The following is a 40,644-nucleotide window of genomic DNA, read 5'->3' on the forward strand; positions in this document are numbered from 1 at the left end:
TGGAATAACATAATCTAAAACAGAAATAATTATGGTTAACACGAGTGTTATTCCAAGAACCCAATAATTATTTTCTACAAAGCTTGTTAAGTATAGTAACAAAAGGCCAAACCAGCTTATAGGAGGTCCTGGTAAAGCAGGAAGAAAGCTTCCTAATAAGCCAAGAATACAACATAGAAACCCAAGAACAACTAATATAATATCCATTGAAATAAATTTTTAGTATTTTTGAAAACGAATATGAGAAAAATAATTCAAATAGCGGTATTTTTTAGTCTAATTTTTTGTGTCACAAGTCAATCTTTTGGGCAACAGACAGTATCTGTAGACCCAGATATTGCTATAAAAGAAACACTTTATACAAAGTATAAAAAAGAAGTACTTTCTTTTGATAAAAAAGATTTTGACACTTTGTTTTTTGAGTTTTTTCAGAAGCAATCTGACAGTAAAATTACTTTGACTAAAGAAGAATATTATACTTATACCATTAAAATTGCTATTTATTCAGAAAAATTAGGACTTTTGTATAAAGACCAAAAAGAAGAATCTGATAAAGCAAAGCAAGAATGGTTCAATAAAAGCTATGCTGAGTATTTAAAATCCAAACCATAATCTTTTGAAAAAAATTGTTTCTTATATCTTGTTAATTTCTTTAGTTTCTTGTCAATATTTTGAGAAGCAAGTGCCTTCTGAACAAGAATTGTTGGAAAAAGAAATGAAGGAAATCAATTGGAAAGAAGTTGATGAGTATCCATCTGTTGCAGACTGTGAAGCCATTTCAGACGAAAGACTACGTAAACAATGTTTTTTTGAGTTTTTAGCGAGTACAATTCAACAAAAGCTAAGTGTAGATACTTTATCTATTTTGTATCCAGAATTAGACACAATAGAGGTTAGGGTTACGGTCAATCCTGATGCTTCAATGCAATTTGAGCCACAATTTCCAAAAGATACTGTCGCTTATGATACCATTAAAATTGATAGTATTCTAAGAGTAAAATTAGTGGATTTTCCGAAAGTAAATCCAGCCATAAAACGCGGAATTCCTGTAAAAACTCAATTTGTTTTACCAGTTATAATCAAGACTGAAAAATAATTATTTAGTAAAATTTCTTCCTTTCCAAGTAAAACCTCCAACAAGCGAGTAGAGTCCAACAAAACTCGAAAAGAAAGGATAAACCAAACTACTAGCCAACGGAAAAATAAATTTACCTTTTCTCAAATATTGATTCGATTTCAAAAGCAATAAATAATCCACAAAATATTTAACTGAAAAGACAATTAGTAAAGTTTTCCAGTTAAGAGAATTTGTAATCAATAAATACAAACCAACAATCAAACTCAAGTTCATTGCCAGTACAACAACAGCTAAACTTTTAGAATAATATCCAGAATATCCAGTTGTTTTACTTGCCCATCGCACACGTTGCATAAACAATTTGTACAAATCATTTTCGGGTTTTGTTTTTACAATTGTGTCTGTGTTTTTTATGTAGTGTACTTTATCAGTATGATTTTTTAATGCTTTTTGTAAAAGAAAAACATCGTCACCACTTGCCATTTTGTTGTTTCCACCAAAACCTCCAATTTCATTAAAAAGTTTTTTTGTGTAAGCAAAGTTCGCTCCGTTGCACATAAATGGTTTTCCAATGCCAAAACTTCCAATCGTAGTTCCTTGCAAACTCAATAAATCCAATTGCTGAAACTGATGAAACCAGTTGTTTTTAGTTTTATAAACCACAGCGCCAACAACCATTTCGGCGTTATTTTTTTGAATAAAATCATCTAAAGTCAACAGCCAGTTTTTATTTACTGTACAATCGGCATCAGTTGTTACAACCCATTCATGTTTCAAAATCGGAATAGCTCTGGAAATAGCATCTTTTTTCGGAGAATTGGATAAACGTAAATTTTCTAAAAGAGTCGTTTCAATCAATCCATTTTCCATTCTCCATTTGATGTAAACACGTTCAGAAGCATCGGTTGAAAAATCATCAACGAGAATAATTTCAAATAAATCCTTTGGATAATTTAGCTTAGAAATTGATTTTAAAAGTTTCGGTAAATTCTTTTCTTCATTCCTAAACGGAACAATTATCGAGAATTTAGTAACAGGTTTTTCATCCGTTCTTACAAAAGTTTTGACCTTATCAAAGCCAAATATCAGTTGCAAAATAAACACAACATAAATTACCAAAACAACGAATAATACTATTTCAATCATAAGTGACTATTTTACACGAATTTAAAAAAATAAAAAGATAAATAATTCAATCTTATTAAAATCTTTGTGACTTAGCGTCTTTGTGGCAAAACCTTAAAAATCATAACATAATAACTACCAAATACCACAGGCAAAACCACATTTAAAAACCACATCAGCATCGTAACAAAAACCACAATCCATTCGTTAACGCCAAGCAATCCAAAGAAATAAATCGCCAAACTTCCTTTTAATGCAAAGTCCAAAAACTGAAAACTCGGAACAACTGAAGCTAAAAAATAGACAGTTGTAATAGTTGCCATTAAAGTTGAATAAGGCAAATCGACATCAAATGCCAAAAACAAGAAATAATATTGATGCGAAAAAACCAAGTAACGACAAAATCCTAAAATCAAGTTCTTACGATGAATTTTCTTCGGAATTTCATTAATTTTTTCAATTAAATCTTCAATAGAATAGCCTTTAATTTTGATTTTTTTCGTGAAATAAGAAAACAGAAAGAAGGCAATTGTAAAAGCTATTATTCCAAAACTCCAAAGCCAATAGCCTAAAATCATCATGCCCAGAATACCAAAAATTCCAGTAGCGACTATTTGAACGCCGTTGCAAATTAAGTTCAGAAAAATAATTTTCTTAGTATCTTTTTTCTCAAAATACAATGCTTTTCCAGCATATTCACCAACGCCAACCGGAGTAAAAACTCCTAAAGTTAGAGCGGCAAGAACTTGTTTCGTAGCTTCATTTACAGAAATAGGTTTTACAACTTGAGCCAGATTTTGCCATTTCAGAATTTCAAAAAAACGATTCAAAAAACTAAAAAATAAGATAAACGAAATTCCAGCAAATGATTGATTTTTATGAAATAAAACCAAAAATTTATCCCATTCCAATTTGTCATTGGAAGCCAATTGGTTGTAAATAAAATAAAATGCACCAACAACAATCAAAAGTTTGACTGAAAAAACCAAGAATTGTTTAGCTTTGTGAGGAATTGTAATCATTGATGCAAAGTAAAGGAAAACCCTTTTCGTTTCCTAACTGGTTTTGGAAACTCATTACAAAAAACTTTGTGACTTAGCGTCTTAGTGGCAAAATATGGCAAACGAAAGAATAATTTTAGGAATCGACCCAGGAACAACCATCATGGGTTTCGGATTGATAAAAGTAGTCAACAAGAAAATGGAATTTCTGCAGTTGAATGAGTTGATATTGAGTAAATACGACAACCATTATCAGAAATTAAAAGTCATTTTTGAAAGAACCATCGAGTTAATAGAAACGCATCATCCAGATGAAATTGCCATTGAAGCACCATTTTTTGGAAAAAACGTTCAATCCATGTTAAAACTTGGAAGAGCTCAAGGCGTTGCTATGGCTGCAGGGTTATCACGTCAAATACCAATTACCGAATACGAACCCAAAAAGATAAAAATGGCAATAACCGGAAACGGAAACGCCAGCAAAGAGCAAGTTGCTAAAATGCTACAACAACTTTTAGGATTAAAAGAATTACCAAAAAATTTAGATTCTACTGATGGATTGGCAGCAGCCGTTTGCCATTTCTTCAACTCAGGAAAAGTAGTTGGCGAAAAAAGTTATTCAGGTTGGGATGCTTTTGTAAAAAATAATGAATCTCGGGTAAAAAAATAGTATTCAGTAATCAGTGTTCAGTTGGCAGTTTTGAGCACTGAACACTGAGCACTGAACACTAAAAATATGTCAGGAATATACATACACATCCCTTTTTGCAAGCAAGCGTGTCACTATTGCGACTTTCATTTTTCAACTTCATTGAAGAAAAAGGACGAGATGGTTTTGGCATTGGCTAAAGAAATTGAAATGCGTAAAAGTGAGTTTCAAGATGAAGTTGTTGAAACCATTTATTTTGGTGGTGGAACGCCGAGTATTTTAGAAATTTCTGATTTGAAATTGTTAATTGATGCAGTTTATTCTAATTATAATGTAACTGAAAATCCTGAAATTACGGTTGAAGCCAATCCAGATGATTTATCGAAAGAACGAATTATCGAATTGTCAAACAACAAAATCAATCGCCTTTCTATCGGAATTCAATCGTTTTTTGAAGACGATTTGAAAATGATGAATCGCGCTCATAATTCTGCGGAAGCTAAAGAATGTCTCGAATTTGCAACACGATATTTTGATAATATTTCGGTTGATTTAATTTACGGAATTCCTAATATGAGTAACGAAAAATGGCTTAAGAATATCGAAACAGCTTTGTCTTTTAATATTTCACATATTTCAAGTTATGCTTTGACGGTTGAACCCAAAACCGCTTTGCATTCGTTTATTCAAAAAGGAATAATTCCACAGCCAGACGATGAAGTGGCTCAGGAACATTTTCAGATTTTGGTCGATAAACTATCCGAAAATGATTTTATTCACTATGAATTATCAAATTTCGGAAAAGAAAATTATTTTTCTAAAAACAATTCAAGTTATTGGTTGGGCAAAAAATACATCGGAATTGGTCCTTCGGCACACAGTTACGACGGTGAAAAACGAGGTTGGAATGTGTCAAATAATTCATTATATTTAAAATCAATATCCGAAAATAAACTACCATCAGAAACCGAAATTTTATCTAAAACCGATAGATATAACGAATATGTTATGACAGGTTTGCGAACCATTTGGGGAATTTCTTTAGACCGAATTGAAACTGAATTTGGCAAAACCTATTTAGACTATATTAACCAACAAGCAGCGAAATATATTGAAGATCATTTACTTTTTGTAGATGAAAACATTTTACGAACTACCAAAAAAGGTAAATTTTTAAGTGACGGAATTGCTTCCGACTTATTTTTATTAAATTTGGAGTAAAAGTAAAGCAGAAAAATCCGTTAAATCCGCGTTTGAAAATCCGTTAAATCCGCGTTCCATTATGATTGCATTCATTGACAATAAATATCAAGTCGACCTATCAAAACCAATTGATATTTCCATTCCATTATCCAATACTGATGAAAATCCGATTGCGTGGTACATTGAAAAACCCGAAATTGAACCAGTAAAATTTGGCGATTGGATAGGAAAAGTTTCCGAAGGAAGTTCGACCAATTTCAATAATATTTTCTTCAATCCACACGGTCACGGAACGCACACCGAATGTCTCGGACACATTACGCGAGATTTTTATTCGATAAATCAATGTTTGAAACAGTTTTTCTTCAAAGCTGAATTAATTTCGATTACACCAGAAGATATAAATAGTGATTTGGTAATTACAAAAAATCAAATAGAAAGAGCATTAAACGGAAAAATTCCTGAAGCAATTATAATCAGAACATTATCAAATTCAGAATCGAAAAAGCATAAAAATTATTCCAAAACCAATCCGCCATATTTAGCAGAAGAAGCAGCAATTTACATCCGAGAAATCGGAATTCAACATTTATTAATCGATTTGCCAAGTGTGGATAGAGAAGAAGACGAAGGAAAATTATTGGCGCATAAAGCATTTTGGAATGTAAAAAATGTAAATAATTTAAACGACGATGCACGATTGAATTGCACAATTACAGAAATGATTTTTGTAGAAGATACTATTCAAGACGGAAATTATATACTAAATCTACAAATTGCTTCGTTTGAAAATGATGCTTCGCCATCAAAACCTATTTTGTATAAAATATGATTTCAGTTTCAACAGACAAATCAAAACTTGATATTCCGTTTATTCAAAACTTTTTGAAAGACGTTTATTGGGCTGCAGGTAGATCAATGGAAGAAGTTCAAACTACAATTGATAGTTCGTTTTGTTTCGGAATTTACTTAGACGATAAGCAGATAGGTTTTTGCCGTGTAATCACCGATTATGTAGTTTTTGCTTATGTAATGGATGTTTTTATAATTGATGAATATCGCGGAAAAGGCTATTCATCAATTTTAATAAACGCCATGATGAGCGAACCCAAATTGCAAGAAGTCAAAATTTGGCGATTAGCAACATCTGACGCACATTTTTTATATGAGAAATTCGGATTTAATAGTTTAGCTCATCCTGAAAAAATGATGGAAAAGGTAATTAAAACTTCTTGATTTATGATTACAGTTTCAACAGATAAAACAAAACTCAATGTTCCGTTCATTCAAAACTTTTTGAAAGATACCTATTGGGCAAAAAACAGAACAATAGAAACTGTTCAAGTTTCAATTGATAATTCGTTATGTTTTGGTATTTATTATGATAATGAGCAAGTTGGATTTGCAAGAGTGATTACCGATTTAGTTTCTATTGCTTATCTGATGGATGTTTTTATTATTGATGAACATCGAGGAAAAGGATATTCGTCAATTTTGATGAGGACAATTATTGATGAACCTTTATTGAGTGACATCAAAATTTGGGGATTAGCAACTCTTGATGCCCATTTTTTATATAAAAAATTTGGATTTACTTCTGTTGATAATCCAGAGAAATTAATGGAACGAATTATTAAATAATAAATATGAATATTCAACAACTCTACGAATTCTGTTTGTCCAAAAAAGGTGTAACCGAGCACTTTCCTTTTGATGAAGACACTTTAGTATTTAAAGTTGGTGGAAAAATGTTTTGTCTCACTTCGTTAAAAGAATGGGAAAATGGAACGCCATCATTAAATTTAAAATGTGATCCAGAAAAGGCATTAGAACTTCGTTCCGAATATGAAGCCATAAATCCGGGTTATCACATGAGTAAAATTCATTGGAATACTATCGATTTTAATGGTGATGTTTCTAATAAAATGATGTTGGAACTTATAAATCATTCTTACGATTTGGTGTTTGCAAGTTTGACAAAAAAAGTACAAAGTGAAATAAAACAATAAATTTTAAATAAGATAATTCTTATATTTTAAAATCACATAGGTTTATAAACGTATTTTTTTACACTTCATCCGATTTCTTTAAAAGTGCTGTTTTTGCTAATGTAGACATAATTCGACAAAAGTTATTACTTCAATTTTGTTATTAATTTATGATTTTATAGTTAACTACTTTTTGAAAACCATTCGTCTATACTTTTTTACCATTCGTCTACACTTATAGTTAGACGAACGAAAATAATAAGTAAATCGATATGGTTTGAACTACTTTTGATGTTGGATAAATACGCAAAATTTAAAAATGATAAAATCACTGAATATTCTTTTAATTGAGGATGACACTATTGAAGTGATGAAATTCAATAGAGTTGTTAAAACTCTTAACTTGAATCACAAAATTATTGAAGCAAATAATGGTGAAGAAGCTCTTGAAATTCTTAGAATTAAAGAGATTATACCAGATATTATTTTGCTTGACTTAAATATGCCTAAACTTAATGGATTGGAGTTTTTGAGAATTCTTAAAAACGATGAATCGTTAAAGTTTATTCCTTCTATAGTTTTAACAACTTCAAGTAACCATAAAGATTTGTTAGAGTGCTATAAAATAGGAATTGCTGGCTATTTACTTAAACCTTTAAAATACGACGATTACATGGAGCGAATTAAGAAGCTGCTTGATTATTGGAGTATTAACGAACTAATTTCACAATAAAACATATATTATGTACGGAATTGTAAACAAAGCTATTCAAGATTTAGTAATTACAAATTTTGGAGAACAAAAATGGGAAGACATCAGAGAGCGAAGTGGTATAGAAGAAGATTTCTTTATCAGTAGTGAAGCCTATGATGATGATATTACTTATAAGTTAGCTGGTGCAGTTTCTGAAGAAATGAACATGTCTGTAAAAGATGTGTTAATTGCTTTTGGTGAATGGTGGGTAATGAAAACTACAAAAGAAAAATATGCTGGATTAATGGAATCTGGCGGTTCAACTTTAAAAGAATTTTTAGTAAATTTACCTTTATTTCACAATCGAGTAATGCTTATTTATCCAAAACTTACACCACCAGAATTTAAAGTTAGTGAAGTTTCAGAAAAAAGTCTTAACTTACATTACTTTTCTAAAAGAGAAGGATTGCAAGATTTTGTGCGTGGTTTAATTCAAGGATTGGGAAAAATGTTTAACACTCCTGTTGAAATTGAACTAGTGCAAACTCGTGACGATGGAGATTCACACGAAATTTTTAAAGTAAGCTGGTAAAAAATGAGCAATTTTCAATTCAATTTTAATGTAGACGAATTCAATTCAATTTTTCCTTTTTACATTTTAATTGATGAAGAATTAAAAATAAAATGTATAGGAAAATCATTAGCAAAACTGCTGCCTAAAGAATTTATAGGTAGCAGTTTTGTTGATTTATTTGAATTTCAAAGACCTCATTTCGATGAGTTAAATATTCAAAATATTAATCAAACGTTCAATCAATTGGTGATTTTCAATCCTAAAATTGATGCTTCCATTTCTTTAAGAGGTCAAATAAATTCGTTTCATAATAATTATCTTTTTGTAGGTACACCATGGTTTAGTTCTATACAAGATGTTGTAGATAAGAAACTTACGCTTCATGATTTTGCATTTCATGACCCGTTATTAGATTTATTACATGTATTAAAAAATCAAGAAATAAATAACGAAGAACTTAAAGAATTACTTCAAACTTTAAACAATCAACGTAAACTTCTTAAGAAAGATAAAGAAGAACTCAATAAACTTTCTGTAGTTGCTAGTGCTAATAATAATGGCGTAGTTTTTACAAAACCAGACGGAACAATATATTGGTGCAACGATGCTTATGTAAATTTAACTGGTTATTCAAAAGAAGAAATTTATGGCAAAACACCAGTAGAAATTGGGAGATTGCCAGAATCAAGTGTTGAACAGATTAGAAAAATGGTAGCGGCTTTTGGAAATAACGAACCATTTGATGTAGAAATTTTACATAAAACTAAGTCAGGAAAAACGTTTTGGTCGCGTACAAAAGGTCAACCTATTAAAGATGCAAATGGAACTACTATTCAATATTTTGCTATGGTTGATGATGTAACAAAAGAAAAAATAAAAGAAGAACGATTACAAATTCTATCTTCAATTGCTGACGTTAATATAAATGCAGTAATTATATGTGATAAGGATGGTAAAATAGAATGGGTAAATAATAGTTTCGAAAATATAACCGGTTATAAATTAGCGGAGGTTATTGGCAAAACTCCTGGTTCCATTTTACAAGGTGAAGAATCAAACCCAGATACAGTAAAGTACTTAAGAGATCAAATAAAAGCCGGTGAATCATTTAATTGTGAAATATTAAATTACTCAAAATCTAAAAATAAATATTGGATTCGTATTCAAGGTCAACCATTAAAAGATAAGAATGGTGAATTGATAAAGTATTTTGCTATCGAAGAAGATATTAGCTTAGAGAAAAAATATTACGAAAGTATAAAAACTGAAAAAGAAAAATACAGCAACATTATTGCCAACATGAATATGGGATTGTTGGAAGTTGATAATCAAGATACAATTCTATTGGCAAATCAATCTTTTTGCGAAATGAGTGGTTATACTTTACTTGATTTAATAGGCACAAAAGCTTCTGATTTGCTCTCTAATATTAGTGATAAAAAAGTCATCCAAACAAAAAATGAAATGCGAAGTTCAGGCATATCTGATTCGTATGAAGTTACTGCTAAAACTAAAGATGGGCAGACAAAATTTTGGATGATAAGTGGTGCTCCAAATTATAATGTAAACGGAGAGATTGTTGGTTCTATAGGTGTTCACCTCGATATTACACAACAAAAATCGCTTGAATTACAAAAAGAACAATTACTTGTTCGGTTAGAAAAACAAAATGAACAGCTAAACGAATATGCGCAAATTGTTTCCCACGATTTAAAATCGCCTTTGCGAAGTATTCACTCCTTAATTTCTTGGATTAAAGAAGATAATATAGGTGAATTTAGTCCGCAATCTGTTGAGTATCTTAAAATGATTGAAAGCAAAGTAGAAAAAATGGATCACTTAATTCAAGGAATCTTGACGTATTCTAAAATGGATACACTAGACCTTTCTAGTGAGAAAATAGATGTAAATGATGTAGTAAAGAATATCATCAATATTATTCATATACCAGATAATATTCAAGTGAGCATTAAAAATCTATTACCAACAATTATTGCAGATAAATACAGAATTCAACAATTATTTCAAAATTTAATTGGCAATGCGGTGACTTACATCGATAAAATAAACGGATTGGTGGAAGTCGATTTTACAGAAGAAGAAGAGCATTTTATTTTTTCAATCAAAGATAATGGTCCTGGAATTGCCTTAGAAAATCAAGAAAAAATATTCAAAGTTTTTCAATCGTTTACCAAAAATGAAAAATCTACAGGAATTGGTTTATCTATTGTAAAAAGAATTGTAGATAACTATAAAGGTGAAATTTGGATTGAGAGTCAGCTAACTATTGGAACAACTTTTTTCGTCAAATTACCCAAAAAATATAATTAAAATATGAGTTCTTACTACTTAAATAGCCCATTAGAAATAAAAAATGCATTACAATCAATACAAAATGATGTATCGATTCAATCGCTAATGGTTTGTGTTACCGACAAAAGTCGTTCAGCTGTGGCAAGTTTAATTGATGACCTAAATTCACTTCAATTACCCTTTTTTGGCGGAATTTTTCCTGAAATTATTTTCGAAAATAAAAGACAGCAAGAAGGAGTTTTAATTATTACTTTAGATTATGAAGTCGATAATTATATTGTAAAACTTGATGATGAAGCCGAAATTGGCAATCAAATTGAGCATATTTGCGATACTATTCAACCAAATGCCAATACCACTTGGGTTTATGTAGATTGTTTTAGCAGTAATAAAACAGTATTTATAGAATCCTTATACCAAAATTTGGGCTATACTTTTACTTATGTTGGTGGCGGCGCAGGCTCGCTTTCGTTTGAACAAATCCCTTCTGTTTTTAATAATTCAGGAATATATAAAAACGCAGCCATTTTAGCATTTGCTACTACCAATTTGTCGCTAGGAGTTGCTCATGGTTGGAGTCCGATTTCAGAAAAATTAAAAGTTACAAAAGCCAAAGGAAACAATATCATTTCTATAGATTGGAAGCCAGCAGTTGACGTTTATACGGCTATCGTCGAGCAACATTCTAATAGTAAATTTGAAGAACAAGGTTTTTTCGAATTAGCCAAATCGTATCCTCTAGGAATGGTAAAAGTAGGTGGTGATATTATTGTTAGAGATCCAATAATGATTCAAGACGACGAACTTGTTATTGTTGACAAAGTTAATGAAGGCGAGTTTGTACAAATTCTAAATGGAGACATGAATTCACTACTTTCTGGCGCGAAAAACGCCAAACTATTGGCTCATGGAACTTCTAATAATAAAAACGTTTTTTGCATCGATTGCATATCAAGAGTGCTCTATATGAACGATGATTTTCAGGACGAAATTGATATTATAAAAGGAAATCAAACTTTAAACGGAGTTTTAACGATTGGCGAGATAGCTAACAATAGCCAAACTTTCCTCGAAATTTTTAATAAAACAACAGTGGTTATCACATGGTAAATACAATCGATTTTAATAGTATTCTTTTAAGTTTAATTTACAAAATTTCTTCGCTAAAAACAGAAGAAGAGTTAATTAAAAAAGCAACGCCCGATATTTTAAAGAAATTTAATTGCTTTGCTGGAGTAGTTGTGTCTTTTTCTAATAATGAAGAAAAAATAATTATTCCCAAAAATTTTAGTAATAATCCAAAATGGGTCAGTTTAAAAGAGCAAATTTTAAGTAAGTTTCAACAAAAGCAATTTGATAAGTACGAAACTGTTGAGGATGAAGATTATTATTACGCTTTTAGACTATCAAAATACGGATTACTAATTCTTGGTAGTTCACAACGATTTGAAGAAGGTCTGTTCCATGAAATGTATAATTTGGCCGAGTACTTTGGTAAGAATTTGACCAATGCAGCCTTCGGATTGGAACGTTTAGAAAAAGATAAAATTATTGCGCAGCAAATTCAATTACAAGATTTGTTGATACAAATTTCTACCAAATATATTAATGCTGATTTATCTGATATAAACGGAATGATTAACCAATCACTAAAGCAGATGGGTGAGTTTGTTGAAGCAGATAGAAGCTATATTTTTGATTATGATTTTGTGAAAAGCACAACAAGTAACACCCACGAATGGTGCGCAGATGGTATTGAACCAGAGATTCACAATCTACAAGAAACCCCAATTGAGTATATCCCTCAATGGCTAGAATTTCATAAAAAAGGAATGGCTTTTTATGTTGAAGATGTAAGTAAGCTTCCAGACGAAGGTGAATTTGGACTAAGAGCAATTCTAGAACCACAAGGAATAAAAAGTTTAATTGCTATTCCGATGATAAAAGCAGAGCAATTGATTGGCTTTGTTGGTTTTGATGCTGTAAAAAAGAAACACGAATATTCTGATAGTGAAAAAAATATTCTTTTTGTTTTTGCAAACATGCTAGTAAATGTTATACAACGAAAAGAAAACGAAGAACGAATAAAAGAGCAAGAAGAGAAAAAAGAGATTCTATTGCAAAATCTAGAAAAGCAAAACAAAGAATTGAGCGACTATGCTCACGCGGTTTCTCACGATTTAAAAGCTCCTTTAAGAAATATCAACGCATTGATCAATTGGATAAAAGAAGATAATGTCGACAAATTTGATGATCAAACCTTAGAGTCATTTGATATGATGTTCCAAAATCTAGAAAAAATGGATCATCTTATTATTACCATTTTAGATTATTCATCAATTGATAAAATAGATACTGTTTCAACAAATTTCAATTTAAATGAAGTTGTCAACGATTGTTTGAATAGGTTAGAAATACCTTCTAGTTTTAAAATCATTGTTTCAGATGCTTTACCAAATGTTCATGGTAACAAACAACGAATGACGCAAGTTTTTCAAAATCTAATTCAAAATGCAATCGATTATAATGAAAGTGAAACTCCATTAATCGAAATTGATTGTACTGAAAACGAAGCGTTTTACACAATTAAAGTTAAAGATAACGGAGTAGGAATAAAAGAAGAATACACCGACAAAATTTTTAATTCGTTTATGAAATTACATAATAATTTTAATTCGACTGGTTTAGGATTGTCTATAGCAAAACGAATTGTAGAATCTAAAGGAGGAAAAATTTGGGTCGAAAGCGAGGAAAATAAAGGGTCAACATTTTATTTTACAATACCAAAAAACTAATGGAACAGCCTAATTCAGAATACATTAATCAACTTGCTGGCGATAATCAAGAGTTTAAGTTAAAAGTAATTTCAATTTTAAAAAGAGAGTTACCAGAAGAAATTGAATTGTACCAAAATTATATTGGTAGTAACAATTATTTACTAGCGGCAGAGAGCGTTCATAAACTTAAACATAAAGTTTCTATTCTTGGTCTAGAAAAAAGTTACTATATTGCCGAAGAATATGAAGATAATTTAAAAGAAAATTCTACTAATTTGCAGTCTGATTTTGAAGCTATTTTAAAACGAATGCAAGATTTTGTAGCTACATTATAAACCCTAACTAGACCTATGAATTGCATCATTATTGACGATGAGGAAATGGCAAGAGCTATTATTGCTCAAATGATTTCCAATCACAAAGAATTGAAAATGGTACAAGAATTTTCTAATGCCATGCAAGCTATAAAATATCTAAATCAAAATGAAGTTGATTTAATATTTTTAGATATTCATATGCCTGATTTTACCGGCTTTGATTTTATTCAAACCATAAAAAATCCACCAAAAGTTGTTTTGGTAACTTCAGATAAAAACTTTGCAATCGAAGCTTTCGAATACGAATGTATTGTTGATTATTTAGTAAAACCAATTACCGAAGAGCGTTTTCAAAAAGCAATCGTAAAAGCAAATGCTGCTCAATTTTCTCCTTCGTCTTCAAAAGAAATCAAAGCGGTTACAGAAGATAATGCTAACGAATTTTATATCAATATCGATAGAAGACTGATTAAAATTGAATTCAATTCGGTAACTGTTGTTGAAGCCAAAGGCGATTATATTCACATAAAAACCGATGTCAAAAACTACGTTGTACATTCTACTTTAAAGAAAATAGAAGATAAATTACCTAAAGATTTGTTTCTAAAAGTACATCGCTCGTTCATTATCAATACCAAAAAAATCATCGATATTGAAGACAATTCGGTACTTATTGCCAAAGACGTAATTCCGGTAAGTCGCGCCAATCGTCCTGAATTGATGAAACGATTGAACTTATTGTAAATTGGTTTTAAAAATTGGTTTACTTAAAAACAACCATTTTAAACGAAATCCAAATTCGGTATAAGTAAATCCAGAAACAGCAGCCGAAGCAATATTACTTTTCAATCCGTAAACGTTAGCTAATAATCTATCAGAGAATTTATAACCCAATTTTGCTTGAATTCTATAAGTTGATTGCTTGTCTAATTTTTCTATGTATTGAAATCCAGTTGCAACGTTCAAATTATAAAAGAAGGAACCTTTTTCTGCAATCTTTTCATCTTTCAATAATTCTACAAAAACTTCATACGCATTAAATTGACTCGGACTAAAATAAACCGTTGGGACTTGGTCTTTAAACGAAATGAATTGGTAATTGAATCCGCCTTTTAAAACAGGTTTTGACAAAAAGCTATAATACAAAGAGGTAAACAATAAATTTCTAGTATTATTATCAGATTGAGTGGTGTAAAAATATTGTGTAAACCAACCCAATTTAAAGTTTGATCCAATATTATAATTAAAATAATAGTTGTCAGCCGAAATCTGTTTGTCAATCAAATCGGTATTAAAATTTTGTAAGTCGCGTTTGTATCCAATTTCTAAATCTTGCAATTTCATTGGTTTAATTTTGAAGTAAGAATTCAACAATAATGAAGTATAGCTTGCTGTTGGAGAACTTGCTGAGGTAATTCCGCCATCAACATTAAAACTAATTTTAGGATGAAATTTATAAGATGCTCCAACTAGAAAATCATTAGCATCAGCACTAATATTGGTAACAGAATTGTCTGTTTTTCTATATTGATATGTAGTATTTAAAGACCATTTTGTAGAAAGAGGAAATGTTATTAATGTTCTCGAAGTAATGGCAGTATTGTTACCATTATCAAACGAATAACTTATTTTTTCTTCAACAGAAGGCGTATGTTCTTCGTTTAATTTCTTCAAAAAATTCGTAGCATCGTTCTGATTTTTGAAGATTTCTAACGTTTGATAAACGGCTTTGTAGGCGTTGTCTATTTCTCCTGAAGCATTATAAGCGTTGGCAATACCTAAATTTCCATCGAACGATTTCGAATCATTTACCAAAATACTTTCGTAATATTTAATACTATCTTTAAAATCACTTTTGTAAATCGCTAATGTTGCTGATAATGCTAATAGCCAATTTTCGTTTGAATAAAGTTGGTTTAATGCTGTAATTTTAGATTCTGCTAATTTGTATTTTTTGTTCCAAATAAGTGCTTGAACATAGCGTTCTTGTGTTTGTTTGATTAGTTTTTCATCTTTGGTTTCGCTAATTTTAGCCATTGCTTGTTCAGAAATTTCAAGAGCTTTGCTTTCTTTTCCTGCGATATGTTCTACTAAGGATAAACCATTTAAAGCCAAAATCGGATCTGATGTAGATAATAAATTATAGGTTTCTCTTCCTTTCACACTATTTTTAGTAATCAAATACAAATTGGCTTTATTCAACAACGTTTCTTTATCATTTGGAAAATCAGCTAATATTTCATTGTAAAAAGTTTCGGCTTCAGTATATTTTTTTGCAGAAACCATTTCGTTAGCATAACCCAGTTTTATGTATTTTCTAGAAACCAAAGCTCCGCCATTTCCTGGAGATAGTTCTAAAGCTTTGTTTACATATGATAAAGCATCTTTAAATTCTTTCAAATTAGATAACGTATTGGCAAAACCAAGATGCGCAACAAAGTTGGTTGGATTGTCAGCAACTAATTTAGTGTAGTAGATTTTAGCATCATCAAACTTTTTATTCCATAGTAATGATTCAGCATAATTCAATTTTATTTCTAAATCATCTGGATATTCAGTTTTTAATGTTGTGAACAACGTTAACGCTTTTTCAGGTTGCTTGTTCAAACCAACTGCACGAGCATAACAAAGTCGTGCCGTTTTGTTTTGAGGATAGTCCTTTAATATAGTAGTAAAGAAAACTTCAGCTTTATCAAATTCTCCTTTTTCAAGATTAGAGAAACCTTCACTCATGTTTTGAGCTTGACCTATAAAGCTATAAGTAAAAAGGAAAATTAGGGTTATTTTTTTAAATAATGTCATTCGTCGATAGTGTGATTATTAATGAGTGCAAGTTAGACATAAACCTTTGATATTTCATCTACAGCAACTTACCATTCGTCGAATAATAATGATGTCTCGTAGTTAATCATCAGATATTTGCATCAGAAAAATAAAATAAAACAATAAAAATAAATCAAAATCATGGCTTTACAAATTAACAACAATGCAGGAGTTTACGAAATTTTAGGAGAGTTAAATGCTCAAAATACCAACTCATTAAAAAATTATTTCGAAACATTAATAAACGAATCAAACTTTATAATCATTTCATTAAATCATTTAAATTATTTAGATAAAAATGGTTTTCAAGAAATTGTATCCTTGTACAAAAAAGCGCTTTCCAAAAATAAAGCATTTTATATTGTTGGTCATAAAAATCAAAAAGTAGTTGAATTATTTAAAGAAGAAAAGTTAAGTTTTTTATTAAACAATAATGTGGCTTAATTTTAAGTAATTTCTAAAATGACAAACGACTTTAAGATGTTAAAATCAGCCAGGTTTACAATGCCATTTGTTTCAAAACAGTTCAGCGCTGAACAAATGTTTATGATTACTATGTTATTGGTAAATGGCGGAAATTATCTTTATAATTTAATTTTAGGACGAGTTTTAGGTCCAGAAGCTTTTGCCGATGCTGCTATTTTAATTACATTTTTATTGATTCTTTCCTTCATTGGAATGACGTTTCAAATTGTAACTACCAAATATGTAGTGATCTACAATTTTAGAAAACGTATTGCTTTTATTCGATTAATGACTATATCCGCTCTTTTGTCTGGAATTGGTTTAGGATTAATCATCGTGGCTTCTTGTAACCTACTACAAAAAGTCTTTCATACACAATCTGCGTTAATGTTTGTTTTGTTTGGTGCCGGAATTCCGCTTTACTTTTTAATGAGTGTGAATCGAGGTGTTTACCAAGGAAAAAACAACCTTTTCAATCTGTCGAAAACCTACACTTCAGAAATGATTAGTCGCTTATTGTTAACTATCGTCGCCATCCTTTTTGTCCCAAATCTACCTACTACTGTTATTGTTGCTTCTGGAATTACATTGTCTTTTGTTTTTGGATTACAACCATTTCAAAAAATCTTTTTCAAGAAACCTACGCTTGAAAAAAGAGAAATGTTAAGTGTTCAAAACATCGCCACCTTTTTTGCCCTTACAGCTTTTTACGAGCTTACCCAAATCATTATCAACAATAGCGATGTAATTCTTGTGAAGCACTATTTTAACAACCAAGAAGCCGGATTGTATGCTTCTCTTGCCTTGATTGGAAGAGTAGTTTATTTTGTTGCTTGGATGTTTGTAATGCTACTTTTGCCCAAAGTACTTACACTTCAAAAAGAAGGAAAAAACACGCAACCTATTTTGATTAAATATGTTGGTTATATTGTTGCATTGTCTGCAATAATTGTTGCAACTACTTATTTTTTTCCAAATTTAGTTGTCAATTTAATGTTTGGTGAAGACTATCTTTCAATAGCTCCTTTATTGTGGAAATATGCTTTAGCAACATCAATTTTTGCTATTGCCAATATCTTTGCTTACTATTTTCTTTCTATCAATAAGTATACTCCAGTTGTAATTTCAGCACTTTTAGGATTAACCCAAATAATCTTAATTGTGATGTTTCATAAATCACTAGAACAAGTGGTTGAAATGCAAATTATTTCAATGGTAATCTTATTGTTTTTTCAATTGGCGTATTTCTTTTATCAGAATAAAAAGAATGTTCGTCTAAACTAAATTCCCATTCGTCGAATTTTAAAATTTGACCATTGATTTTATTGGACTTTTGTAATGAAAAATAAAATGAATCTAAAAAACAAAAAAATGAAAATAGCAGTTGTAACAGCATTTCCACCTAGTAAAGTTACTTTAAACGAATATGGTTACCATTTAGTAAAAAACTTTGTTCAAAAAGATGAAGTTTCAGAATTGGTTTTAATTACGGATAGAACATCAGAACCAAAACAATTGGATTTTGAAAACAGCAACAAAGTTTCCGTTAACGAATGTTGGGAATTTAATAGCTATGCTAATATTTTTAACATAGTAAAAGCGGTTTTAAAAGAAAAACCAGATGCTGTTTTGTTCAATTTACAATTTGTAAAATTTGGTGATAAAAAAATTCCTGCTGCTTTAGGATTGTTGTTGCCAATGATTTTAAAAATATTAGGATGCAACACAGTAGTTTTATTACATAATATTATGGAACAAGTAGATTTAGCAAACGCTGGATTTACATCAAATAAAATTGCTCAAAAAATATATAATTTCATCGGAACTACTCTTACAAGTTGCATATTAAAAGCTGATTCAGTTGCAGTAACTATCAATAAATATGTTGATGTTTTAAATGCAAAATATAAAACAGATAATGTTGCGTTAATTCCACATGGTTCTTTTGAAACTCCGAAGAATGTTAGTTTTGATTTACCAGCTGGACCAAAAAAAGTAATGGCTTTTGGAAAGTTTGGAACCTACAAAAAAGTTGATATTCTAATTGACGCAGTTGAATTAATCAGACAAACTAATAAGGAACCAATTGAAATTGTAATTGCTGGAACTGACAGTCCGAATACACCAGGATATTTACAATCGGTTAAAGAAAAATACGCACATGTTGAAGGAATTACTTTTACTGGATATGTAGAAGAAAATGATGTAGAACGTATTTTTACTGAAAGCACAATAGTTGCATTTCCATATACATCAACAACAGGAAGTTCTGGAGTTTTACATCAAGCAGGAAGTTACGGAAAAGCAGTCGTTATGCCAGATTTAGGTGATCTAGCTTTATTAGTTGAAGACGAAGGTTACAAAGGTGAATTCTTTAATCCAGAAAGTGCTTCTTCATTAGCAAAAGCTATCAGTACTATTCTTGAAGATGATAATTACAGAAGACGCATTGCAAAAACTAATTACAAAGCTGCTTGCGCACTTTCAATGGATAAAATTGTTGAAATGTACCTTCAAAAATTCAAAGAAATTGAAATTAATAAAATGGTAAATACTTTAGTTAGAAATGTATAAAAAGGCAGGCTTTTCTTTTCCTTTTTCATCAATAAAACCAAATTTTTTCTGTCTGTTTTTCTGCCAAGGCCATTTTCCGGCAACTTGATTTGGCACAGCAGGAAAATCATATAAAGTCCAAGACATAAATGCAAGATTGTTCTTTTTGAATAATTCTTGCATTTTTTTGTGGTATTCAGCTTGACCATCAGCATTCTTTCCTGTCCAATTCCAAATTCCTCTGTACGATGGAACTCCAAATTCCTGAATTACTATTGGCTTTTTAGTTGCTTTATCTAATATTCCATATTCAGTTTCAAAATCGTCAATGGCATTGTAAAAATGATAGGAAACAAAATCAACTTTATCTTCTAAATTGGTAGCTTCATACGAATTCGACCATCCAATTGTAACCAAATGATTGGCATCGTTTTCTTTTACAACCGTAATCATTTGTTGCAACCAATTCAATACATTGTTTTTGTCGCGATTTTCAAAATCTAAATTCGGTTCGTTTTTGATATCCCAAGCCAAAACAGCTTTATGATTTTTGAATGTTGAAACAATTTTTTCGGCATGTCTGCTGGTTAATGTCCAACTTTCTAAAGTATAATCGCTGTAAAAATCAAATAAAGTCACAACAACTTTCAGATTTTTTGCTTCTGATAAATCCAATAAAGTTTTAAGCTTTTCCAGTTTTTCAGGTTTAATATCAGCTTTACCAAAATCCTCATATTGAATAAAAATACGAATCGAATTGAGCTTTGCTTTTTTAATAATATCAAAATCTTTTGCAATAGTATCTTTGTGAAATAAGTCGCCAAAAGTATCCCAAGCCGAATTTTTAGGATAATAATTAATTCCTTTACTTATAAAATCGACATTGTTATATTTTATCTTTTTTCCAACAACTTTAAATTCAGGATTTGATTTTAAAGTGTCTTTTTCAATTGGTTCAGGTTTCATTTTTTGAATGTGACGAATGCGCCAAAAACCATCTTCCAAAAGCATCATAACTTTGTAGGTTGCCGTATCTTGAACTTCTGAAATTAATTTTTTGTCTTTAAAAATTTTTTGAAATTCAATGACATTTTTATCGGTAAAAACCACTTGTTGTCCATCTTCACTATAAAATTCTAATTTCGGATTGTGTTTTAAAGTAGTACTTTCAATTGTGATTTTATTTTTCAAATTATAATCAATGCTGTTGTACAAATTCACTCGAGCATTTTGTGTGTAATAATCTTCTATGCCTTGTTTTTTATTGTTTTCTAGCGATTTATTTTTGATGTACCATGAAAATAAATAGTCTTTTTCAATGGTTTTTAAGGTGTTTGATTCCATTTCTCTGCCTACATTATTCAATTCTTCCCAAATAACTTTTGGTAAATAAGTATTCACAGTTTCTTTTTCTAAATGCAACATCGAAGTTCTATCAGCACCAGAATTCAAATATTCTAAAATACTGCTCAATCCAAAAAGCAACAGCACATTTAGTAAAATAAATGAGCTTATCAAGACCGTTCGAATCGTGTTTTTATTATTTATGAAGCTCATAGTTTAAGGTTTCTGTTTGTTTGGTAATGCCTAATGTTGTGATTTCAAAACGATAGTTTTTTTCTTTATAAAAATCTTCTGAAAGTTCAAAAGTTGCTATTCCTTTTGATGTATCTTCTTGCAAAGTTGTCACTAAGTTGTCTTTATGAAAAATCTTTACAATTACTTTTATTCCATTAGGAACCAATTGATTCATAAAACTTTTTATTGGTCCAATAGTAAGTGTTCTATTTTTGTTTGCAAACGAATAATTGAAAGTCGAAATAATAGGTTTGTAATTGATGGTGATTGAATTACTTTCGGCAATTCCGGTTACAAATCCTTTTACCGAATATACTTCTTGATGATCTGGATGTAAAATTTGAGCTGAAGTAATTCCGTTTATCGTTGCTCCAAAAGTTTTCAATATCAAATTATTTTTGTTTTTGATGATGAACGAAACCAAAGTTCCATCGCTAACCACATTTCCATATTGGTCTTTTATGCTAGATGTTGTAAAATGCGTAATCTGATTTCCATCGGCAAACTCGTGATTTCTTTTATAATCAATCGTAAAATTGGTTGCAATATTTGGATAGATTTCGGTTTCAATTTCTTTGGTTGCGATTTTGTCACATTCTGTTGAGACCAACATTTTTCCTGATTTTGTTGGAGAATAAATATCGTACCAGGCAATAAAGTCTTTCGTTTTTAAATTGAGATTGGTAACATTTTGTAAAAACTGATGTTTCAAAATCACATTCGTGTTTTCCTTTTTCGGATTGTCAAAACCATCGGTTGGAACCGTAACCATCATGGTGAATTCTTTTCCGCCAGCTAAAATAGTTCTTGGACCAAGATAATTTTCAACAACAGTTTTGGTTGCATCATTTGGCAAAATTTCAAAAGTTCCAGAACTTCTTGTTTCATTTTCGTTGATTAAAAACCAGGAAACTTCACCTGTTTTTTTACAATAATTTTCAGGGATTTTAAAAATGTAATTTCCTTTTTCAACAGTTGCATCAAGTAATGTTTTACCATAAGAATGAATGATGAAAAGTTGGGGTTTTTCACTTTCAGCATTCGGATGAAACTCCAATTCAATTGAATTTCCTGCGATGAAAGTTTTAGTTTTCGAAACCAATTCAAACGACGCTTTTTTATCCGAAACTAAAGCAGTTCCGAATGCCAAAAGGAGCAAAGCACTCAATAAAAACAATAGATAAATTGCTTTTTTCATCATCTTGGATTTCCTATATAATTATTAATTTCGATTTTGATGTAATCAAATCCGTTACCTTTTACCTTTTGTAATTGTTCCTCATTTTGAGAAGCTTTTCTATTTGGAACAACTGCTTTAGAAATTGATTCATTGGCCAAACCATTCACAAAACAATTTTCTAATGATGATTTTAGTGTTTTGCAATTTTTTAAATTCAGCAATTCGTAATCAAAATAATTTTTACGTTGCACACGAACACCTTCACGCATAAAGAAATGATCGACATAAATCAGTTCTTTCTTGTCATTATAATAAGAAACCAAAATTTCAGGAATCGTGCTTTCTTGAATTCCGAAATTAAACAAAGTTCCTCTGATATGATTGTTTTCGATAGCAAAATCAGAAAGCGCCACTTGTGTATACAAATCGTTTATGGCAACATTTCCTGCACATTGAATATCAAAAGTAACTGGATTATCTTTATTCTCTAATGGAGAAAATTCGTTTGGATTGAATGTTTTTGGTTTTACATCAGAGTTTTTTGCCCAAGCAATGTCTTCAAAATTAACTTTAAAACTAGTGATTTCTTTGGGCATCAATTTGTGCTTGATTTCATATTTTGCATTGAACGATGCTAATTTCTTATCGTTTTTATCATATAAAGTAGCCTTCAAAACTAAGTCTGCAGGAACATTATCCACATTTTGAACTTCACCAATTATAATGTATTGTTTATTGTATTGAATGAGTTTCGCAGATAAAATTTCTAAAACAGGTTGTTTCAAAACATCATCATGATAAGTCATTTGTGTCGAAACAGCGCGTCTTCCGTGTTTGAAATACTCGGTTCCGTTATTGGAAACAAACTGATCAGGCGGAATGTCTAAATCTATTTTATTTGGAACAATATACCATTTGCCTTTTTCTTTAATAACTTCATGCGTATAGTTTTTTTCAATGATTTCCAATGGCGTCACCCATTTGGTTTTGGCAATAATTTTGGCTGAATTTTCGGTTTGCTTTACAACTTGAATGTCAATAGCATCCATTTTGGCATACGAATTTAAAATACCATCTTGCACTGCTGTTTCCAACATAAATTGCGATAACGATTTGTTTCCTTTTGGGTCTAAGAACGAATGCGCTTTTTCAAATTCTTTAAAATCAATCGCATCATAATAGGCTTTTACCACATTTTTCGGACTTAATTGCGACGAATTGTTGACATAAAATTGATAGACAAAATAAAAGATGATTAGCAATACAATTCCAGTCCAAATATGAAGTATAATAACGAGCTTTCTTGGAAATTTTTTATAATCAACAGCAAATTTGAAAAAATCGGGTTGGGTTATTGGTTTCAGTTTTAAAGCTTGATATAGGATCATTTGAACGTTCAAAACAAAAGCGATAATCACTGTAAGTAATGGAATAATTCCCCACATCAATTTTTGATATAAAGGGACATCTTCAAAAGGAAGAATTTTAGATAATGGCGGAACGTTGAGTTTTTCCCAAACCATAATGCCGTTTTCCAATTGCGTTAATCGATGCCAACCACAGAAATATAAAATAGGATCGTAGAATTTATCGTTAGAAAAAACATACTTCAGATTGTATTTTTCAGGAACCGTTAAAAATTGTTGCAACGAACCAATGCCTTCCAAACCTCTAAATTTTGAATTTTCCAAACGTTCAACAGCTCGCGAAGTTAGTTCGGGTAATCGTCGTGCCGAATGATAATTTCCATCAACAGTTAAAGCTTTTGTTTGATAAGACAACGTTGCCATTTGATCACCAAAACCCAAAGGCAAATAACGCCATTGATCGTGTTGGTCTTGGTTTAAGAAATTGATAATAGGTAACGTATTGATTTTTTGTGGTTGAAACGGACGAAAATAACCTAATGTAATCGTAAAAACCGCCATGAATAAAAATGAACCAGCAAACAATCCTGAAATAATTTTGTAATACACCGAACCAAATCGTTCTTGCAAGTTAGTTCTTAAATCGCCTTCTACTAATCGATAAACAAATTCGCCAAACATTGGTAAACTCATTATCGCTGCCCAAAGTGTAAATCGATCGAGCGTTAAAATATTGAAGGCATTGGTACCTAAAACCTTTAACGGAATTGGAGTCGTTCCGCCAGTTCCTAAAACGGTTAATAATGTTAATGATAACCCGAAGAAAATGTAACGTTTACTGTAATATCTATAAAATATGTAAGGTAACAAAAACAATAAAATTCCCCAAGGAATAACAAAAAACATCAATCCAGACGAAGTTACGTCGAGAAAATTATCGCGACTTCCGTGTGGAATTGGCACTTGCGTAATTGGATTGTTTTTCGAATTAATCCAATAAGGGAAAATGCAAAAAACAATTAAAAAGACAGAAGTAAATCCAAATGCAATGATTCGTTTTAGTAATGAAATAGTAGTTTGTACAAATAATTTCATTGTTACTTCTTTGTACGAATTCACTTTTTCGCGAGCAACATCCAAAACCACCATTCCAATTAACGGAAAAATAAAGAAAATCATTCCGAATAAAGGTGTAACGTGATGTGAACAAACGGTTACAGCAATTAATGAAATGGAAGTGAAGTAATATTTCTTTTGTCCAGTTTTTATCCAAAGATAAATTTCTGGCAACGCATGCATTAAAATAGAAATCCCAACAATACTTGGTAATTGACCAAAAATATGAAGTGTTTCAACAAATGAAGAAGAAAAAACCGCTAATAAGGCAGCATATCCTGCTACATTTCGATTACCAGTAATTAAAAGTGAAAATCTAAAAACACCTGTAATAAAAAGAAGAATTGCAATAAGAGCAACGGTAAACAATCCGAATTTCAATCCACCTATAAATGACAATAATCCAATACATTGATGTACTAGTGGTGGATAACCCATAACGGTAAATCCAGTATACCAACTATAATTCCATGGTTCAAACCAACTATTAGCGTAATGATTACCAAAGAATAAATGAATTAAAGCATCATAAGTGTTTTCTAAAGTAAAGAAAATAGCGCTCCCATGGAAAACCAATCCAATTAATAATGCAACCAATAAATATTTATTCGATTTTTCTTTCACAAACTATAGGTGATTTCTTAATGATGTAAATATAGTAATAATCATAATATCGTTGAATTTTATATATCTACATAAAAAAACCATTCGTCGACACTTATTTATTCTTTGGTCTAAAATAAAAATTGACCTTATAGTTTCGTAGTACTTTTGACATGAAAAATAACAATAAAAAATAAAAAATAATGAAAATTTTAATCGTAGACGATCAAGAATTAGTATTACTATCATTAAAAAAATGTTTAACAGATTTAGGTTATGAAGTTATGACTTCAAACTCTGTAAATGATGCAAAAGAAAAGTACGATAGTTACATGCCAAATTTGGTTATTGCCGATATCAATATGCCAGAGTATTCAGGAGAAGTTGTTTTAAATAATCATGAATATTCAATAAATGCTAGTTCAGGTCTTGATGTTGTTCATTATATTAAAGTTGAAAAGAATCATGATATACCAGTTATGATTTTATCAGGAAATAATAACGAAGATGTGATTGAAAAAGGCTTTGCTTTAGGTGCAACAGATTATATGAAAAAGCCATTAAGTCTAAATGAAATTGGTATAAGAGTTAAAAGACTAATTGGAGCAAGTAATATTTCATATCCAGTGAATAAAAGTAAATTCATTCAGAATAAAGTTATTGGCGTAGTTATTCCATGCTACAATGAAGAAAAACGATTGTTAAGTGAAGAATTTAAAAAATTTGTTAATTCAAATTTAAGCTATCATTTGTGTTTTGTGAATGATGGAAGTAAAGACAATACTTTAGATGTTTTGTACGATTTAAAAAAGCAAAACGAAGGAAGAATTAGTGTTTATAATTGTGAACAAAATGGAGGAAAAGCAGAAGCTGTTCGTTTGGGAATGTTGCATTTGGCAAAACAACAACAGTTTGATTATATAGGTTTTTTAGATGCCGATTTATCAACTAATTTCGAAGATTTTGATTCTTTAGTTGATACTATTAAAGATTCAAATTTTAAAATTGTGAGCGGTTCTAGAATAACAAGAATGGGTGCCGATATTGAAAAAGAATCTGCAAGAGCAATAATTAGTAAAACTATTAATTTTATTATTAGAAAAACATTAGGAATGGATTTTAAAGACACTCAATGTGGTGCTAAAATCATGACTAAAGATGTTGTAGAAGATACGTTTCAAACAAAATTTTTGACCAAATGGTTATTTGATGTTGAAATTTTTATGAGAATGAGAAAGAAATATGGTTTAGAAACGGCAAGAACTTTATTGTGTGAAAAACCTTTAGACAGATGGGTTCATATGGATGGTTCAAAATTATCATTCAAAGATTCTTTTAAAATATTAGGTCAAATAGGCCAAATAGCATTGCATTACAAGTGATTTTTTATTTTTATTTTTATTTTTCAAAGAAAGAGAGGTTGATTTATCAATCTCTTTTTTGATTTTGTATTAATTTAGGCATTACTTTTGTGAAACAATTAGAATAAAATTCAAAACAACTATCATGATTGATAATTTAAAGAAAATATTAAACGAAGACCAAGATCCAAAAGCGATTGAGAAAATCACTTCAAAATTGAGTAATTTATTAATGTCAAATGAAGAGGTTGGTTATATTGCTGTGCAGAAAAAACCAGCTGTGACAATTTTGCCAGATAGTATTGTAGTTACTAACAAAAGAATAATTCTTTGCAAACCAAAAAATCTTGGTTTATCGATGGAATTTGTAGATTATGATTGGGATGATATTTCAGCAAGCTTTGTAAAAGAAGGAATTCTTGGTGCCGATTTCACTTTCACTACCAAATCAGAATTGACGCACACAGTTGATTATTTACCAAAAAATCAAGCACGAAAATTATATACTTACGCCAAAGAGCAATTGGATTTGTTGAAAAACCCAGTTTCAGTTCCAACTTCAAGTTCAGTGATTGAAGAAGTTGCTCCAGTTTACGATGAAGTTGTTGAAGAAGTAGAAGAGGTTGCAACAGAAGAAGTAACTAATTTTGCCGAAATTATCCCTGTAGAACAATCAGGTTACAGAGATGAAAAACAATTTCCCGATGAAAAATTGAATGCCGAAAGTGGTTTGGCAAGTTTAACTCAAGATCAATTATTTGAAAAACTTCAGAATTACAAAAAGCTATTGGATAATGGTTTAATTCTGCAAGGAGAATATGATAAATTGAAAAATGAAATTTTAAGCTATTTGTAATTTCAAAATAAAAAAGCATCAAACCGATTGAAATAAAATTCAGTCGGTTTTTTTATGTCCTTATGTAACATTTGTGACTTTTTAATTGGTTAAAGTGAAGTAATTTTATACTGTTAAAATCAAAAATCATGACAACAACAGTAGTAATAGGAGGAAGTTTTGCAGGTATGACCGCAGCGCTAGAAATCAAAAGAAAAGGTAAAAACGAACATAAAGTAATATTGATTGATAAATCACCACTTTTTTTATTCATTCCATCTTTAATTTGGATACCATTTGGAAGAAGAGAAATGAAAGATATATCTTTTAAAAAAGAAGGAATTTTAATTAAGAAAGGTGTTGATTTTATTCACGCAGAAGCACTCACTGTAAATCCTACAACTCAAATTGTAACTACCGATAAAGGCGATTTTAAATATGATAATTTAGTGATTGCGACCGGTCCAAAAGTGAAATATGATGTTGCGCCAGGTGTAGAAGAATATACTCATTATATTGGAACTCCAAACGGAGCCATGAAAGCCAGAAAAGCTTTAGAAGAGTTTAAGAAAAATCCTGGTCCAATTGTTATTGGTGCTACTCAAAATGCAGGTTGTATGGGCGCAGCTTATGAGTTTTTATTCAATATAGAAAAATGGCTTCGTGAACAAAATATTCGTAAAAAAGTAGATTTATATTGGATTACTCCAGAAGATTATTTAGGACATTTCGGAATTGACGGAATGCCAATGGGAGAAAGTATGCTTAAAGCATTTATGAAAATGTTTAACATTCACTACAGAACCCAAGTTGGTGTAAAAGAAGTAAAAGAAGACAAAATAATTCTATCTTCTGATGAAGAATTACCATTCAAATTCTCAATGTTAATGCCACCTTTCATTGGAGTTGATTTTGTATCCAATTCAACCGATTTGCATGCTACACCAACTGGTTATATCAATGTCGGAGACGATTACAGACATGTAGATTATCCAAATATTTGGGCTGCAGGAATTGCTGTAAATGTAGTTTTACCATTTACACCAGGAAAAATTCCGTTTGCTTCACCAAAAACAGGTTATCCATCAGATGAAACCGGGAAAATTGTTGCCGAAAACATCATAAGAGTTTCACAAGGGAAAACCGATTTGAAGAAAAAAGCTTGGGGAAAAATTATGGGACTTTGTATTATGGATTGTGGTAAAAAAGAAGTTATTATTTTCTCAGACCATTTGTTCAAACCGCGAAATTTTGCAATTATGATTCCAAACGTGATTTATGATTTTAACAAAGTTATTTTGGAGAAATATTTCATGTGGAAAAGTAGAAATGGGTATTCTTATTTACCATAAAATTTAACCACTAAGTTTTTAAAAATTGAAACCCGATAAATTAACTTTATCGGGTTTCCTTTTGTGTCTTTTGTGGTTATGAAAATCTACATTGACTTCTTCTGCTTTTCAACAAATCCATCAGCTTGTAATTTCAATAATTCCAAAGCACCTTTTTTCTTATAATTGTATAGTTCTTTGTCGTCTTTGATATCAGCATAGACTTTATCGTAAATTTCTGCATCGGTTTTTCGCTGCAAATCACTTTGATAACGATTTTGTGCGAGTACATTTTTAATTCCCATTTCGGCATCTTCTTGCTTGAAATCATATTCACCTTTTGGCGAAAGTAATTTGGCAATAATTGGCGAAGTTTCAATTGCTAGAAACAACAACATTATAAAAAATGATGGCAACCAAGGTAATTTATTCAAAGCATTAATTCTTGCCATTAATCCGTCAAAACCATCGATAATGGGTTGCGAATCAGTCACTTTTTTGTCTAAATCGGCTTGTAGCGTTTTGGCTTTAGCTTCTTTTTCTTTAATTTTTACAGCATTTGCAGCTTTCATAGAATCCAATTGTTTCAAAGCCATATCGTGTTTTTCACGTTTTTCTTTATAAACCGGACCTTTTCCTAATTTTTTTGTTCCAGCAGTTCCTTCAGCTTCAGTAATGAAAACCGAATATAAATCATTTACTTCTTTTTCTTTTTTAGTAATATCACTTTTCAAGCTATCGATTTCGGCTTTGTTTTTATCGACATCGCTTTGAAAATAATTGGTCACTTGTTTTTTATTCGCCATTGCCATTTCGTTTTTCTCTTTTAGCAAAACGGTTTCAATTTCTTTCTGAAAAATTTTGATTTCCAATGGTTTTGAAATTACAATTGCTATAATAATCGCTAAAGCAATTCGAGGTGTTGCTTGAATAAATTCGTCTAAAAAATTATCACGTTTTTTGATAGTCGAAACGATAAATCTATCCAGATTGAAGATTAAAAATCCCCAAACTAAACCAAAGAAAACTGCGGTATAGACATTATCAAAAACCGTAAAAAGTGCATAGCTACTAGCTATAAAAGCCATAATTGCTGTGAAGAACACTGTGGCTCCAATGCCAGCATATTTGTTTTGTTCGCCGTTGGAACAACCGTTCACAATGTCAGTATCGACACCAGAACAAAGAATAAAAAAACGTTTTAACATGATTGATTGATTTTGATTTGATGATTGTAATACAAATTTAACGCCAAAAATTTTATAATGTTGTAAAATATTGAAAATTAGTTTGGTTAGCCACTGATTCACAGATTGTTTTAAAAGAAAAATCCGCTTTATTAGAGCGGATTAGTTTAGACAATTTTGTATAATTAAATCACTTTACTTCAGAAATAAAAGCTACTATATGTTTTGCAATTTCGGTTTGACCTTTTTCACTTGCAATAAAATTTCTATCATTTTCATTTGAAATAAAACCAAGTTCAACCACCATTGAAGGACAGATAGAATTTTTCAAAATCCAAAAAGGAGCTGTTTTTAAACCTCTATTTTTTAGTTGTGTTTTAGATAATTTTGAAGAAAGTTTTTCGGCAAACTCTTTATTTTTATCTAGAAAATCGGTTTTATCACTTATATAAACTTCAAATCCGCTTGAATTGGTATTTTTATTGTTATTTATGTGAAGTGATATAACTAGATCAGGTTTTATGTTATTAATTAAAGTTGTTCTTTCGTTTAAAGCTATAAATTCATCATCAGTTCTAGTGAAATGAATTTCTACATTTGAATCAGAATGCATTTCTTTAATTTTTTTTGCTATTTCTGAAGTTAGATTTTTTTCATTCAAATCATCTATTGTTGCCCCAAAATCATGTCCGCCATGACCAGCATCAATTACAATAACTTTCTTTTCTTTTTTCTCATTCATGTACAAATTGTATCCTTCTTTGCCTTCAGAATACCAAACAAGTGTATCAGCTTTTAAAGTTTTTACTATTTTATTTTTCATCGCAGTTTGATAGCTTACGTTTCCAATTATTATGGTATCACCTTTAAAATGAACTTGACTGTTTTTCATGTTTTTATCAAAATATTCTTTTGTGTAAAGTGTATATTGATATCCTTGCGGAAACTCTTTTGTTCTCTCACTTTTATTAATCATATGACAGGAGTAATAACTAAAATCAGTTCGTTGATACTTTTTTAATTCCTCTTTTTTAATCAACTTATTATTAATTCCAATTTTAAAGTTTTTGGATTTTAAATTTTCAAATAATAATGCAGGAATTTCTTTTTCAATTTGAATCTCAGGAATTAGATTTAAGTATTTTCTTTTATCTTCTAATGAAAGATTTTCATACAGAGTTACGTCTTTTCTATTAGTTCGTTCATCAATAATGTTTACATAAACACCACTGTAATAACTATCTCTAATTTTATCTTTATCAGTTACTTCAGAGTTGTTATTTTTTGAATACGTACCGATTATTTTCTCTTGCGCCACAACTTCAATACAGAAAAAGTAAACCAACACGGAAAGGATAGGAACAACAGCTACTTTTTTTAGTAGAGCTATTTTTTGCGATGTGTTTTTTGTCATCATTATTAATCGTTTTTTGGTTACTAAATAATTCAAATTACTGGCCAAGTAAATCGTTTGGTTGTTGCTTCCTTTTTGCAAAAGTAAATTTTGGTAAAACGGAACATTGTTATAAGTTTTCACAATTTCTTCATCGGCAAGAAATTCGTGATTGAGTTGAATAGCTTTTTTATAAAAAATAAATATCGGATTGAACCAAAAAATAACTTTCAAGAATTCAATAAATAAAATATCTAAAGTATGTTTTTGAGTTACGTGAACCAATTCGTGTGTGTACAATTCGTCTTCAATATTTCGGTTATTATAATCTTCAAAATTGATGAATATTGAATTCAAAAAGGTGTGAGGAAGCGTCTTTTCTTCAACCAAAACCAAATTAGCATTTTTGTATTTTACATTCGGATTGGATTTGGATTTTGCAATTAATTTCCAAATGTTTTTTGAGAATCGAATTAATAATAGGAAGCTAATTATTCCATACAAACTCCATAAAACGTAAGGCATGAAGTTGATTTTTTCTTCTATTGGTAAACTAGTTCCTTGAATTTCATTTTCAGGAATTGCTGACGAAGTTATTACCGTATTTAAAGGTTCAAAATTCTGAACAACAGGAACAATTTTAATGATTTCAAAAGTTAGAAATGGAATTACAAATGAAATTATAATTGTAAACAGAAGGTAAAATCTATTGAATTGATGCATTTTTTCACGTTCTAAAACCAAATGATAGAAGCCAAGAAAAACGATTAAACTGATGGTTGATTTTAATAGAAAGTCGATCATTTTTTCTTTTTTTGAAGTTCAACATCGATGATTTTTTTTAATTCTTCCAATTCTTTTTCGGTTAGATTGGTTTCTCTTGTAAAGAAAGATGCAAACTGCGATGCCGAATCGTTAAAGAAGTTTTTAATTAACCCATTTACATGTTTTGAAAAATAATCTTCTTTTTTTACTAACGGATAGTATTCTCTTGAATTTCCAAATTCGTTGTAAGCCACAAAATTCTTATCAATCATTCTTTTTAATAAAGTTGCAACTGTTGTTGTAGCTGGTTTCGGTTTAGGGAAAGCTTCTAGTAAATCTTTCATGAAAGCTTTTTCAAGTTTCCATAAATGTTCCATTACTTGTTCTTCGGAGTTCGATAGTTGCATTGCTCTACATTTTTAGAATTAACTCTACAAATGTAGAATAAAATTTCACTTCTACAAGTGTAGAATAAAAATTTAACATTTTCGTATAAAAAAACCCGTTCACTCAATGAAGAATAAACGGATTTAAAATTTGCGAATTTGCGGTTGAATTATTTACTCATTTCCACAAAATACTTATAAAACAAAGGAATAGTTTCGATACCTTTTAAGTAATTGAAAATTCCGAAATGTTCGTTTGGTGAGTGAATAGCATCAGAATCCAATCCGAATCCCATTAATATAGTTTTTGATTTTAATTCTTTTTCGAATAAAGCAACAATCGGAATACTTCCACCAGAACGCACTGGAATCGCAGGAACTCCAAAAGTTTCAGTGTAAGCTTTATTCGCGGCTTTGTAACCAATGCTATCGATTGGAGTTACATAACCTTGTCCGCCATGATGCGGTTTTACTTTTACTGTTACGCCAGAAGGAGCAATACTTTTAAAGTGTTTAGTAAACAATTCAGTAATTTCTTCCCAATCTTGATTTGGTACCAAACGCATCGATATTTTAGCAAATGCCTGACTTGCAATTACAGTTTTTGCACCTTCGCCAGTATATCCGCCCCAAATTCCGTTTACGTCTAGCGTTGGACGAATCGAGTTTCTTTCGTTGGTAACATATCCTTTTTCGCCGTAAATGTCGTTAAGGTTCAATGCTTTTTTATAATTATCTAAATTGAAAGGTGCTTTTGCCATTTCGGCTCTTTCTTCTAAAGATAATTCTTCTACATTATCATAGAATCCCGGAATTGTTATGTGATTGTTTTCGTCATGAAGTGAGGCAATCATTTTTGCCAAAACATTTATAGGATTTGCAACTGCTCCACCATAAAGTCCAGAATGTAAGTCACGATTTGGTCCAGTAACTTCAACTTCAACATAACTTAAACCACGCAATCCTGTTGTAATTGACGGTTGTTGATTAGAAATCATTCCAGTATCAGAAATTAAAATCACGTCGTTAGCTAGTTTTTCTTGATTTTGAGTAACAAACCATGATAAACTTTTAGAACCCACTTCTTCTTCACCTTCAATCATGAATTTTACGTTGCAAGGCAAACAATTATTTTGAATCATGTATTCAAATGCTTTCACGTGCATGTACATTTGACCTTTATCATCACAAGCACCACGAGCGAAAATTGCACCTTCTGGATGAATTTCTGTGGTTTTTATTACAGGTTCAAATGGAGGAGAAGTCCAAAGCTCCATTGGATCTGGTGGTTGAACGTCATAATGTCCGTAAACCAAAACTGTTGGAAGATTTTTATCAATAATATGTTCTCCAAAGACAATTGGGTAACCAGGAGTTTCACAAATTTCAACGTGATTACAACCAGCTTTTTCAAGTGAAACTTTCACCGCATTTGCAGTATCAATCACATCTTGAGAGTAAGCCGTATCCGCACTTACAGAGGGAATTTTTAATAATTCGATTAATTCGTTTAGAAAACGCTCTTTGTTTTCTTGAACGTATTGTTTTATATTATTCATTTTTAATGGTTTATTTTGAAATTCAAAAGTACGAAAAAGAGTCTTAAAAAAAATTCCTATTTCATAATTTGTAATTAAGAATTATTCTTATATTTGCACTCACAATTTTCGCGGATATGGTGAAATTGGTAGACATGCCAGACTTAGGATCTGGTGCCGCAAGGCGTGTAGGTTCGAGTCCTATTATCCGCACAAAAAGTCCAAACGAGAGTTTGGACTTTTTTTGTGGGCAAAAAGGACGAGAAGTTTATGCTGAGCGAAGTCGAAGTAAGTCCTATTATCCGCACAAAAAGTCCAAATGAAAGTTTGGACTTTTTTTGTGGGCAAAAAGGACGAGAAGTTTATGCTGAGCGAAGTCGAAGTAAGTCCTATTATCCGCACAAAAAGTCCAAATGAAAGTTTGGACTTTTTTTATTTCTACAAAATCGGTTAATTTCTATGTTAAGAACTTATTTTTTTAACTAAAATTGATTCCTTTTCAATGAGTATTTTTGTATAATCTCTAAGTCTGAGTTTTAACCAATTTATTGGAATGAAAAGAAATCCGTCTATGACAGCACTTATTTTAGCTTTTATTGGTTTTGCATTGATTACCGGTGCATTGTTTTCGCTGTATCGTTCAAGCAACGAAGCGATTTCTATTGAAGAAAAAAGTGAAACTGAAATTGATATTGCCAATAAAAAAATTGATGTTTTAAGTGATGAAATTCAAGAAACCAAAGAGCAATTTGTTGATGCAGATTATAAAGATGAATCCAAACCTGAAGTAATGACTCAAATATCAGGTCAGAACATTCCTATTATTGAAATTAAAGATATTGATTTAGGCGAAAGTTCTGATTTAGCGGATGATGAACCTCGAAAGAAAGGACAACGTATTACGTATATTCATCAATTGAAATTCTCTTTAGTAAACGTTGGAAAATTCTCTTTGAAAGATGTAATTTTTTCTGTAAAAGATATTTACAATGATCCAAAAGAAGGAAAGAGCAAGAAAAAAGCCAAGGAATATAGTTATATGGGAAGAACTTTCGATAACGAAGATGTTGGTGCGTACAATAATATAGAGGTAAATACTTTAAATTTAAAATCTAAAAAGTTGGTTTACGTGAGTAATTTGCCCACAAGCTTTGGTGTAGGAGATTACTATTTTGATATTATTGTAGAATGGAATAATGGTTTCTATCAAATGCACGTAGATATTGAAGAAGTAAACGGAAAGTTGAAATACCGTTACCAATTTTATGACGTTGACGGAAAACCAATAAACTTAAAATCTTCGGAAGAAGTTACTGTATAATAGAATCGAAAAAAAATAACCGCAAATTCGCAAATTATTTATTTTTAATTTGCGAATTTGCGGTTTTATATAAGTGTTAGTTTGCTAACTATTTACTCGCTTTAATCCAATTGTTAACTTTTTTCTCTAAAAGTGCTAGTGGCATTACACCTGATTCTAGAACGATTTGATGGTATTTTTTAATATCAAATTTAGAGCCCAATTCTTTTTCGGCTTTTTTGCGAAGTTCTATTATTTTTAGCTGGCCAATTTTATACGATAAAGCTTGTCCTGGAACTGCCATATATCGCTCAATTTCTGAAATAATACTTGCTTCACTTTCAGCTTCATTGTCTAAAGAATATTGAATGGCTTGTTCGCGTGTCCAACCTTTAGAATGCATTCCGGTATCTACTACCAAACGAATTGCTCGATGCATTTCACTTCCTAACATTCCAAAATATTGGTATGGGTCTTTGTATAAACCTAATTCTTTACCTAAACTTTCGGTGTATAAAGCCCAACCTTCACCATAAGCACCAAACCAATTGAATTTTCTAAAATCAGGCAAAGCTTCATTTTCTTGTTGTAAAGAAATTTGAAAATGATGTCCCGGAATCGCTTCGTGAAGAAATAAATCTTCGTCAGCATAAAAATTATAGTTTTTCACATCTGGAATTGGAACATAAAAAGTTCCTGGTCGAGAACCATCGGCTGCACCTTGAACATATTCGGCACTAGCTGTTTTTTCTCTAAAAGCTTCAGTTCTTTTTATTTGAAAAGCCGTTTTTGGTTGTAATGAAAATAATTTATCAACGTTTGGTTTTATTGTTGCGTGATATTTTTCAAAATTGGCAATTACTTCTTCCGGTTTTTCAAAAGGTTTTAATTCGGCTTTGTTTCTAACGTAATCGAAAAATTCTTTTATAGTTCCTTTAAATCCAACTTCGGTTTTCACTTTTTCCATTTCCGATTTCAATCGAGCTACTTCTTGAAGTCCTAGAGTATGAATTTCTTCTGGTGTCATTTCGGTTGTAGTCCATTGTTTTACATAGGCTTTATATAAATTACTACCATTTGGAAGTGAACCAATTCCGCTTGTAGTTCTGGATTTTGGAAGATACTCAGATTTTATGAAAGCAGTCATTTTCTTGAATCTCGGAAGCAGTTTTTCGTTGATTGTTGATGCGTATTCTTTTTTCAGCGTTTCTTTTTGAGTGTCTGAAATTTCAGAAGGCATTGATTTTATAGTGGTGTAAAAAATATTATCTTCTGCTTTTTGAGTAATCATTTCGTCAAATTGATTTAATACTTTGAAAGACAAAACTTTTGGTAAAACTACATTTTTATCGATTCCTTTTTTCATATAAACCATGGCAGAATCTAACCAGACAGCATATAAATCCATTCTTTTCAAGAAGTTTTTATAATCTTTCTCGGTTTTGAATGGTTGTGCGCTTTCGCCTGCTGCTAATTGCGCCATGGTTAAATGTGTTCCCCAAAATTGATGAATTGGCGTAAGATTAGCATTTTGTTGAAGTAAATCTTTTCCAACAGCAACTTCCCATTTAATGATGTCAAAACTGTTTTTTTCTTCATCAGAAAGTGATTCAAAATCGATTTTTGAAAGTTCGGTTTCGTATTTGTTGAAAAAATCGGCTTGTTTTTTTCTGAAAGAATCCGTCATTTCAAACTGCAATTGGTCGTTGTATTTGTTTTGACCATTTATTGTTGCTTCTAAAGGATTTAGAATGTTTTTTTCGTCAAAATAACTTTCGGTTAATTTTTTGAAATCTACTGATGTTTCTTCCGATTTGCAGCTTACTAACAATAGAGAAAGTAAAATGAAGAAAGAAATTGTTTTCAAATTTTTCATTGGTATTTTGGTTATTGGTTGGTTAAAACTACTGAATTTATTCAATACAATTGCTATCTAGCCCTGATTGGAGCAATCCACCGTGTGGTGCGGAAAGCAGGAATAGGGTTTACAAAAATTCTCGAACCATTCGCTCCTAAACTTCGACAAGCTCAGTTCGAGATTATGCATTTAAAGCTTCAACAATAATGTCTTGGTCGTTTAGCATATCTTTTAGCATATTTTCGATTCCGTTTTTCAAAGTGAATGTTGACGATGGACAACCATTGCACGAACCTTGAAGCACAACTTTTACGCGTTTTGTATCTTGGTCGAAGGAGTCAAATAAAATATTTCCGCCATCGGCTGCCACGGCTGGTTTTACATATTCTTCAAGAATGTTGATAATTTGTTGTGAAGTAGTGTCTAAATTATCGAAATTATTGATTTGTTGTTTTTCTTGTTTGGTGTCTTGGACAATCATAGTTTCATCGACTACTATGCCACCATTTTCAATGAATTGTTTGATAAAAGTGCGAATTTCAAGCGTAACTTCTTCCCAAGTGGCAATGTCGAATTTGGTGACAGAGATGTAATTTTCGTCGATAAAAATTTCCTTTACAAACGGAAAACTAAAAAGTTCTTTTGCTAAAGGTGATGCAATTGTTTGGTCTATATTTTTAAACTCAACAGCGGTTTTAGTGACTCTTTTGTTGACAACAAATTTTAACGTTGCAGGATTGGGAGTAGTTTCACCATAGACAGTAATTGCTGATTTTTTTGGTCTAAGCGGATCTTCAATTATTATTTTTCCTCCATTTTTTACATATTCTTCAATTTGTTCCGCCACATCATCTTTAACGTCATTCCAATCTACAATACTAAAACGTTCGATGGCAATGAAATTTCCTGAAATGTAAACTGTTTTTACAAATGGAAGGTAAAATAGTTGTTGAGCTAAAGGTGAGTTTTTAGCTTCGTCAATATTTTTGAATTCGAAGTTTTCATTTTGAGTTATAAAATCAGGAAATTCAAATTTTAGAATTGTTGGATTTTGTGTTTCTTTTATAGTAATTTTCATAGTGATTCGTGTAATTTTCAACAAATTTAACAAAGTTATTTTGTGGGAATGTTTATATTTGAAGTTTTTAAACAATTAATTAACATTTGTGACGTTTTTTATTAACGTTTTAGTTTATTCAATACATGAAAAAAATTCTACTCATACTTTTTTTTGCTTTTTTTAATACAACTTTTGCCCAGCTTGTAGTAAATAATACAACTCAAACACCAAATCAATTAGTTCAAAACGTTTTACTTGGAGGTGGTATCACTGTTTCAAATGTTACTTTCAATGGATCTGCTTTAAATGCCAACCTAGTCCGCGATCAGGTTGGAAGTTTTACAGGAGGTAATACAACGAATATTGGTATTAACAGTGGTATTATATTAGCAACAGGTGACGCTCAAATAGCAGTAGGACCAAATGATCAAGGAGGAGCAACAGATGCAACAGCTAATCCAATTCAAGGTGATGCAGACTTACTGGCTTTAGCGTCTGCAAATATTAGAAACAAAGCTGTCTTAGAATTTGATTTTGTTCCAATAGGACAAAATTTGAGTTTTAACTTTGTTTTTGGTTCTGAAGAATATCTTGAGTTTGTAAACGGAGGTTTTAATGATGTTTTTGGTTTCTTTTTGAGTGGTCCTGGTATTACAGGTCCCTACACTGGAGGAGCTGCTAATATAGCATTGGTGCCAGCAACAACCACTGCAATTTCTATTGATAATGTAAATAACGTTTCTAATTCTGCTTTTTATGTAAACAATGGAACTGGAACAACACCTTTAGTTAACGCTACTATTCAATATGATGGTTTTACAACTGTAATTGCAGCTAATGCAGTAGTTCAATGTGGTCAAACTTATCATATCAAATTAGCCATTGCAAATGTTGGAGATAACTCATTAGATTCTGCTGTTTTTTTACAAGCACAGAGTTTTAATACAGCACAACTTAGTTTTCCTCAAGATTATTTAGTTTCAAATGGTTTTGCACCATGTCCTGGTACTCCTACTACTCTGAATACTGGATTAGCATCAACAATTCCTCACACTTGGACCTGGAACGGAAATCCAATGCCAGGTCAGACAGGTCCAACAATTACAATTAATCAAGCTGGGACTTATTGCGCAACAGCTTATCCATATGGACCAGGTTGTCCAATATCAGATTGTGTAATTGTAGAATATTTACCACCAATGCCAATTGATAACCCTATTGATATAACAGTTTGTGCTGGTTCAACTTTCAATTTATCAATTAATAATCCTATAATATTAAATGGACAAAGTGCAGCTGATTATGAAATTAGTTACCATAGTTCACTTTCAGACGCTCAAAATATAGCATCTCCAATAACTAATACAACAACTTATCCAGGAGTAAATGGACAACAAATATGGGTAGCTATACAGGATTTAGCATCTGGTTCTAATTGTGTTGCTATAAATTCTTTTTTCTTATATCAATTAAATACAACTATAGCGCCTGCTATAACTTGTGGTACTAGCACATCTACTTCTGTATCGTTTGATTGGACACCGCTTTCTGGAGCAACGGATTATACAGTTTCGTATCAAGTAAATTCAAATACACCAATTTCTGTAGGCTCAATTGGAAATACATCAACTTACAACTTAAGTGGTTTGTCATCAGGAGATAATGTAAATTTCACTTTGACTCCAGTTGGTGCATCAGGATCATGTTTTGTTTCTGCATCATTGACTTGTACGGCATTAACATCTTGTCCAACAATTGCAAATCCTTCTTCAAATCAAGTATTGTGTTTGAATGGTAATCCAACGCCTTTTTCTGTAAATACAACCTTTACAGGAACTGACGCTATAAGTTATGTATATTTCAATACACAACAAACAGGAGACAATATGTATACTGGAGGTACAATTTTAGGAAATGCTACACCAGCAACAGGTACTGCAGTATATGATGCTCCTGTATTAGGAAGTATAGGTTCTCTTCCTAATGCTGTAGGTACTTATTATGTTTATGCAATTGCCAATCCACTACCTTCAGATCCAACATGTAGACCATTTCAGGAAATTCAAGTAATAGTTAACGCACCATTAACCGCTGGTGCCGATGGAAGTTTAAACATTTGCGGTAGTAGTTCTACACCTATTAATTTATTTAGTTTGATTACAGGTGAGAGTTCAGGTGGTTCATGGGTAAGAACTACAGGAACAGGCGGAACATTCAATGCAGGCA

General features: G+C 31.0%; 36 protein-coding genes, 1 tRNA gene and 1 pseudogene (1 of these 38 running past the window's edge). 24 read left to right on the forward strand and 14 right to left on the reverse strand.

Annotated features, from left to right (window positions below):
- A protein-coding gene (locus ACIQ06_RS03105) for a DUF456 domain-containing protein (RefSeq protein ID WP_396143825.1) crosses the window boundary here: on the reverse strand, window positions 1-207 show its 5' portion. 282 nt of this gene lie to the left of the window's left edge; the window shows 207 of its 489 coding nt (coding positions 1-207); it begins with the start codon at window positions 205-207; its stop codon lies off the left edge, out of view.
- A gap of 33 nt (window positions 208-240) precedes the next feature.
- On the opposite strand from ACIQ06_RS03105, the gene ACIQ06_RS03110 reads away from it, so the two are divergent.
- Both ACIQ06_RS03110 and ACIQ06_RS03115 read left to right on the forward strand, forming a co-directional pair.
- A complete protein-coding gene (locus ACIQ06_RS03110; RefSeq protein WP_396143826.1) occupies window positions 241-612 on the forward strand; it encodes a hypothetical protein in 372 nt (123 codons plus the stop codon).
- Window positions 613-616: 4 nt separating this feature from the next.
- Window positions 617-1,096 carry a hypothetical protein gene (locus tag ACIQ06_RS03115; RefSeq protein ID WP_396143827.1) on the forward strand — a complete coding sequence of 160 codons (480 nt, stop codon included), beginning with the start codon at window positions 617-619 and terminating at the stop codon, window positions 1,094-1,096.
- Here ACIQ06_RS03115 and ACIQ06_RS03120 read toward each other — a convergent pair whose 3' ends face one another.
- Both ACIQ06_RS03120 and ACIQ06_RS03125 read right to left on the reverse strand, forming a co-directional pair.
- Window positions 1,097-2,224, reverse strand: a complete 1,128-nt coding sequence (locus tag ACIQ06_RS03120) for a glycosyltransferase (protein ID WP_396143828.1) — start codon at window positions 2,222-2,224, stop codon at window positions 1,097-1,099.
- A gap of 71 nt (window positions 2,225-2,295) precedes the next feature.
- Window positions 2,296-3,225, reverse strand: a complete 930-nt coding sequence (locus ACIQ06_RS03125) for a hypothetical protein (RefSeq protein WP_396143829.1) — start codon at window positions 3,223-3,225, stop codon at window positions 2,296-2,298.
- Window positions 3,226-3,319: 94 nt separating this feature from the next.
- Between ACIQ06_RS03125 and ruvC the strand changes: the two genes are divergently transcribed.
- From ruvC to ACIQ06_RS03145, 4 genes are all read left to right on the forward strand, one after another.
- Window positions 3,320-3,874, forward strand: coding sequence for a crossover junction endodeoxyribonuclease RuvC (gene ruvC / locus ACIQ06_RS03130; protein ID WP_396143830.1), 555 nt, complete (start codon window positions 3,320-3,322; stop codon window positions 3,872-3,874).
- Between the two features lie 66 nt (window positions 3,875-3,940).
- The gene (gene hemW / locus ACIQ06_RS03135; RefSeq protein WP_396143831.1) at window positions 3,941-5,074 is read left to right on the forward strand and encodes a radical SAM family heme chaperone HemW; all 1,134 of its coding nucleotides are present in this window, start codon (window positions 3,941-3,943) and stop codon (window positions 5,072-5,074) included.
- A gap of 61 nt (window positions 5,075-5,135) precedes the next feature.
- Window positions 5,136-5,888 carry a cyclase family protein gene (locus ACIQ06_RS03140; RefSeq protein ID WP_396143832.1) on the forward strand — a complete coding sequence of 251 codons (753 nt, stop codon included), beginning with the start codon at window positions 5,136-5,138 and terminating at the stop codon, window positions 5,886-5,888.
- Entirely contained in the window at window positions 5,885-6,292 is a 408-nt protein-coding gene (locus ACIQ06_RS03145; RefSeq protein WP_396143833.1) for a GNAT family N-acetyltransferase, read from the forward strand. Before ACIQ06_RS03140 ends, ACIQ06_RS03145 begins: the two co-directional genes overlap by 4 nt.
- Before the next feature lie 15 nt (window positions 6,293-6,307).
- Here ACIQ06_RS03145 and ACIQ06_RS03150 read toward each other — a convergent pair.
- Window positions 6,308-6,370, reverse strand: a pseudogene (locus ACIQ06_RS03150) (hypothetical protein); the annotation flags it as partial.
- Between ACIQ06_RS03150 and ACIQ06_RS03155 the strand changes: the two are divergent.
- The 9 genes from ACIQ06_RS03155 (at window position 6,353) to ACIQ06_RS03195 (ending at window position 14,463) form a co-directional block, all read left to right on the forward strand.
- Complete coding sequence (locus tag ACIQ06_RS03155; protein ID WP_396143834.1) at window positions 6,353-6,697, forward strand: GNAT family N-acetyltransferase; 345 nt, start codon at window positions 6,353-6,355, stop codon at window positions 6,695-6,697. The pseudogene ACIQ06_RS03150 and the gene ACIQ06_RS03155 overlap by 18 nt on opposite strands.
- 5 nt (window positions 6,698-6,702) lie before the next feature.
- Entirely contained in the window at window positions 6,703-7,065 is a 363-nt protein-coding gene (locus tag ACIQ06_RS03160) for an MmcQ/YjbR family DNA-binding protein (protein ID WP_396143835.1), read from the forward strand.
- Between the two features lie 298 nt (window positions 7,066-7,363).
- Complete coding sequence (locus ACIQ06_RS03165) at window positions 7,364-7,777, forward strand: response regulator (protein WP_396143836.1); 414 nt, start codon at window positions 7,364-7,366, stop codon at window positions 7,775-7,777.
- Window positions 7,778-7,787: 10 nt separating this feature from the next.
- On the forward strand, window positions 7,788-8,330 hold the full coding sequence (locus ACIQ06_RS03170) for a heme NO-binding domain-containing protein (RefSeq protein WP_396143837.1): 543 nt from the start codon (window positions 7,788-7,790) through the stop codon (window positions 8,328-8,330).
- A 3-nt stretch (window positions 8,331-8,333) separates the two neighbouring features.
- Window positions 8,334-10,643 carry a PAS domain S-box protein gene (locus ACIQ06_RS03175; RefSeq protein WP_396143838.1) on the forward strand — a complete coding sequence of 770 codons (2,310 nt, stop codon included), beginning with the start codon at window positions 8,334-8,336 and terminating at the stop codon, window positions 10,641-10,643.
- 3 nt (window positions 10,644-10,646) lie between these two features.
- Window positions 10,647-11,735 (forward strand): FIST signal transduction protein, encoded by a 1,089-nt coding sequence (locus ACIQ06_RS03180; protein WP_396143839.1) that lies wholly within the window; start codon window positions 10,647-10,649, stop codon window positions 11,733-11,735.
- Entirely contained in the window at window positions 11,729-13,420 is a 1,692-nt protein-coding gene (locus ACIQ06_RS03185; protein WP_396143840.1) for an ATP-binding protein, read from the forward strand. The genes ACIQ06_RS03180 and ACIQ06_RS03185 overlap by 7 nt, the downstream gene beginning before the upstream one ends.
- Window positions 13,420-13,737: an Hpt domain-containing protein gene (locus tag ACIQ06_RS03190; RefSeq protein ID WP_396143841.1), complete on the forward strand. Its 318-nt coding sequence runs from the start codon at window positions 13,420-13,422 to the stop codon at window positions 13,735-13,737. Before ACIQ06_RS03185 ends, ACIQ06_RS03190 begins: the two co-directional genes overlap by 1 nt.
- Before the next feature lie 15 nt (window positions 13,738-13,752).
- Window positions 13,753-14,463: a LytR/AlgR family response regulator transcription factor gene (locus ACIQ06_RS03195; protein ID WP_396143842.1), complete on the forward strand. Its 711-nt coding sequence runs from the start codon at window positions 13,753-13,755 to the stop codon at window positions 14,461-14,463.
- Here the strand turns inward: ACIQ06_RS03195 and ACIQ06_RS03200 are convergent.
- Window positions 14,455-16,521 carry a hypothetical protein gene (locus ACIQ06_RS03200; RefSeq protein WP_396143843.1) on the reverse strand — a complete coding sequence of 689 codons (2,067 nt, stop codon included), beginning with the start codon at window positions 16,519-16,521 and terminating at the stop codon, window positions 14,455-14,457. The two genes, ACIQ06_RS03195 and ACIQ06_RS03200, sit on opposite strands and share 9 nt — an antisense overlap.
- A gap of 162 nt (window positions 16,522-16,683) precedes the next feature.
- On the opposite strand from ACIQ06_RS03200, the gene ACIQ06_RS03205 reads away from it, so the two are divergent.
- The 3 genes from ACIQ06_RS03205 (at window position 16,684) to ACIQ06_RS03215 (ending at window position 19,581) form a co-directional block, all read left to right on the forward strand.
- The gene (locus ACIQ06_RS03205) at window positions 16,684-16,986 is read left to right on the forward strand and encodes an STAS domain-containing protein (RefSeq protein ID WP_396143844.1); all 303 of its coding nucleotides are present in this window, start codon (window positions 16,684-16,686) and stop codon (window positions 16,984-16,986) included.
- Window positions 16,987-17,022: 36 nt separating this feature from the next.
- Window positions 17,023-18,291 (forward strand): sugar isomerase, encoded by a 1,269-nt coding sequence (locus ACIQ06_RS03210; protein WP_396143845.1) that lies wholly within the window; start codon window positions 17,023-17,025, stop codon window positions 18,289-18,291.
- An 87-nt stretch (window positions 18,292-18,378) separates the two neighbouring features.
- On the forward strand, window positions 18,379-19,581 hold the full coding sequence (locus tag ACIQ06_RS03215; protein WP_396143846.1) for a glycosyltransferase: 1,203 nt from the start codon (window positions 18,379-18,381) through the stop codon (window positions 19,579-19,581).
- Here the strand turns inward: ACIQ06_RS03215 and ACIQ06_RS03220 are convergent.
- Genes ACIQ06_RS03220 through ACIQ06_RS03230 form a run of 3 tightly spaced genes read right to left on the reverse strand, consistent with a single transcriptional unit; the run spans window position 19,564 to window position 25,425 of the window.
- On the reverse strand, window positions 19,564-21,117 hold the full coding sequence (locus tag ACIQ06_RS03220) for a glycoside hydrolase family 2 TIM barrel-domain containing protein (protein ID WP_396143847.1): 1,554 nt from the start codon (window positions 21,115-21,117) through the stop codon (window positions 19,564-19,566). The two genes, ACIQ06_RS03215 and ACIQ06_RS03220, sit on opposite strands and share 18 nt — an antisense overlap.
- The gene (locus tag ACIQ06_RS03225) at window positions 21,101-22,336 is read right to left on the reverse strand and encodes a hypothetical protein (RefSeq protein WP_396143848.1); all 1,236 of its coding nucleotides are present in this window, start codon (window positions 22,334-22,336) and stop codon (window positions 21,101-21,103) included. The genes ACIQ06_RS03220 and ACIQ06_RS03225 overlap by 17 nt, the downstream gene beginning before the upstream one ends.
- A complete protein-coding gene (locus ACIQ06_RS03230) occupies window positions 22,336-25,425 on the reverse strand; it encodes a hypothetical protein (protein WP_396143849.1) in 3,090 nt (1,029 codons plus the stop codon). Before ACIQ06_RS03230 ends, ACIQ06_RS03225 begins: the two co-directional genes overlap by 1 nt.
- A gap of 182 nt (window positions 25,426-25,607) precedes the next feature.
- Here ACIQ06_RS03230 and ACIQ06_RS03235 point away from each other — a divergent pair, with 182 nt between their 5' ends.
- The 3 genes from ACIQ06_RS03235 to ACIQ06_RS03245 all read left to right on the forward strand — a co-directional run bounded on the left by ACIQ06_RS03235 (window position 25,608) and on the right by ACIQ06_RS03245 (window position 28,952).
- Complete coding sequence (locus ACIQ06_RS03235) at window positions 25,608-26,786, forward strand: glycosyltransferase (RefSeq protein ID WP_396143850.1); 1,179 nt, start codon at window positions 25,608-25,610, stop codon at window positions 26,784-26,786.
- A gap of 124 nt (window positions 26,787-26,910) precedes the next feature.
- On the forward strand, window positions 26,911-27,621 hold the full coding sequence (locus ACIQ06_RS03240; protein WP_396143851.1) for a PH domain-containing protein: 711 nt from the start codon (window positions 26,911-26,913) through the stop codon (window positions 27,619-27,621).
- Between the two features lie 128 nt (window positions 27,622-27,749).
- Complete coding sequence (locus ACIQ06_RS03245) at window positions 27,750-28,952, forward strand: NAD(P)/FAD-dependent oxidoreductase (RefSeq protein ID WP_396143852.1); 1,203 nt, start codon at window positions 27,750-27,752, stop codon at window positions 28,950-28,952.
- Window positions 28,953-29,038: 86 nt separating this feature from the next.
- Here the strand turns inward: ACIQ06_RS03245 and ACIQ06_RS03250 are convergent, their stop codons facing one another.
- The 4 genes from ACIQ06_RS03250 to ACIQ06_RS03265 form a co-directional block, all read right to left on the reverse strand.
- A complete protein-coding gene (locus tag ACIQ06_RS03250; RefSeq protein ID WP_396143853.1) occupies window positions 29,039-30,139 on the reverse strand; it encodes a DUF4407 domain-containing protein in 1,101 nt (366 codons plus the stop codon).
- Between the two features lie 169 nt (window positions 30,140-30,308).
- Window positions 30,309-32,315 (reverse strand): N-acetylmuramoyl-L-alanine amidase, encoded by a 2,007-nt coding sequence (locus tag ACIQ06_RS03255; RefSeq protein ID WP_396143854.1) that lies wholly within the window; start codon window positions 32,313-32,315, stop codon window positions 30,309-30,311.
- Complete coding sequence (locus ACIQ06_RS03260) at window positions 32,312-32,683, reverse strand: BlaI/MecI/CopY family transcriptional regulator (protein WP_396143855.1); 372 nt, start codon at window positions 32,681-32,683, stop codon at window positions 32,312-32,314. Before ACIQ06_RS03260 ends, ACIQ06_RS03255 begins: the two co-directional genes overlap by 4 nt.
- A 149-nt stretch (window positions 32,684-32,832) precedes the next feature.
- On the reverse strand, window positions 32,833-34,221 hold the full coding sequence (locus ACIQ06_RS03265) for a dipeptidase (RefSeq protein WP_396143856.1): 1,389 nt from the start codon (window positions 34,219-34,221) through the stop codon (window positions 32,833-32,835).
- Between the two features lie 110 nt (window positions 34,222-34,331).
- On the opposite strand from ACIQ06_RS03265, the gene ACIQ06_RS03270 reads away from it, so the two are divergent.
- Window positions 34,332-34,413: transfer RNA gene (locus ACIQ06_RS03270), tRNA-Leu, on the forward strand.
- A gap of 358 nt (window positions 34,414-34,771) precedes the next feature.
- Window positions 34,772-35,521, forward strand: coding sequence for a hypothetical protein (locus tag ACIQ06_RS03275; protein WP_396143857.1), 750 nt, complete (start codon window positions 34,772-34,774; stop codon window positions 35,519-35,521).
- Between the two features lie 88 nt (window positions 35,522-35,609).
- Here the strand turns inward: ACIQ06_RS03275 and ACIQ06_RS03280 are convergent, their stop codons facing one another.
- Together ACIQ06_RS03280 and ACIQ06_RS03285 are read right to left on the reverse strand one after the other, a co-directional pair.
- Window positions 35,610-37,376 carry a DUF885 domain-containing protein gene (locus ACIQ06_RS03280; protein ID WP_396143858.1) on the reverse strand — a complete coding sequence of 589 codons (1,767 nt, stop codon included), beginning with the start codon at window positions 37,374-37,376 and terminating at the stop codon, window positions 35,610-35,612.
- Window positions 37,377-37,539: 163 nt separating this feature from the next.
- On the reverse strand, window positions 37,540-38,436 hold the full coding sequence (locus ACIQ06_RS03285) for a NifU family protein (RefSeq protein ID WP_396143859.1): 897 nt from the start codon (window positions 38,434-38,436) through the stop codon (window positions 37,540-37,542).
- Between the two features lie 125 nt (window positions 38,437-38,561).
- On the opposite strand from ACIQ06_RS03285, the gene ACIQ06_RS03290 reads away from it, so the two are divergent.
- A partial coding sequence (locus tag ACIQ06_RS03290; protein ID WP_396143860.1) for a choice-of-anchor L domain-containing protein occupies window positions 38,562-40,644 on the forward strand: 2,083 nt, incomplete at its 3' end.

The organism is Flavobacterium sp. (assembly GCF_044341265.1).
Lineage (GTDB): Bacteria > Bacteroidota > Bacteroidia > Flavobacteriales > Flavobacteriaceae > Flavobacterium.

Excerpts from the sequence above, each read along its gene's own strand:
- ACIQ06_RS03110 (WP_396143826.1), top strand. The coding sequence starts at position 241 with ATGAGAAAAATAATTCAAATAGCGGTATTTTTTAGTCTAATTTTTTGT.
- ACIQ06_RS03120 (WP_396143828.1), bottom strand. The coding sequence starts at position 2,224 with ATGATTGAAATAGTATTATTCGTTGTTTTGGTAATTTATGTTGTGTTT.
- ACIQ06_RS03125 (WP_396143829.1), bottom strand. The coding sequence starts at position 3,225 with ATGATTACAATTCCTCACAAAGCTAAACAATTCTTGGTTTTTTCAGTC.
- ruvC (WP_396143830.1), top strand. The coding sequence starts at position 3,320 with ATGGCAAACGAAAGAATAATTTTAGGAATCGACCCAGGAACAACCATC.
- hemW (WP_396143831.1), top strand. The coding sequence starts at position 3,941 with ATGTCAGGAATATACATACACATCCCTTTTTGCAAGCAAGCGTGTCAC.
- ACIQ06_RS03140 (WP_396143832.1), top strand. The coding sequence starts at position 5,136 with ATGATTGCATTCATTGACAATAAATATCAAGTCGACCTATCAAAACCA.
- ACIQ06_RS03145 (WP_396143833.1), top strand. The coding sequence starts at position 5,885 with ATGATTTCAGTTTCAACAGACAAATCAAAACTTGATATTCCGTTTATT.
- ACIQ06_RS03160 (WP_396143835.1), top strand. The coding sequence starts at position 6,703 with ATGAATATTCAACAACTCTACGAATTCTGTTTGTCCAAAAAAGGTGTA.
- ACIQ06_RS03165 (WP_396143836.1), top strand. The coding sequence starts at position 7,364 with ATGATAAAATCACTGAATATTCTTTTAATTGAGGATGACACTATTGAA.
- ACIQ06_RS03170 (WP_396143837.1), top strand. The coding sequence starts at position 7,788 with ATGTACGGAATTGTAAACAAAGCTATTCAAGATTTAGTAATTACAAAT.
- ACIQ06_RS03175 (WP_396143838.1), top strand. The coding sequence starts at position 8,334 with ATGAGCAATTTTCAATTCAATTTTAATGTAGACGAATTCAATTCAATT.
- ACIQ06_RS03180 (WP_396143839.1), top strand. The coding sequence starts at position 10,647 with ATGAGTTCTTACTACTTAAATAGCCCATTAGAAATAAAAAATGCATTA.
- ACIQ06_RS03185 (WP_396143840.1), top strand. The coding sequence starts at position 11,729 with ATGGTAAATACAATCGATTTTAATAGTATTCTTTTAAGTTTAATTTAC.
- ACIQ06_RS03190 (WP_396143841.1), top strand. The coding sequence starts at position 13,420 with ATGGAACAGCCTAATTCAGAATACATTAATCAACTTGCTGGCGATAAT.
- ACIQ06_RS03195 (WP_396143842.1), top strand. The coding sequence starts at position 13,753 with ATGAATTGCATCATTATTGACGATGAGGAAATGGCAAGAGCTATTATT.
- ACIQ06_RS03200 (WP_396143843.1), bottom strand. The coding sequence starts at position 16,521 with ATGACATTATTTAAAAAAATAACCCTAATTTTCCTTTTTACTTATAGC.
- ACIQ06_RS03205 (WP_396143844.1), top strand. The coding sequence starts at position 16,684 with ATGGCTTTACAAATTAACAACAATGCAGGAGTTTACGAAATTTTAGGA.
- ACIQ06_RS03210 (WP_396143845.1), top strand. The coding sequence starts at position 17,023 with ATGTTAAAATCAGCCAGGTTTACAATGCCATTTGTTTCAAAACAGTTC.
- ACIQ06_RS03215 (WP_396143846.1), top strand. The coding sequence starts at position 18,379 with ATGAAAATAGCAGTTGTAACAGCATTTCCACCTAGTAAAGTTACTTTA.
- ACIQ06_RS03220 (WP_396143847.1), bottom strand. The coding sequence starts at position 21,117 with ATGAGCTTCATAAATAATAAAAACACGATTCGAACGGTCTTGATAAGC.
- ACIQ06_RS03225 (WP_396143848.1), bottom strand. The coding sequence starts at position 22,336 with ATGAAAAAAGCAATTTATCTATTGTTTTTATTGAGTGCTTTGCTCCTT.
- ACIQ06_RS03235 (WP_396143850.1), top strand. The coding sequence starts at position 25,608 with ATGAAAATTTTAATCGTAGACGATCAAGAATTAGTATTACTATCATTA.
- ACIQ06_RS03240 (WP_396143851.1), top strand. The coding sequence starts at position 26,911 with ATGATTGATAATTTAAAGAAAATATTAAACGAAGACCAAGATCCAAAA.
- ACIQ06_RS03245 (WP_396143852.1), top strand. The coding sequence starts at position 27,750 with ATGACAACAACAGTAGTAATAGGAGGAAGTTTTGCAGGTATGACCGCA.
- ACIQ06_RS03250 (WP_396143853.1), bottom strand. The coding sequence starts at position 30,139 with ATGTTAAAACGTTTTTTTATTCTTTGTTCTGGTGTCGATACTGACATT.
- ACIQ06_RS03255 (WP_396143854.1), bottom strand. The coding sequence starts at position 32,315 with ATGATCGACTTTCTATTAAAATCAACCATCAGTTTAATCGTTTTTCTT.
- ACIQ06_RS03260 (WP_396143855.1), bottom strand. The coding sequence starts at position 32,683 with ATGCAACTATCGAACTCCGAAGAACAAGTAATGGAACATTTATGGAAA.
- ACIQ06_RS03265 (WP_396143856.1), bottom strand. The coding sequence starts at position 34,221 with ATGAATAATATAAAACAATACGTTCAAGAAAACAAAGAGCGTTTTCTA.
- ACIQ06_RS03275 (WP_396143857.1), top strand. The coding sequence starts at position 34,772 with ATGACAGCACTTATTTTAGCTTTTATTGGTTTTGCATTGATTACCGGT.
- ACIQ06_RS03280 (WP_396143858.1), bottom strand. The coding sequence starts at position 37,376 with ATGAAAAATTTGAAAACAATTTCTTTCTTCATTTTACTTTCTCTATTG.
- ACIQ06_RS03285 (WP_396143859.1), bottom strand. The coding sequence starts at position 38,436 with ATGAAAATTACTATAAAAGAAACACAAAATCCAACAATTCTAAAATTT.